Annotated in this window: 57 protein-coding genes and 4 tRNA genes (2 of these 61 running past the window's edge); 34 read left to right on the top strand and 27 right to left on the bottom strand. The window is 75.3% G+C overall.

Going from position 1 to position 54975, the window contains the following annotated elements:
- Nucleotides 1-200: the 5' portion of an ABC transporter substrate-binding protein gene (locus QNH85_RS09840; RefSeq protein WP_282946137.1), read on the bottom strand. Its footprint begins 655 nt before the window's first position; only the first 200 of its 855 coding nucleotides appear in the window; its start codon is at nucleotides 198-200; its stop codon lies off the left edge, out of view.
- 133 nt (nucleotides 201-333) lie between these two features.
- Here QNH85_RS09840 and htpX point away from each other — a divergent pair, with 133 nt between their 5' ends.
- Nucleotides 334-1212 (top strand): zinc metalloprotease HtpX, encoded by an 879-nt coding sequence (gene htpX, locus QNH85_RS09845; RefSeq protein WP_213281289.1) that lies wholly within the window; start codon nucleotides 334-336, stop codon nucleotides 1210-1212.
- A 19-nt stretch (nucleotides 1213-1231) separates the two neighbouring features.
- Here htpX and QNH85_RS09850 read toward each other — a convergent pair whose 3' ends face one another.
- The 5 genes from QNH85_RS09850 to QNH85_RS09870 all read right to left on the bottom strand — a co-directional run bounded on the left by QNH85_RS09850 (nucleotide 1232) and on the right by QNH85_RS09870 (nucleotide 5141).
- Nucleotides 1232-1750, bottom strand: a complete 519-nt coding sequence (locus tag QNH85_RS09850; RefSeq protein WP_282946138.1) for a hypothetical protein — start codon at nucleotides 1748-1750, stop codon at nucleotides 1232-1234.
- Nucleotides 1747-3261 (bottom strand): hypothetical protein, encoded by a 1515-nt coding sequence (locus tag QNH85_RS09855; protein ID WP_282946140.1) that lies wholly within the window; start codon nucleotides 3259-3261, stop codon nucleotides 1747-1749. The genes QNH85_RS09850 and QNH85_RS09855 overlap by 4 nt, the downstream gene beginning before the upstream one ends.
- A complete protein-coding gene (locus QNH85_RS09860; protein ID WP_282946141.1) occupies nucleotides 3258-4064 on the bottom strand; it encodes a hypothetical protein in 807 nt (268 codons plus the stop codon). The genes QNH85_RS09855 and QNH85_RS09860 overlap by 4 nt, the downstream gene beginning before the upstream one ends.
- The gene (locus QNH85_RS09865; protein ID WP_282946143.1) at nucleotides 4061-4531 is read right to left on the bottom strand and encodes a WXG100 family type VII secretion target; all 471 of its coding nucleotides are present in this window, start codon (nucleotides 4529-4531) and stop codon (nucleotides 4061-4063) included. The genes QNH85_RS09860 and QNH85_RS09865 overlap by 4 nt, the downstream gene beginning before the upstream one ends.
- A gap of 109 nt (nucleotides 4532-4640) precedes the next feature.
- Nucleotides 4641-5141 carry a YajQ family cyclic di-GMP-binding protein gene (locus QNH85_RS09870; RefSeq protein WP_282946145.1) on the bottom strand — a complete coding sequence of 167 codons (501 nt, stop codon included), beginning with the start codon at nucleotides 5139-5141 and terminating at the stop codon, nucleotides 4641-4643.
- 112 nt (nucleotides 5142-5253) lie between these two features.
- Between QNH85_RS09870 and QNH85_RS09875 the strand changes: the two genes are divergently transcribed.
- The 7 genes from QNH85_RS09875 to QNH85_RS09905 all read left to right on the top strand — a co-directional run bounded on the left by QNH85_RS09875 (nucleotide 5254) and on the right by QNH85_RS09905 (nucleotide 7539).
- Nucleotides 5254-5335, top strand: a tRNA-Tyr gene (locus QNH85_RS09875).
- Nucleotides 5336-5572: 237 nt separating this feature from the next.
- A tRNA-Thr gene (locus QNH85_RS09880) sits at nucleotides 5573-5645 on the top strand.
- 51 nt (nucleotides 5646-5696) lie between these two features.
- A tRNA-Met gene (locus QNH85_RS09885) sits at nucleotides 5697-5770 on the top strand.
- An 83-nt stretch (nucleotides 5771-5853) separates the two neighbouring features.
- Nucleotides 5854-6024: a 50S ribosomal protein L33 gene (gene rpmG, locus QNH85_RS09890; protein ID WP_066582309.1), complete on the top strand. Its 171-nt coding sequence runs from the start codon at nucleotides 5854-5856 to the stop codon at nucleotides 6022-6024.
- A 17-nt stretch (nucleotides 6025-6041) separates the two neighbouring features.
- Nucleotides 6042-6491, top strand: coding sequence for a MaoC family dehydratase N-terminal domain-containing protein (locus tag QNH85_RS09895; protein WP_213281251.1), 450 nt, complete (start codon nucleotides 6042-6044; stop codon nucleotides 6489-6491).
- Nucleotides 6491-6916 (top strand): MaoC family dehydratase, encoded by a 426-nt coding sequence (locus QNH85_RS09900; protein WP_282946150.1) that lies wholly within the window; start codon nucleotides 6491-6493, stop codon nucleotides 6914-6916. The genes QNH85_RS09895 and QNH85_RS09900 overlap by 1 nt, the downstream gene beginning before the upstream one ends.
- Nucleotides 6917-6933: 17 nt before the next feature.
- A complete protein-coding gene (locus QNH85_RS09905) occupies nucleotides 6934-7539 on the top strand; it encodes a class I SAM-dependent methyltransferase (protein ID WP_282946152.1) in 606 nt (201 codons plus the stop codon).
- A 16-nt stretch (nucleotides 7540-7555) separates the two neighbouring features.
- On the opposite strand, the gene QNH85_RS09910 is transcribed toward QNH85_RS09905, so the two are convergent.
- Nucleotides 7556-8623 carry a LacI family DNA-binding transcriptional regulator gene (locus tag QNH85_RS09910; protein ID WP_282946154.1) on the bottom strand — a complete coding sequence of 356 codons (1068 nt, stop codon included), beginning with the start codon at nucleotides 8621-8623 and terminating at the stop codon, nucleotides 7556-7558.
- Between the two features lie 285 nt (nucleotides 8624-8908).
- On the opposite strand from QNH85_RS09910, the gene QNH85_RS09915 reads away from it, so the two are divergent.
- From QNH85_RS09915 to QNH85_RS09925, 3 genes are all read left to right on the top strand, one after another.
- Nucleotides 8909-10420, top strand: a complete 1512-nt coding sequence (locus QNH85_RS09915) for an MFS transporter (RefSeq protein ID WP_282946156.1) — start codon at nucleotides 8909-8911, stop codon at nucleotides 10418-10420.
- Between the two features lie 75 nt (nucleotides 10421-10495).
- Entirely contained in the window at nucleotides 10496-11725 is a 1230-nt protein-coding gene (locus QNH85_RS09920; protein WP_282946158.1) for an MFS transporter, read from the top strand.
- Nucleotides 11722-12816: a UDP-N-acetylmuramate dehydrogenase gene (locus QNH85_RS09925; protein ID WP_282946160.1), complete on the top strand. Its 1095-nt coding sequence runs from the start codon at nucleotides 11722-11724 to the stop codon at nucleotides 12814-12816. The genes QNH85_RS09920 and QNH85_RS09925 overlap by 4 nt, the downstream gene beginning before the upstream one ends.
- 79 nt (nucleotides 12817-12895) lie before the next feature.
- Here QNH85_RS09925 and QNH85_RS09930 read toward each other — a convergent pair whose 3' ends face one another.
- The 6 genes from QNH85_RS09930 to QNH85_RS09955 all read right to left on the bottom strand — a co-directional run bounded on the left by QNH85_RS09930 (nucleotide 12896) and on the right by QNH85_RS09955 (nucleotide 19162).
- On the bottom strand, nucleotides 12896-13942 hold the full coding sequence (locus tag QNH85_RS09930) for an adenosine deaminase (RefSeq protein WP_282946162.1): 1047 nt from the start codon (nucleotides 13940-13942) through the stop codon (nucleotides 12896-12898).
- Between the two features lie 101 nt (nucleotides 13943-14043).
- Nucleotides 14044-14679: a response regulator transcription factor gene (locus QNH85_RS09935; protein WP_282946163.1), complete on the bottom strand. Its 636-nt coding sequence runs from the start codon at nucleotides 14677-14679 to the stop codon at nucleotides 14044-14046.
- 11 nt (nucleotides 14680-14690) lie between these two features.
- Entirely contained in the window at nucleotides 14691-15728 is a 1038-nt protein-coding gene (locus QNH85_RS09940) for a sensor histidine kinase (RefSeq protein ID WP_282946165.1), read from the bottom strand.
- A gap of 304 nt (nucleotides 15729-16032) precedes the next feature.
- Nucleotides 16033-16890, bottom strand: coding sequence for an ABC transporter permease (locus tag QNH85_RS09945; protein WP_282946167.1), 858 nt, complete (start codon nucleotides 16888-16890; stop codon nucleotides 16033-16035).
- Nucleotides 16887-17834, bottom strand: coding sequence for an ABC transporter ATP-binding protein (locus QNH85_RS09950; protein WP_282946170.1), 948 nt, complete (start codon nucleotides 17832-17834; stop codon nucleotides 16887-16889). Before QNH85_RS09950 ends, QNH85_RS09945 begins: the two co-directional genes overlap by 4 nt.
- Nucleotides 17835-17923: 89 nt before the next feature.
- Nucleotides 17924-19162, bottom strand: a complete 1239-nt coding sequence (locus tag QNH85_RS09955; protein ID WP_282946172.1) for a pyridoxal phosphate-dependent aminotransferase — start codon at nucleotides 19160-19162, stop codon at nucleotides 17924-17926.
- A 140-nt stretch (nucleotides 19163-19302) separates the two neighbouring features.
- Here QNH85_RS09955 and QNH85_RS09960 point away from each other — a divergent pair.
- The 5 genes from QNH85_RS09960 to rplA all read left to right on the top strand — a co-directional run bounded on the left by QNH85_RS09960 (nucleotide 19303) and on the right by rplA (nucleotide 21988).
- A tRNA-Trp gene (locus QNH85_RS09960) sits at nucleotides 19303-19375 on the top strand.
- Between the two features lie 110 nt (nucleotides 19376-19485).
- On the top strand, nucleotides 19486-19770 hold the full coding sequence (gene secE, locus QNH85_RS09965) for a preprotein translocase subunit SecE (RefSeq protein ID WP_282946173.1): 285 nt from the start codon (nucleotides 19486-19488) through the stop codon (nucleotides 19768-19770).
- A gap of 69 nt (nucleotides 19771-19839) precedes the next feature.
- On the top strand, nucleotides 19840-20655 hold the full coding sequence (nusG, locus tag QNH85_RS09970; RefSeq protein WP_282946175.1) for a transcription termination/antitermination protein NusG: 816 nt from the start codon (nucleotides 19840-19842) through the stop codon (nucleotides 20653-20655).
- 84 nt (nucleotides 20656-20739) lie between these two features.
- The gene (gene rplK, locus QNH85_RS09975; RefSeq protein WP_213281262.1) at nucleotides 20740-21171 is read left to right on the top strand and encodes a 50S ribosomal protein L11; all 432 of its coding nucleotides are present in this window, start codon (nucleotides 20740-20742) and stop codon (nucleotides 21169-21171) included.
- A gap of 97 nt (nucleotides 21172-21268) precedes the next feature.
- Nucleotides 21269-21988, top strand: a complete 720-nt coding sequence (gene rplA / locus QNH85_RS09980; protein WP_282946178.1) for a 50S ribosomal protein L1 — start codon at nucleotides 21269-21271, stop codon at nucleotides 21986-21988.
- Between the two features lie 79 nt (nucleotides 21989-22067).
- On the opposite strand, the gene QNH85_RS09985 is transcribed toward rplA, so the two are convergent.
- On the bottom strand, nucleotides 22068-22703 hold the full coding sequence (locus QNH85_RS09985) for a hypothetical protein (RefSeq protein WP_282946179.1): 636 nt from the start codon (nucleotides 22701-22703) through the stop codon (nucleotides 22068-22070).
- Nucleotides 22700-23119 carry a DUF4383 domain-containing protein gene (locus QNH85_RS09990; protein ID WP_213281265.1) on the bottom strand — a complete coding sequence of 140 codons (420 nt, stop codon included), beginning with the start codon at nucleotides 23117-23119 and terminating at the stop codon, nucleotides 22700-22702. The genes QNH85_RS09985 and QNH85_RS09990 overlap by 4 nt, the downstream gene beginning before the upstream one ends.
- 166 nt (nucleotides 23120-23285) lie before the next feature.
- Between QNH85_RS09990 and QNH85_RS09995 the strand changes: the two genes are divergently transcribed.
- Together QNH85_RS09995 and QNH85_RS10000 are read left to right on the top strand one after the other, a co-directional pair.
- Nucleotides 23286-23579, top strand: a complete 294-nt coding sequence (locus QNH85_RS09995; protein WP_282946180.1) for a thiamine-binding protein — start codon at nucleotides 23286-23288, stop codon at nucleotides 23577-23579.
- Between the two features lie 184 nt (nucleotides 23580-23763).
- Nucleotides 23764-24867 (top strand): restriction system modified-DNA reader domain-containing protein, encoded by a 1104-nt coding sequence (locus QNH85_RS10000; RefSeq protein WP_282946181.1) that lies wholly within the window; start codon nucleotides 23764-23766, stop codon nucleotides 24865-24867.
- Between the two features lie 3 nt (nucleotides 24868-24870).
- Here QNH85_RS10000 and QNH85_RS10005 read toward each other — a convergent pair whose 3' ends face one another.
- From QNH85_RS10005 to QNH85_RS10025, 5 genes are all read right to left on the bottom strand, one after another.
- Nucleotides 24871-25839: an alpha/beta hydrolase gene (locus QNH85_RS10005; RefSeq protein ID WP_282946182.1), complete on the bottom strand. Its 969-nt coding sequence runs from the start codon at nucleotides 25837-25839 to the stop codon at nucleotides 24871-24873.
- 42 nt (nucleotides 25840-25881) lie between these two features.
- Entirely contained in the window at nucleotides 25882-26844 is a 963-nt protein-coding gene (locus tag QNH85_RS10010) for a zinc-binding dehydrogenase (RefSeq protein WP_282946183.1), read from the bottom strand.
- Between the two features lie 17 nt (nucleotides 26845-26861).
- Nucleotides 26862-27680 carry a maleylpyruvate isomerase N-terminal domain-containing protein gene (locus tag QNH85_RS10015; protein ID WP_282946184.1) on the bottom strand — a complete coding sequence of 273 codons (819 nt, stop codon included), beginning with the start codon at nucleotides 27678-27680 and terminating at the stop codon, nucleotides 26862-26864.
- 84 nt (nucleotides 27681-27764) lie between these two features.
- Nucleotides 27765-28943, bottom strand: coding sequence for a homoserine O-acetyltransferase MetX (gene metX / locus QNH85_RS10020; protein ID WP_282946185.1), 1179 nt, complete (start codon nucleotides 28941-28943; stop codon nucleotides 27765-27767).
- 83 nt (nucleotides 28944-29026) lie between these two features.
- Nucleotides 29027-30346 (bottom strand): bifunctional o-acetylhomoserine/o-acetylserine sulfhydrylase, encoded by a 1320-nt coding sequence (locus QNH85_RS10025; protein ID WP_282946186.1) that lies wholly within the window; start codon nucleotides 30344-30346, stop codon nucleotides 29027-29029.
- A gap of 525 nt (nucleotides 30347-30871) precedes the next feature.
- Here QNH85_RS10025 and QNH85_RS10030 point away from each other — a divergent pair.
- Complete coding sequence (locus QNH85_RS10030; RefSeq protein WP_282946187.1) at nucleotides 30872-32248, top strand: C40 family peptidase; 1377 nt, start codon at nucleotides 30872-30874, stop codon at nucleotides 32246-32248.
- A 78-nt stretch (nucleotides 32249-32326) separates the two neighbouring features.
- Here the strand turns inward: QNH85_RS10030 and QNH85_RS10035 are convergent, their stop codons facing one another.
- On the bottom strand, nucleotides 32327-32824 hold the full coding sequence (locus QNH85_RS10035) for an inorganic diphosphatase (RefSeq protein ID WP_213281274.1): 498 nt from the start codon (nucleotides 32822-32824) through the stop codon (nucleotides 32327-32329).
- 215 nt (nucleotides 32825-33039) lie between these two features.
- Between QNH85_RS10035 and dacB the strand changes: the two genes are divergently transcribed.
- From dacB to rimI, 3 genes are all read left to right on the top strand, one after another.
- Complete coding sequence (gene dacB, locus QNH85_RS10040; protein ID WP_282946188.1) at nucleotides 33040-34425, top strand: D-alanyl-D-alanine carboxypeptidase/D-alanyl-D-alanine endopeptidase; 1386 nt, start codon at nucleotides 33040-33042, stop codon at nucleotides 34423-34425.
- A gap of 110 nt (nucleotides 34426-34535) precedes the next feature.
- The gene (gene tsaB / locus QNH85_RS10045; RefSeq protein ID WP_282946189.1) at nucleotides 34536-35249 is read left to right on the top strand and encodes a tRNA (adenosine(37)-N6)-threonylcarbamoyltransferase complex dimerization subunit type 1 TsaB; all 714 of its coding nucleotides are present in this window, start codon (nucleotides 34536-34538) and stop codon (nucleotides 35247-35249) included.
- Nucleotides 35246-35722, top strand: a complete 477-nt coding sequence (gene rimI / locus QNH85_RS10050) for a ribosomal protein S18-alanine N-acetyltransferase (protein ID WP_282946190.1) — start codon at nucleotides 35246-35248, stop codon at nucleotides 35720-35722. The genes tsaB and rimI overlap by 4 nt, the downstream gene beginning before the upstream one ends.
- A gap of 92 nt (nucleotides 35723-35814) precedes the next feature.
- On the opposite strand, the gene QNH85_RS10055 is transcribed toward rimI, so the two are convergent.
- Nucleotides 35815-36462 (bottom strand): malonic semialdehyde reductase, encoded by a 648-nt coding sequence (locus QNH85_RS10055; protein ID WP_282946191.1) that lies wholly within the window; start codon nucleotides 36460-36462, stop codon nucleotides 35815-35817.
- A 106-nt stretch (nucleotides 36463-36568) separates the two neighbouring features.
- Here QNH85_RS10055 and tsaD point away from each other — a divergent pair, with 106 nt between their 5' ends.
- Complete coding sequence (gene tsaD, locus QNH85_RS10060) at nucleotides 36569-37627, top strand: tRNA (adenosine(37)-N6)-threonylcarbamoyltransferase complex transferase subunit TsaD (RefSeq protein ID WP_282946192.1); 1059 nt, start codon at nucleotides 36569-36571, stop codon at nucleotides 37625-37627.
- A 38-nt stretch (nucleotides 37628-37665) separates the two neighbouring features.
- Here the strand turns inward: tsaD and QNH85_RS10065 are convergent, their stop codons facing one another.
- Nucleotides 37666-38814: a glutamate--cysteine ligase gene (locus QNH85_RS10065; RefSeq protein ID WP_282946193.1), complete on the bottom strand. Its 1149-nt coding sequence runs from the start codon at nucleotides 38812-38814 to the stop codon at nucleotides 37666-37668.
- The gene (locus QNH85_RS10070) at nucleotides 38811-40010 is read right to left on the bottom strand and encodes a class I SAM-dependent methyltransferase (RefSeq protein WP_282946194.1); all 1200 of its coding nucleotides are present in this window, start codon (nucleotides 40008-40010) and stop codon (nucleotides 38811-38813) included. Before QNH85_RS10070 ends, QNH85_RS10065 begins: the two co-directional genes overlap by 4 nt.
- Before the next feature lie 231 nt (nucleotides 40011-40241).
- Between QNH85_RS10070 and groES the strand changes: the two genes are divergently transcribed.
- The gene (gene groES / locus QNH85_RS10075) at nucleotides 40242-40538 is read left to right on the top strand and encodes a co-chaperone GroES (RefSeq protein ID WP_213282811.1); all 297 of its coding nucleotides are present in this window, start codon (nucleotides 40242-40244) and stop codon (nucleotides 40536-40538) included.
- Nucleotides 40539-40756: 218 nt separating this feature from the next.
- On the opposite strand, the gene QNH85_RS10080 is transcribed toward groES, so the two are convergent.
- Nucleotides 40757-41059: a WhiB family transcriptional regulator gene (locus QNH85_RS10080; RefSeq protein ID WP_213282812.1), complete on the bottom strand. Its 303-nt coding sequence runs from the start codon at nucleotides 41057-41059 to the stop codon at nucleotides 40757-40759.
- Nucleotides 41060-41424: 365 nt separating this feature from the next.
- Here QNH85_RS10080 and QNH85_RS10085 point away from each other — a divergent pair, with 365 nt between their 5' ends.
- From QNH85_RS10085 to guaB, 3 genes are all read left to right on the top strand, one after another.
- Nucleotides 41425-42603, top strand: coding sequence for a MerR family transcriptional regulator (locus QNH85_RS10085; RefSeq protein ID WP_282946195.1), 1179 nt, complete (start codon nucleotides 41425-41427; stop codon nucleotides 42601-42603).
- Nucleotides 42604-42743: 140 nt separating this feature from the next.
- The gene (locus QNH85_RS10090; RefSeq protein WP_249669298.1) at nucleotides 42744-43394 is read left to right on the top strand and encodes a response regulator transcription factor; all 651 of its coding nucleotides are present in this window, start codon (nucleotides 42744-42746) and stop codon (nucleotides 43392-43394) included.
- A 92-nt stretch (nucleotides 43395-43486) separates the two neighbouring features.
- Nucleotides 43487-45016, top strand: a complete 1530-nt coding sequence (guaB, locus tag QNH85_RS10095) for an IMP dehydrogenase (RefSeq protein ID WP_282946198.1) — start codon at nucleotides 43487-43489, stop codon at nucleotides 45014-45016.
- A gap of 200 nt (nucleotides 45017-45216) precedes the next feature.
- Here the strand turns inward: guaB and QNH85_RS10100 are convergent, their stop codons facing one another.
- A complete protein-coding gene (locus QNH85_RS10100) occupies nucleotides 45217-46752 on the bottom strand; it encodes a helix-turn-helix domain-containing protein (RefSeq protein WP_282946253.1) in 1536 nt (511 codons plus the stop codon).
- A 161-nt stretch (nucleotides 46753-46913) separates the two neighbouring features.
- The gene (locus tag QNH85_RS10105; protein ID WP_282946200.1) at nucleotides 46914-47708 is read right to left on the bottom strand and encodes an exonuclease domain-containing protein; all 795 of its coding nucleotides are present in this window, start codon (nucleotides 47706-47708) and stop codon (nucleotides 46914-46916) included.
- Nucleotides 47709-47863: 155 nt separating this feature from the next.
- Here QNH85_RS10105 and QNH85_RS10110 point away from each other — a divergent pair, with 155 nt between their 5' ends.
- From QNH85_RS10110 to ptsP, 7 genes are all read left to right on the top strand, one after another.
- Nucleotides 47864-48418, top strand: coding sequence for a type 1 glutamine amidotransferase domain-containing protein (locus QNH85_RS10110; RefSeq protein WP_282946202.1), 555 nt, complete (start codon nucleotides 47864-47866; stop codon nucleotides 48416-48418).
- A gap of 81 nt (nucleotides 48419-48499) precedes the next feature.
- A complete protein-coding gene (locus QNH85_RS10115; RefSeq protein ID WP_213282818.1) occupies nucleotides 48500-49624 on the top strand; it encodes a GuaB3 family IMP dehydrogenase-related protein in 1125 nt (374 codons plus the stop codon).
- Nucleotides 49625-49871: 247 nt separating this feature from the next.
- The gene (locus QNH85_RS10120) at nucleotides 49872-50633 is read left to right on the top strand and encodes a DeoR/GlpR family DNA-binding transcription regulator (protein ID WP_282946204.1); all 762 of its coding nucleotides are present in this window, start codon (nucleotides 49872-49874) and stop codon (nucleotides 50631-50633) included.
- Nucleotides 50630-51577: a 1-phosphofructokinase gene (pfkB, locus tag QNH85_RS10125; protein ID WP_282946206.1), complete on the top strand. Its 948-nt coding sequence runs from the start codon at nucleotides 50630-50632 to the stop codon at nucleotides 51575-51577. The genes QNH85_RS10120 and pfkB overlap by 4 nt, the downstream gene beginning before the upstream one ends.
- A gap of 1 nt (nucleotide 51578) precedes the next feature.
- Nucleotides 51579-52034 (top strand): PTS sugar transporter subunit IIA, encoded by a 456-nt coding sequence (locus QNH85_RS10130; protein WP_282946208.1) that lies wholly within the window; start codon nucleotides 51579-51581, stop codon nucleotides 52032-52034.
- Nucleotides 52031-53569 (top strand): PTS fructose transporter subunit IIC, encoded by a 1539-nt coding sequence (locus tag QNH85_RS10135; RefSeq protein ID WP_282946210.1) that lies wholly within the window; start codon nucleotides 52031-52033, stop codon nucleotides 53567-53569. Before QNH85_RS10130 ends, QNH85_RS10135 begins: the two co-directional genes overlap by 4 nt.
- A 62-nt stretch (nucleotides 53570-53631) precedes the next feature.
- On the top strand, nucleotides 53632-54975 hold the 5' portion of the coding sequence (gene ptsP / locus QNH85_RS10140) for a phosphoenolpyruvate--protein phosphotransferase (RefSeq protein WP_282946212.1). It continues 390 nt past the right edge of the window; only the first 1344 of its 1734 coding nucleotides appear in the window; its start codon is at nucleotides 53632-53634; the stop codon falls past the right edge of the window.

Genomic DNA, 54975 nt, shown 5'->3' on the forward strand with positions numbered 1-54975 from the left:
TCGTTGTCGACCACCCAGGGCTCGTAGCCGGGGTCGGACGTGCCGATCGTCAGGACGCCGTCGGTCAGGGTGTCGAGGGCGCCGTCGGACGCGGCGGCGGAGTCGGACGACCCGGGGTCGTTCTCCTCGTCGACGGGGGCGCACGCCGCGAGCGCCAGCGCGCTCGCAGCGGCCAGGGCGATGAAGCGGACGGTACGCACGTGGGTCTCCTCGGGTGAAAGGGGCGCAGGAGGGATCTGCGGAGGTCAGCGTAGGGGAACCCCCGAGGCCGTCGCGGCGTTGTCCTGGACGGCGGGACGAGTTGTCGTGACCGCGCTGAGAGGAAGGACGCACATGGGCCACCGGCACTACAACGGCCTCAAGACCGCGCTGCTGTTCGGCGTGCTGTGGGCCGTGCTGCTCGGCATCGGGACGATCATCGGCAACGGGCGCTACATCCTCCTGTTCGCCCTGTTCGGCGTCGTGATGACCGCGTACTCCTACTGGAACTCCGACAAGATCGCGATCCGCGCCATGCGCGCCCGCCCCGTGTCGGAGATCGAGCAGCCGGTGATGTACCGGATCGTCCGTGAGCTCTCCACCGCCGCCCGGCAGCCGATGCCGCGCCTGTACGTGTCGCCGACCGCCGCGCCGAACGCCTTCGCGACCGGCCGCAACCCGCGCAACGCCGCGGTCTGCTGCACCGACGGCATCCTGCAGATACTCGACGAGCGCGAGCTCCGCGGCGTCCTCGGCCACGAGCTGATGCACGTCTACAACCGGGACATCCTCACCTCGTCGATCGCCGCGGCCGTCGCGGGCGTCATCACCTCGGTGGCGCAGTTCGCCCTGTTCTTCGGCGGCGGCAACGACCGCGACCGCGGCGGGAACCCCATCGCCGCCCTGCTCATGGTGTTCCTGGCACCCCTGGCCGCGACGATGATCCAGCTCGCCATCAGCCGCACCCGCGAGTACGACGCCGACGAGGACGGCGCCGCGCTGACCGGCGACCCCCTCGCCCTGGCATCGGCGCTGCGCAAGCTCGAGCGCGGCACGCAGGCGCGGCCCCTCCCGCAGGACCGGCGCCTCGTGGACGTCTCCCACCTCATGATCGCGAACCCGTTCAAGGGCGCGGGCATCGGGAAGGTGTTCGCGACGCACCCGCCGATGGGGGAGCGGATCGCGCGGCTGGAGCGCATGGCCGGCACCGGCGGGCCGATCACCCGGTACTGACAGTCGGTCGCCTGCCGACTCAGCGCCCGGTTCCCGGCGTGCTCGGTGAGGCGTCCGCACGGGGCTCGCCGCTGATCTCCCGACCGAGCGGGCGCGCCCCGGCTCGGTCGAGCGCCTCGGTCGAGGTGCACGCGGGGACGACGGCCCTCTCGCGGGGTGCGGAGGGCCTGGGGCCGAAGCGTTCCTCGCGGCTCTGCCCGTCCAGCACGTCGTCGACGACGTAGAGCACGTCCCCCTGCTCGATCGTGAGGATCGCCGGCACGTCGCGGCCGAACTGCATGATGCCGGTCGCCTGCTCGAGCGCGCACAGCGCGTCGGCGCCCGGGGTGGCCACCAGCCGGCCGCTGTACCGGGTGCCGGTGTCCACCCCCGTCTGCAGTGCGATCTCCGCGCTCGAGATGCCGGGCAGGTCCGCGACCTGAGCGAACAGCACCTCGTCGGGGACCGCGCCCTCGTGAGGCGGTGTCGCACACGCCGTGAGGAGGGCGACGCCCAGCACGGCGCAACGGACCGGCCCGGGCGCGCGTCGCGGTCTCATCGCGTCGTCACATCCCATCGCGTCACCGTGCCGGCTCCCGTCAGGAACGGGTCCTGCTGCGCACGCCACCTCTGCACGGTGGGGTCCTGGGACCGGTCGACCAGCGCTCCCGTCGCAGCGTAGGTGGGAACCGAGTGCGCGCTTCCCGGCCCGGGCGCGGTGGGAACGACCGACGACGGATCGTCCTCGTCCAGAGCGAGCGTCGACCCCTCGCTGAGACGACGCTCGACCGTGACCCAGTTCGCGTGAGGGGGGTTGTCCCGGCCCTCGAGCATCGGCACGGCGTCGTTGTCGTGCTCGAGCGACAGCACCGAGACGTCGCCCGGGATGTCGAACCGGGCGATGGGCGAACCTGCGGTCACGACGCTACGCACGTCGAACCGCTCGCGGAACGCCGGGTCGCTGGCGAGTGCCGCCGCGGTGATCCCGCCCTGGCTGTGGCCCGTGAGCATCACGGGATCGCTGGACTCGATGCCGGCTCGGCGCATGGCCTCGGCGACCTGGGCCTGCATGAACGTGCTCTCGCCCGCCATCAGCCGGAGGTTCGTGGTGAGGTCGACGGGGTTCTCGCCCCGCACGGGAGACCATGGTTGCGTCCCGGGGATCTGGACGACGTACGCGTGGGAGCCATCCGCCTGGGGCACGTCGACGATCTGGATCTGTCCGTGCGTGGCCGGGAGACCGAGGTACGCCTGCTGCATGAGGATGTCCTCGACGCAGCGTGGTGGTTCTGCCCAGCGGAGGTCGTCCGACCGACGCACCCCCACCTCCCCGGTGTCGTCGAACATCCCGAACAGCCCGCCCGCGTTGACCAGCCCGGCGACGGCGTCCTCGTACGACGGGGTCGGCCACTGCCCGCCGGAGAGCACGTACGGCAGCGCGAGGCCCCCGTTCGGCCCGCCGAGCAGCGTCCCGAGGCTCCAGGTCGTGCCCTGGATCAGGGCCGGGGCCATCCGCGTGAGCCCCTCGAGCAGCCACGGGTTGTCGTAGAGCCCCTGCATGAGCTGCCCCTGCAGTGCCGCCGGGTCGAGGTTCCGGGCGGCCAGCAGGACGGCCGGCCATCGCGCGGGGTGCGCCGCGAGGGCCATCCCGCCCCCGAGCAGCGCGACCCCGCTCCCGGCCGCGAGGAACGGCAGCGCCGCCCCGAGCGTGAACCCCGCCGCGTCGTGCAGCCGCTCGAGCACGGCCTGGGCCGTCGCGTCGACGAACGCGTACGTCGTCGCCGACGCCCGCAGCACGACGGCCGTCGCCTCCAGGCCCGTGCTCACCACGAGCAGCCCGTGCCTGCCGACGGTCGCGTCCGTGACGGCCACCGTGACGCCGGCGACCTCGACCGGGCACAGCAGGGCGGCGGCGGTGATGTCGGGGTGGAGGGCGATCCGCGCGACGTCGTCCGTCCAGCCGCGCACCTCGTCGCCGGCGGCGTCGAGCAGCCCCGCCTGGGAGCGCAGGTCCTGCAGCCGCGCGCCGACGCCTCCCGCGCCGCCGCTGATGGTCAGGCCGTCGCTCATGCCGGTGCCTCCGCGTCCGCGGCCGACGGGAAGCGGCCGGCGAGGTCGTGCAGCAGTGCCGTGCGGACGTCCGCACGGGACCGCGGGGTGTGCGCGACGCGTTCGTCGGTGGTGCGGGTGAGCTCGACCCAGCCCGCGTCGCACCGCAGGAGGCTCAGCGCCGACACGTCCGTCCGGCCGACGGAGCGGACCGTGACGACGAGGCTGCCGTCGGCGCTCCGGACCGCGGAGTCGACGACGGCGGGCGGGCCGTCGGTGCCGAGCTCCGCGCACAGGGCGTCGACCGTGGTGCGGTCGCCGGTGCGCAGCGCGCGGGCGAGGGCGACGGTCAGCTCCTCGGGCACGGTCGCGGCAGTCGTCCGGGCGCGGACCGGCGCCGGGGGGACGTGCCGGAGCACCTCGTCGACGAGCCGCCCCACGGGGAACACGCTGACCTCGACCCCGGGGCGCGGGGTCGTGCCCGCGAGCCCCGCCGCGGGGACCACGTCGACGCCGCGTGCCAGCCCGCAGCCTGCCCGGGTGTCCGTCCGGAGGACGGCGAGCACGGCGCGCTCCCGGGCGACGGCGGCGACCTCGACGGCGACCAGAGCCGCGCCGCACGCCTCGACGGCACCGCGGAGCGCGGGATCCACGTGGCCCGCAGCCCCGTCCCCCGGGGGGTCGACCGCCGACCCGTCACGGTCGACCGGGAGCACGTCGGCCCAGCCCGGCAGCCCGTCGACGCCGGCGCTCGCCATCGCCCACTCCCGCTCGTCGAGCCGGGCGCGCAGAGCCCCGTCCACCGGGGCGAGGGCGGCGGTCACCGAAGGCTCCCGACGCGGTCGGCCAGACGGGACCAGTCCGGCGCCCCGGGCGCGGGGAGCACGTCGCCGACGGCCCGCAGCACCGACCGCGCCGCGTCCCGTGCGCCGCGCTCGGCCGCGGTGAGCACGTCGTCCGCGAGATCGCCGAGCCGGCCCACCACGCGCCGCGCGTCGTCCAGGCGGTCCTCGACGAGCTGCATCGCCCGCCGGATGGCCTGCTGCCGGTCCTCGAGCTCCTCGGCGAGCCTGTCGAGCGCGCGGGCCGCCTGGAGCATCTCCTCCTGCGCGGCCGTCACGTCCCGCCCGTGCTCGTGCAGGCGCGCCCGGTACCGCTCGGCGGCCACGCCGGCCCATCGGATGCCGGCGCCCGCGCGGACACGGTCGCCGGTGCGCGCCACGCTCTCCGCCGCCGTCCGCAGTCGACGCGCGTGCGCACGGATCTCCTCGGGATCTCCCCCTGCTGCCATGCCTCGGGACCGTAGGGACGGATCCGCACCACTCAGTGCCCCCGGGAGCACCTACTGGGGACGACGGAGGCCGGGCACCGCGTGTCGGGTGCCCGGCCTCCGTGCGGGGTCAGCGGTAGTTGATGAACTGCAGCGCCGCGTCGATGTCGTCCGCGCCCTTGAGCAGCGCGATGACGGCCTGCAGGTCGTCGCGGGCCTTCGCGGAGACGCGGACCTCGTCGCCCTGGATCTGCGTCTTGACGCCCTTGGGGCCCTCGTCGCGGACGAGCTTGGTGACCTTCTTGGCGATCTCGCTGGACAGGCCCTCCTTGATCGTGGCCTCCAGCCGGTACTCCTTGCCGGACGGCTTCGGGTCGCCGTCGCCGGTGTCCAGGGACTTCAGCGAGATGCCGCGCTTGATGAGCTTGGTCTGGAAGACGTCCAGGACGGCCCGCACGCGCTCCTCGGAGTTGGCGGTCATGAGGATCTTCTCGCCGCTCCAGGCGATCGACGCGCCGACGCCCTTGAAGTCGTAGCGCTGCGCGATCTCCTTGACCGCCTGGTTCAGCGCGTTGTCGACCTCCTGGCGGTCGACCTTGCTGACGACGTCGAACGACGACTCGCTCGCCATGACTCCTCCTCCACGTGGTGCAGGGCGCGGGGGACGCGTTTCGGTCCCGGCCCGATCCCTTGCTATCCTTCCATCCGCACGTCGGCGACGCAGTCACCGCACGCGCATCCCCGGCGGGTTACCCGAGTGGCCAAAGGGGGCTGACTGTAAATCAGCTGGCATCGCCTACGGGGGTTCGAATCCCTCACCCGCCACGCGATGTACGACAGGGCGTCCTCCGCACGGAGGGCGCCCTGTCGCCGTCTGCGGGTGGGGGGCCAGCGCACCTCCGCGCCGACGCGCCCGGGCTGCGCGGGCGGCGGATCCGCTCGGCGGGCGGGGTGGCGTCGCACCGGCACCGCGCTCCGGACCGGGGTCTGACCTGCGCGTTCGAGGCCGGCGGGGGGTCGATTTCGCAGCGGCCGGGGGCACCGTGTAACCTTGCACGCACTGCCCCGATAGCTCAGTCGGCAGAGCGTCTCCATGGTAAGGAGAAGGTCAAGGGTTCGATTCCCTTTCGGGGCTCTGTGGTGTGTCATGGATCAGGACGTCCGTCCTGGTCCGTGGCCCATCCGAGGCGGGGTAGCTCAGTTGGCGAGAGCGCACGACTCATAATCGTGAGGTCGCGGGTTCGAGCCCCGCCCCCGCTACAAGGACTGAACCAGTCGCGCGTCCGCCGGCGCGCGTCGACGAAGATCGCAAGCGCTGTCTCGGCGCGAGAGGTGGCAAGACCATGGCCAGCAAGAGCTCGGACGTCCGTCCGAAGATCACGCTCGCGTGCACGGAGTGCAAGGAGCGGAACTACATCACGAAGAAGAACCGTCGGAACGACCCCGACCGGCTCGAGATGAAGAAGTTCTGCCCCCGCGACGGCCGTCACACGGTGCACCGCGAGACCCGCTGACCTCAGCGCACACCGTCGTGGCCGTCAACCCTGAATACGCGGGACGCGAGTACCCGCCGAACGAGGCGTACGAGGTCGGCCGCGAGAAGCTCCGCGAGTTCGCGGAGGCGGTCGGGGCGACGCACCCGGCCCACACCGACGTCGACGCGGCGCGAGCACTCGGGTACCCCGACGTGATCGCGCCGCCGACGTTCGCCGTCGTCGTGGCGCAGCGCGCCGAGAGCCAGCTGATCGCCGACCCCGGGGCCGGCATCGACTTCAGCCGGGTCGTGCACGCCGACGAGCGGTTCATCCACCACCGCCCGATCCACGCCGGCGACCGCCTGGTCACCGTGCTGCACGTGGACGCGGTGACGGAGCGCGCAGGGCTGTCGATGGTGACGACCCGCGCCGTCATCTCCGCCGAGGGCGGCGGGCCCGTCGCGACGGTGACGTCGACGCTCGCGGTCCGCGGGGAGGACGCCTGATGACCCGGCCCGTGCTCGAGGACCTGGCGGTCGGCCAGGAGGTCGCCCGTCGCGAGATCACGGTGGACCGGGCCCGCCTGGTGCGGTACGCCGGGGCCAGCGGCGACTTCAACCCGATCCACTGGAACGACCGGTTCGCCACCGAGGTCGGCCTGCCCGGCGTGATCGCGCACGGCATGTGGACGATGGGCGCCGCCGTGGGGGTCGTCTCCGACTGGCTCGAGGACCCGGGTGCGGTCGTCGACTACCAGACGCGGTTCAGCCGCCCCGTGCCCGTACCGGACCCCGGCGAGGCGGTCGTCGAGGTCGTCGCGACGGTCGGTGCCGTGGACGCCGAGTCCCGCACCGCCCGCATGGACCTCACCGTCACCGCCGGCGGGTCCCGCGTCCTGGTGAAGTCCCAGGCGCTCGTCCGCCTGGCCTGACCGTCACGGGCCGCGGGATGCTCCGGCGGCGCTCGCGGCACCCGTTCGCCGACCGCTGGAACCACAGCACCCACCTGTACCCCGGGCTGCGCCGCCTCCTGTCCGGGACGCGCGGCGTGGTCCTCGACGTCGGCTGCGGGGACGGCACCCTCGCCCGCTCGCTGGCGCGGCCGGGTGTGCGCGTCGTCGGGGTCGATCCGGACGGTTCCGTGCTGCCGGCCCCTGGTCCCGGCGTCGCCTTCGTGGCGGGCGCCGCGGAGGCGCTCCCGATCGCGGACCGCTCGGTGGACGCGGTGACGATGGTGATGGTGCTGCACCACACCGAGCCCGCCCGAGCCCTCGCGGAGGTGCGGCGGGTCGTCGCGCCCGGCGCGCTCGTGGTCGTGCTGGGGTACGCGCGCAGCAGTGGCCCGGTGGACGTCGTCGCCGAGGCGCTGGACGTGCTGGTGCACCGCTGGTACTCGCGACGGACGACCGCGTGGGAGCCGCCGGTGCGGGTGGCGCCGCCGGCCGAGACCTGGGCGCAGGCGCGACGTCGGCTCCGGCGGGAGCTCCCCGGCGGCCGGTACCGGCGCCTGCGGCTGTGGCGGTACCGGTACGTGTGGCGCGCGCCCGCTGCGTGACGCGCCCCCGGGAGGGTCAGTCCTGCGGCGCCGGGCCGGTCGTGGTGCCGACGCGCAGCTGCACGGGGAGCACGTCGTCCGCCGGCGTCTCACCGGCGAGGAGCCCCTGGATGACGCGGCCGACCGTCGCGCCCTTCTCGGCGATCGGCTGCGTGACCGTGGTCAGCAGGTCGGGCGCGAGCCACGGGAGGTCGAGCCCGTCGAACCCGGCGACCGACACGTCGTCGGGGACCCGCAGGCCCATCTCCCGCGCGCCCAGCACCACACCGGACGCAAGCAGGTCCGACTGGGCGACGACGGCCGTCGGCCGGGTCGCGGGCGGGCCGGAGAGCAGCGCCCGTGCGGCGGCGGCGCCGTGCTCGACGAGGGACGCCGGGGTCTCGTAGACGGCGGTCGGCGTGACGCCCGCGTCGCGCAGGCCGTCGAGCCGCCGGCGCGCGATGGTCCAGGTGATCTCGCGGAGCCGCGCCTCGTCGGCGAGCCCGCTGCGGCGGTCGGGGCCGAACGGCAGCGTCACCGTGGCGATCCGCTCGTGGCCGAGCCCGAGCAGGTGCCGGGCGGCGTCGGCGACGCCCTCGCGGTCGGTGATGCCGATGGTGACGACGCCGGGGAGGTCCTGCCCCTCGACGACGACGGCGGGGATGCCGCGCCGGCCCAGCGCCTGCAGGGTCGGGTCGTCCTCGTTCGCCCCCCAGAGCATCACGGCGACGTCCATGGCCGCGGACTCGACGAGCGGGTCGACCGCGGGCTCGTCGGGCCCGGTGGGGCCGGGGATGAGCAGGACGCCGAGGCCGAGGGGGCCGAGCGTGTCGACGAGCCCGTCGAGCATCTGGATGGACACGGGGTCGCGGAACGAGCGCTTGAGCGCGTCGCCGACGACGACGCCGACGATCCCGGACCGGCCGCTGCGCAGCTGGCGGCCGAGCGGGTTCGGGCCGGAGTACCCGAGGCCGGCGGCGGCGTCGAGCACGCGGCGGCGCGTCGAGTCCGCGATGGGGCCGGCGCCGGAGAACGCGAGGGACGCGGTGGAGACGGACACCCCGGCGGCGGAGGCGACGTCGGCGAGCGTCGGTCGCTGGGACACCGGTCCGCCTCCCGCCTCGCTGGTCTGGGTGAGGGCGCTCACAGGCCGCTCGACCCGGTTGACGCCGCCGCCAGCGTACCCGCAGACTTGCCGCGTCCCTCAAATCGATTCGACCGCCGTCGCCCCGGCACGTCATCGAATCGATTCGAGACGCCGATGACCTGCTCTTCGCCCCCGCTTGACCCGCCCTGCACCCCCTCTGGAGCCTCCGTGAGCCAGCCGCGGGCCCGTACCGGCCGCGCCCCCCTCCGTCCCGCCAACCGCCGGTCCCGGCCTGAAGGTCCCGTGACCGGGCCGCGCCGTCCGTCGGCGCGCACCGGGCGTGGCGCGGCGACCCCGCACCTGCCGGTCGACCCCGCGGTCGCCCGGGCGCGGTGGCTGCTCATGGGGCTGTTCGCGCTGAGCGGGCTCATGCTGTCCGGCTGGCTCGCGCGGCTCCCCGCGGTGCGCGACGCGCTGGATCTCGGCACCGCGGAGCTCGGCGGCCTGCTCATCGCCGGGTCGATCGGGTCCCTCGCGACCGTGTCGATCGCCGGGGCCCTGGTCAACCGGTACGGCGGCCGGTTCGTCCTCTACCTCTCGATGGTCGCGTTCGCCGCCGCGTACGTGCTGATCGGCATCGGCCCGACCATCGGCTCCGTGCCGGTGCTCACCGCGGGCATCTTCCTGTCCGGCGTCGGCTTCGCGATCGGGAACGTGCCGCTGAACGTCGAGACCGCCGCGGTGGAGCGCCGCATGGGCCGCACGGTCCTCCCGCAGTTCCACGCCGCGTTCTCGATCGGCTCGGTGCTCGGGTCCGGCATCGGGGCGCTGTGCGCGGTCGCGGGCGTCCCGCTGCTGGCGCAGTTCGTCGCGACCGCGGTGGTCGGCACCGTGTGGCGGCTGCTGTCCGTGCCGGGGGCCGTCATCGAGTCGCTGCCCCCCGAGCGTGCCGCCGCGCGCGCGACGCAGGAGGCCCGGGCCGAGGGCCGCAGCGCCCGCGAGGCCGGGTTGGCCGGCCGCCTCCGCGCGGCCCGGGTGCGCCGGGTCGCCCGTCCGGGCTCTGCGCTCGGTGCGTGGCGGGAGCCCCGCACCCTGCTGATCGGCGTCGTCATCATGTCCGCCGCGCTGTCCGAGGGCGCCGCGAACGACTGGCTGGCCCTCGCGGTGGTCGACGGGTTCGACGAGGTCGAGGCCGTCGGCGCGGCGATGTTCGGGGTGTTCGTCGGCGCGATGACCGCCGTGCGGCTGCTCGGGACGCGGCTGATCGACCGGTACGGCCGCGTCGCGGTGCTCCGGACGTCGGGTGTCGTGTCGTTCGCCGGCCTCGTGCTGTTCGGGTTCGCCCCGTCGCTGCCGCTCGCCGCCGTCGGCATCGTCGCGTGGGGCTTCGGCGCCGCGCTGACCGTGCCGCTCGGCATCGCCGCCGCCTCGGACGACCCGCTGCGCGCCGCGAGCCGGGTCGCGGTCGTGTCCGCCTTCTCGTCGACCGCGTCGCTGGCCGCCCCGCCGCTGCTCGGCCTGGCAGCCGAGCTGATGGGTACCCGGCACGCGCTGCTGCTCATCACGCTGGCGATGGTCGCGTCGGTGCTGCTGGCGCGCTCCGTGCGCCGCCCGGACGGGGTGACCGTGGCGGCGGGGGCCGGGCACGCGCCCGCCGACGACCCCGGTGCGCCGGTGGTCGCCACCGCCGAGCCGGCCGCCGTCCCGGCGCTCGACGTCCTGGCCACGGAGGAGGGCACCGGCTGCGTGCCGTCCGGTAGCGTCCGTCGGGAGCCTGCCGGCGAGCCCGTGCCGGAACCCGTCCACCCCGCCTGACCCCGGCAGGCGGCCCGGACCGCCCTGCCTCCCCTGATCCGACGAGACCGATCTGACGAGACCGTGGAGCACGCGATGGCGCACCGCACACCGACCGAGCAGCAGGTCCGCACCGCCTCGGTGGCGGTGTTCACCGTGTTCGCGCTGGCCGGGTTCAACTTCTCGACGTGGGCGGCGCGGCTGCCGGCGGTCCGCGACGCCCTCGAGCTGTCCGAGGGCCAGATGGGGCTGCTCCTGCTGGTCGGGTCGTGCGGGTCGCTCGTCGCCCTGCCGCTGTCGGGCCTGGTGGTGACGCGGATCGGGGCGCCGCGCGCGGTGCTCGGGTTCGCGGTGGTGAACGCCTCCGGCCTCGCGATCGCCGCGACGGGGGCCGCCCTCGGCCAGGTCGTCGTCACGGCCGCCGGGCTGGTCGTGTTCGGCGTGGGCACCGGCGTGTGGGACGCCGCGATGAACCTCGAGGGCGCGATCGTCGAGCAGAAGCTCGGCCGCACGGTCATGCCGCGGTACCACGCCGGGTTCTCGCTCGGCACGGTGGTCGCGGCGGGGCTGGCGGCGGTGCTGGCGTTCGCGGACGTGCCGGTGCAGGTGCACATCCCCGTCGCCGTCGGGCTGTCGACGGTCGCGGTCGCGTTCGCCGTCCGCGCCTTCCTGCCGGCCGGGCAGCACGCGGCGCAGGCCGACGGCGGCGCGGCGCACGGGGGTCGCTCGGTCTTCGCCGCCTGGCTGGAGCCCCGCACGCTGCTGATCGGCCTCGTGGTGCTCGCCGCCGCGCTCACCGAGGGCGCGGGGAACGACTGGCTGAGCCTGGCGGTCGTCGACGGGTTCGACCAGCAGGACGCCGTGGGCGCGCTCGCGTTCGGCGTCTTCGTCTCCGCGATGACGCTCATGCGGTTCCTCGGCACCGGGCTGCTGGACCGGTACGGCCGGGTGGCGGTGCTCCGGCTCTGCGCGGGCCTCGCGCTGGTCGGGCTGCTCGTGTTCGGCCTGGTCCCGGGCGACATGCTCTGGCTCGCGCTGGTCGGCGCGGTGCTGTGGGGCATGGGCGCCGCGCTCGGGTTCCCCGTCGGGATGAGCGCCGCCAGCGACGACCCGCTGCGCGCGGCCGCCCGGGTCAGCGTCGTGTCCACCATCGGCTACACGGCGTTCCTGGCCGGCCCTCCGCTGCTCGGCCTGCTCGCCGGGGCGGTCGGCTACCGGCACGCGCTGCTGGCCATCGCGGTGCCGATCGTCGTCGGTCTGCTGGTCGTGAACGCCGCCGCACCGGCGCGGCAGGAGCCCGCGGAGCGGCCTACGCTCGTGCCGTGACCACCGCCGTGCAGCCCGCGACCTTCTCCCAGCTGACCACCCTCGGCGTTGGCGGCCCCGCGGGCCGGCTCGTGGAGACCACCACGGAGGCCGAGCTGATCGACGCCGTCCGCACCGCCGACGCGGAGGGGACGCCGCTGCTGGTGCTCGGCGGCGGGTCGAACCTGCTGGTGTCCGACGCGGGCTTCGACGGCGTGGTCGTGCGCGACGTGCGGCAGGACCTCACCACGCCCGACCACTCCGCCTGCGCCGGCGTGACGGTCACCGCGGTGGCGGGCACCGTCTGGGACGACGTGGTCGCCCACGCCGCGGCGCACCGCCTCAAGGGCATCGAGGCGCTGTCGGGCATCCCCGGGTCGACCGGCGCGACGCCCGTGCAGAACGTCGGGGCCTACGGCCAGGAGGTCGCCCAGACGATCGCGACGGTGCGGGTGTGGGACCGGCAGCGCAACCGGGTGCGGACGCTCCCGCTGTTCGACCTGCAGTTCGGCTACCGGACGTCGCTGCTCAAGCGGTCGATGCGCGCCGTGCCGGACGGCACCGACCCCGGGGCGCCGTGGTACCCGACCCCGCGGTACGTGGTGCTCGACGTGACGTTCCAGCTGCGGGTCGCCCAGCTGTCCGAGCCGATCGCCTACCCGGAGCTCGCCCGCGAGCTGGGCGTCGCCGTGGGGGAGCGGGCGCTGCTGCCCGACGTCCGGGCCGCGGTGCTCGCCCTGCGCGGCCGCAAGGGCATGGTCCTCGACGCGGGCGACCCGGACACCCGGTCCGCCGGGTCGTTCTTCACCAACCCCGTGCTCCCCGCGCAGGACGCCGACGCGCTGCCGGAGGGGGCCCCGCGCTACTCGGCCGGCGACGGGCTGGTGAAGACCAGCGCGGCGTGGCTGATCGAGCAGTCCGGCTTCGGCAAGGGGTTCGGCCTGCCCGGGCCCGCGGCGGTGTCGACGAAGCACAGCCTCGCGCTCACGAACCGCGGCGGGGCGAACGCCGGCGACGTCCTGGCGCTCGCGCGCACGGTGCGCGACGGCGTGGCCCAGCGGTTCGGCATCACCCTCGAGCCGGAGCCCGTCCTGGTCGGCGCCGCGCTCTGAGGGCGCCCCCCGCGGCGCCCTGACCAGCGCACGCAACGGGCGTCTTGCGCAACTCCAGCGTTGCGCAACCGCGTGGCGGTCAGCCCGCGAGCGCGTCCGCCGGGGCCGGGTCGGTCGCGAGCCACGCGTCGACGCCCGCCAGCAGCCGCGCCTTCGTGCCGTCCGACGCGCGGCTCGCGCGGATCGACGACCGGGCGAGGTCCGCGAGCTCGGAGTCCGTGAAGCCGTGCACCTCCCGCGCCGCGGTGTACTGGTCGACCAGCCGCGACCCGAACAGGAGCGGGTCGTCCGCGCCGAGCGCCACGACCGCCCCGGCGTCCACCAACCGGCGCAGGGGGACGTCCTCGGGCTCCCGGTAGACGCCGAGCGACACGTTCGACGCGGGGCAGACCTCCAGGGCGATGCCGCGGTCGACGATCCGGCGCAGGAGCGCGCCGTCCTCGGCGGAGCGCACCCCGTGGCCGAGCCGGTCGGGGGTCAGCGTCTCCATGACCTCCTCGACGTGCGCCGGTCCGAGCAGCTCGCCGCCGTGGGGCACGGACGCCAGCCCGGCCCGGCGGGCGATCGCGAACGCCGGGGCGAACTCGGGGGTCTCGCCGCGCCGCTCGTCGTTGCTGAGGCCGAAGCCGACGACCTCGCCCGACCCGTCGCCCGCGTGCCGGGCCGCCAGGCGCGCGAGGATCCGGGCATCGAGGGGGTGCCGCATCCGGGAGGCCGCGACGATCACGCCGACCTCGATGCCGAGGTCCGCGCCGGCGGCCCGGGCCTCGTCCAGCACGATCTCCAGCGCCGGGGTGATGCCCCCGACCGGCGGGGCGTACGACGTGGGGTCGACCTGGATCTCCAGGCGGCCGGAGCCCTCCGCGGCGTCGTCCGTGGCCGCCTCCCGGACGATCCGTCGCAGGTCGGCCTCCCCGCGGACGCACGCCCGGGCCGCGTCGTAGAGCCGCTGGAACCGGAACCACCCGCGCTCGTCCGCCGGGACGCGCAGGCCCTCGCCGTCCAGCAGGGTGGCGGGCAGCCGCACGCCGCGGTCGGCCGCGAGCTCCGCCAGGGTGGGCACGCGCATCGACCCCGTGAAGTGCAGGTGCAGGTGGGCCTTCGGGAGCAGGGCCAGGTCGCGCACCCGAGTGAGTCTGCCCGACGCCCCCGCCGATCACGACCCGGCGCGCGCGACGCCGGCGCACGGACGCACGCACGCGCCCCGACGCGCACGCACGCACACCGTCACGGTGCCGGCAGGAGCCCACGCTTCATCGCGACGGTCACGGCGCGGGTGCGGTCGTCGACCCCGAGCTTGGCGAACGCCCGCAGCAGGTGCGTCTTCACGGTCGCCTCGGTGATGAACAGCTCCCGGCCGACCGCCGCGTTCGACAGCCCGCGGGCCACGCCGGCCAGCACCTCGAGCTCGCGCGCCGTCAGCCGCTCCGCCTCGCCGCGCACCTGCTGCACGAGCCGCGACGCGACCGACGGCGACAGGGCCGACTCCCCGCGGGCCGCCGCGCGCACGCCGGCGACGAGCTGGTCGCGGGGCGTGTCCTTGAGCAGGTACCCGGTGGCCCCGGCCTCGACGGCACGCAGGATGTCGGTGTCGGTCTCGTAGGTGGTGAGCACCAGCACGCGCACCCCCGGGACCTCCGCGACGATGCGGGCGGTGGCCGCCGCGCCGTCCAGCACCGGCATCCGCAGGTCCATCAGCACCAGGTCGGGGGTGAGCGCGCGCGCCGCCTCGACCGCCGCGGCGCCGTCGGCGACCTCGCCGACCACCTCGATGTCCGGCTCGACGCTGAGCAGCCCCGCGAGGCCGGACCGCACCACCGGGTGGTCGTCGGCCACCAGCACCCGCACGGTCGTCCCCTGCACCCGTTCCGCCGTCACGCCGTCGCCGCCTCGTCCTCGTCCCGCGCGGCGAGCGGCATCGACAGCCGCACCCGCGTCCCTCGTCCCGGTTCGCCGGCCACGTCGAGCGTCCCGCCGCCGGCGGCCACCCGCTCGCGCATGCCCCGCAGCCCGACCCCCTCCGCGGTGCCCGGCGCGAGCCCCTGCCCGTCGTCCAGCACCTCCAGGGCGACCTCGCCCTCGGAGCGCACCAGCCGCAGCAGCACCCGCCGCGCCCCGGCGTGCTTCCGGACGTTCGCGAGCGCCTCCTGCGCGGCGCGCAGGAGGACCACCTCGGTGTCCCGGCCGGCGTCGCCCACGTCGCTCAGGCTGACCTCGACCCGCACGCCGGTCTCGGCGCCGAACCGCTCCGCCAGCCGCTCGAGCGCTTCGGTGAGGGTCGAGTCGGCCAGCGCGGCCGGCCCGAACGCCGCGACGAGCGCCCGCGCCTCGGCCAGGTTGTCCCGCGCCACGCGCTCGATCTGCGCGAGCCGGTCCCGGGCCTGCGCGTCCTGCCCGACGTCGATCTGCGCCTGCGCGGTCTGGGCGAGCATCACCACGCTGGTGAACCCCTGCGCCAGGGTGTCGTGGATCTCCTGCGCCACCCGCTCGCGCTCGGCCAGCACGCCGGCCGCGTGGTTGCTCGCGGCGAGCTGGGCCTGGGCGGTCTCCAGCTCCTCGATCAGCGCCGCGCGCTCCTCCGAGCGCTCGGCGACCCGGGTGATCCAGAACCCCAGGGCCAGGGAGAAGATCAGGCCGATCGCCATCTGCCCGGCCAGCACGACGAGGTCCGCGCCCTCGGCCTGCTCCCCGACCGCCATCGACGTGGTGGTCGCCACGGCCATGACGACCGACGCCACCACGCCCTCGCGCAGGTCGGCCGCGAAGAACCACACCTGGGAGAAGCCGATGAACAGCAGGATCGACCCGAGCGAGTTGATGCCGCCCGCCAGGGCCACCACCACGATGAGGACGGCGACGTACGAGCGGGTCAGCCGCAGGTCCCCGGTCAGCGCGCCGCGGCGCGCGAGCACGAGGTAGGCGACGAGCAGCAGCGCCAGCCCGCCGAGCGCGGCGAGCGCCGGCCCGCCCGGGGAAGGTGCCCTCCACCGCCAGCATCGACACCGCGCAGATGGCGAGCAGGGCGTAGAACACTGCGTCCCACCCGGCCAGCGCCCGGCGCCAGAAGTCCTCGCGCTCGGACGGCGCCGCGGCGTCGGGACGGAGCCGGGGTCCCGTCGGCCGGTGAGCAGCAGCGTCGAGCGGCCGGGGGGCGCGCTGACCGCGTCGTCCCCCCGCCGCTCGACGCTGCTGCTCACCGGCCCAGTGTGGCGCAGGTCAGCCGTCGTCACGCCGACGCCACCGGAAGGTCCGGACCCCGACCACGAGCCCGACGACCAGCCACGCGGCGAGCACCGCCGCGGTCGCCCCGTGCTGCCACGACCCGCCGACCTCGAGCGACGCGGCCTCCTCCGGCAGGAACACCGACCGCATGCCCTGCGCCATCCACTTCAGCGGGAACACGGAGGCGACCTGCTGCATCCAGGACGGCAGCTCGTAGAAGGTGAAGAACACCCCGGAGATGAACTGGAGCACGAGCACCACGGGTGTCACGACGGCGCTCGCCGACCGCCCGGAGCGCGGCAGGGACGAGAACCCGACCCCGCAGACGGCGCCCGCGGCCGTGCCGAGCACGAACACCCACGCGAACGTCCCCCACCGGGCGGCGTCGGACGGCAGCTCGACGTCGAAGAGCAGCGACGCCACGGCCAGCAGCAGCGCCACCTGGAGCACCGAGACGACCAGCACCTGGCCGACCTTGCCGAGGAAGTACGCCGCCGGCGGCAGCGGGGTCCCGCCGAGGCGCTTCAGCCCGCCCTCGTCCCGCTCGACCGGGATGGAGATCGCGAGCGACTGGAACGACGACAGCAGCACGCCGGTGGCGATCATCCCCGGCAGGAAGTACTGGGCGAACGGGATGCCGTCGGCGACGGTGGCGCCGTCCTGCCCGAACACCGTCGCGAAGATCGCCAGCATGATGATGGGGTACGCGAAGATGAAGATCAGCGCGTCGCGCTCCCGGAAGAACCCGCGGATCTCGTAGCGGGCGCGCTCGGCGCCGAGCGCCAGGGTGCTGGGCAGCCGTGGGGGCGCCGAGCGACGGCCGGCCTCCGACGGGGTGAGGGTGGTGCTCATCGCGCGACCTCCGTCGTGACGAGTGCGGGCTCCGCCGCGGCGGGTGCGGCGGAGCGGGTGGCGAGGGCGGCGGGCGCGCCGGCCTCGTCGTCGGCGATCAGCGACAGGTAGACGTCCTCCAGGGTCGGGCGCACCACCTGCAGCCCGGGGACCTCGCCGCCCGCGTCGCCGCCCAGCCGGGCCGCGAGCGCGGACACCAGGGCGGTGGGGGCGTCGGTCTGCTGCTGCCGGTGCGCGCCGCCCTCGGTCCACCGCACGACGGCCTGCCGGGCGGAGCGCCCGCCGAGGTCCGCCGGGGTGTCGACCGCGACGACGTGGCCGGAGCGCACGACGGCGACCCGGTCCGCCAGGTGCTCGGCCTCCTCCAGGTAGTGCGTGGTCAGCACGATCGTCGTGCCGCCGTCGCGCAGCCCGGCGATGAGGTCCCAGAACGCGTGCCGCGCCTCGGGGTCGAACCCGGTGGTCGGCTCGTCCAGGAACAGCAGCTCGGGGCGGCCGACGATGCCGAGCGCGACGTCGAGCCGCCGCCGCTGGCCCCCGGACAGCTGCCGGGTGCGCGTGCGGGCCTTCTCGCGCAGCCCCACGGCGTCGATGACCTCGTCCGGGTCACGGGGCGCGGGGTAGTACCGGGCGAAGTGGTGGACCAGCTCGCTCACGGTGGCCTCGGCCAGGTCGTTGCTGCTCTGCAGCACGATGCCGATCCGGGACCGCCACTCGCGGCCCGCCGTCTGGGGGTCGACGCCGAGCACGCGGACGTCGCCGCCGTCCCGCCGCCGGTAGCCCTCGAGGATCTCGACGGTGGTCGTCTTGCCCGCGCCGTTGGGCCCGAGCACCGCGACGATCTCGCCGCGGGCGACCGTGAGGTCCAGCCCGTCGACGGCGCGCTTCTCGCCGTACCGCTTCTGCAGCCCGGTCACCCGGACCGCGAGGTCGTTGTCGTCCATGCGTCCAGCCTGGCCGGACGCGCCGGGCGGCCGCGACGACCGGGGGACGGGACCGCCCGTCCACCGATCGGTGGACGGGCGGGTCAGCCTCAGCCCTCGGCGAGCAGCGCCTGGATCCGGCCGACGCCCTCGGCCAGGTCGTCGTCGCCGAGCGCGTACGACAGCCGCAGGTACCCGCTCGGCCCGAACGCCTCGCCCGGCACGACCGCGACCTCCGCCTGGTCGAGCAGCAGCGCGGCGAGCTCGGCGGACGTCGTCGGCGTCACGCCGCGGAACGTCCGGCCCAGCAGCCCGTCGACGGCGGGGTAGGCGTAGAACGCGCCCTCCGGGGCGGGGATCACCACCCCGTCGATCTCCGCCAGCATCCGCACCATCGTCCGGCGGCGGCGGTCGAAGGCCTCGCGCATCGCCGCGACGGCGGACAGGTCGCCGGTGAGCGCCGCCACGGCCGCGCGCTGCGACACGTTCGCGACGTTCGAGGTCAGGTGCGACTGCAGGTTCGTCGCGGCCTTCACCACGTCGCTCGGCCCGACGAGCCACCCGACCCGCCAGCCGGTCATCGCGTACGTCTTGGCGACGCCGTTCAGCACGACGGTGGTGTCGGCGAGCTCGGGCACGGCGCGCAGCACCGGCGTCGAGACCACGCCGTCGTAGGTGAGGTGCTCGTAGATCTCGTCGGTGACGACCCAGATCCCGTGCTCGAGCGCCCAGCGGCCGACCTCGGCGGTCTGCTCCGGGGAGTAGACGGCGCCCGTCGGGTTCGACGGCGAGCAGAACAGCAGGACCTTGGTGCGCGGGGTGCGCGCCGCCTCGAGCTGCTCGACGGTGACCTTGTAGCCCTGGTCGACGCCGGCGATCACCTCGACGGGGACGCCGCCCGCGAGCCGGATCGCCTCCGGGTAGGTGGTCCAGTACGGGCCGGGCAGCAGGACCTCGTCGCCCGGGTCGAGCAGCGTCGCGAACGCCTGGTACACCGCCTGCTTGCCGCCGTTGGTGACGAGGACGTCGCCGGGGGAGATCTCGTACCCGGAGTCGCGCAGCGTCTTGGCGGCGATGGCCTCCTTGAGCACCGGCAGGCCGCCGGCGGGGGAGTACCGGTGGTTCGCGGCGTCGCGCGCGGCGGCCACCGCGGCCTCGACGATGTAGTCGGGCGTCGGGAAGTCGGGCTCCCCCGCGCCGAAGCCGATCACGGGGCGGCCCGCGGCCTTGAGGGCCTTCGCCTTCGCGTCCACGGCGAGCGTGGCGGACTCGGCGATGCCGCCCACGCGTGCGGACACGCGGCGGGGGGTCGGGGACGACGCGGGCTGCTGGGGGCTGGACGCGCTCACGGGGTCATCCTGGCAGACCGGCGGCGGTTCGACCCGGGGCCGACCGTCGCGTAGAGTGGGTCCCCGGTGGTTGACGTCCGCCATGATGAGCCGCGCCCGGGTGACCGGACGCGCGCCCCTCAGGAGGACGACGCCGCCGTAGGGTAGTGGCGCAATTGGTAGCGCACCGGTCTCCAAAACCGGCGGTTGCGAGTTCGAGTCTCGCCTGCCCTGCGCGTGTGGTCACGTACCGCTCGTCCCTTTGAGGATCCCCTCGAGCGGGGCGGCGGACGACATGAGGCGCCCGGCGACGGCCGGCGTCGCGAGACGTAGGGGAACATCTGGTGAGCGACTCGGCACCCGTGGCGGCGTCCGACGCGGGCGAGCCCGCAGAGCGGACCGGCAGCGGTCGTCCCGCGAGCCCGGAGAAGCGCCGCGGCCTGTTCGCCCGGATCGCCCTGTTCGTCCGCCAGGTCGTGGCCGAGCTCAAGAAGGTCGTCCGGCCCACCCGGAACGAGCTCGTGACCTACACGGGCGTCGTCCTGGTGTTCGTCGCGGTCGTGATGGCCTTCGTGACGGTCGTCGACCTGGGCGTCGGCAAGGCCACCTTCTGGATCTTCGGGGGCTGAGCCTCCGCGGCGCCCCGCGGGCGCACGACATCTCAGCACCACCTTCCGCAGCAGAAAGCAGGTTCGCCCGTGTCGCAGGAATCGCAGGAGCCCGGTCTGGGTGCCGCCGAGTCCGAGCTCGACGACGCCCTCGCGTCGGTCGAGGCGGTCGAGGCCCCGGCGGCGGGTTCCGACGAGCCCGACGTGACGGACGAGGTCGAGACCGAGGACGTCGCCGAGGTCGAGGGTGACGAGGCCGCCGACGCGCCGGTCGCCGACGACGAGGCCGACGTGGACGTGGACGAGGACCCGGTCGCGGCGTTCAAGGCCCAGCTGCGGACGCAGCCCGGCGACTGGTACGTCATCCACTCCTACGCGGGCTACGAGAACCGCGTGAAGACGAACCTCGAGAACCGCACGCAGAGCCTCAACATGGAGGACTTCATCTACCAGGTGGAGGTCCCCATGGAGGAGGTCGTGGAGATCAAGAACGCGCAGCGCAAGGTCGTGCGCCGCGTCCGGATCCCCGGCTACGTGCTGGTCCGCATGGACCTCACCGACGAGTCGTGGGGCGCCGTCCGGCACACCCCGGGCGTCACCGGCTTCGTGGGCCACACCCACCAGCCCGTCCCGCTGACCCAGGACGAGGTCTTCTCGATGCTGGCGCCGACGATCGAGGCCAAGCCCTCGACGCCCGCGGCCGCCGGCGCCCAGAAGTCCGCCACCCCGATCGAGGTCGACTTCACCGTCGGCGAGTCCGTGACCGTCACCGACGGCCCGTTCGACACACTGCCGGCGACGATCTCCGAGATCACCCCCGAGAACCAGAAGCTCAAGGTCCTCGTCTCCATCTTCGGCCGGGAGACCCCGGTCGAGCTGTCGTTCAGCCAGGTCGCCAAGATCTGACCGAGCTGCCGCCCTCGCGGGCGGCGCCCCTGCAACCGGGTCATCGCCCACGGCGTCGGCCCACGAGACAAGAAAGGGTGGCTCATGCCCCCGAAGAAGAAGGTCACCGGCCTCATCAAGCTCCAGATCAAGGCCGGCGCGGCGACCCCCGCGCCGCCGATCGGCCCCGCGCTCGGTCAGCACGGCGTCAACATCATGGAGTTCTGCAAGGCCTACAACGCGGCCACCGAGGCCCAGCGCGGCAACGTGATCCCGGTGGAGATCACGGTCTACGAGGACCGTTCCTTCACCTTCATCACGAAGACCCCGCCGGCCGCGGAGCTCATCAAGAAGGCCGCCGGTGTCGACAAGGGCTCGCCCACGCCGCACACCACCAAGGTGGCCAGCCTGACCGCCGAGCAGGTCCGCGAGATCGCGCAGACCAAGCTCGAGGACCTGAACGCCAACGACCTCGCCGCCGCCGAGAAGATCATCGCCGGCACCGCGCGCTCGATGGGCATCACCGTCCAGGCCTGACCCTCGTACGACCCCCGCCCGGGGACGTCCCGGGCGGGGCAGTGGCAGGGCCCTGTGCGGCCCGACGACCACGACTGCTGAAGAAGAGAGAGAGCAGATGGCGAAGCACAGCAAGGCGTACCGCGCCGCGGCCGAGAAGATCGAGCCGGGCGAGGTCTACGCCCCCCTCCAGGCGATCCGCCTGGCCCAGGAGACCTCGACCACGAAGTACGACGCGACCGTCGAGGTCGCGATGCGTCTCGGTGTCGACCCCCGCAAGGCCGACCAGATGGTGCGCGGCACCGTCAACCTCCCGCACGGCACCGGCAAGACCGCCCGCGTGATCGTGTTCGCGACGGGTGAGCGTGCCGAGCAGGCCCGCGCCGCCGGTGCGGACGAGGTCGGCGGCGACGAGCTGATCGAGAAGGTCGCGGCCGGCTACACCGACTTCGACTCCGCGGTCGCGACCCCGGACCTCATGGGCAAGGTCGGTCGCCTCGGCAAGGTGCTCGGTCCCCGTGGCCTGATGCCGAACCCGAAGACCGGCACCGTGACGATGGACGTGGCCAAGGCCGTCACCGAGATCAAGGGCGGCAAGATCGAGTTCCGCGTCGACAAGCACGCGAACCTGCACTTCATCATCGGCAAGACGTCGTTCTCGGACACCCAGCTGGTCGAGAACTACGCCGCCGCGCTGGAGGAGATCCTGCGTCTCAAGCCGTCCGCGTCGAAGGGTCGCTACATCAGCAAGGCGACCGTCTCGACCACGAACGGCCCCGGCATCCTGGTCGACCAGAGCAAGACCCGGAACCTCACCTCGGAGGAGGACGCGGCCTGACGCCCCGTCCCACCCGTACCGCAGGCCCGGTCCCCCGTCGTGGGGGACCGGGCCTGCGGTCGTCCGGGTCGCCCCTGGGCTAGTGCCCGGCGTGCCCCTGCTCGGCGGGCAGGCCGTGCGAGCCGTGCGGGACGGCGTGCGCCCCGGCCTCCGTCGCGGCGAGCCCGGGGACGGTGACGAGCGCGACCAGCAGGGCGCCGGCGGCCAGCACCCCGGCCTGACCGCGGGGGCCCAGGGCGCGGCGCGGGCCGGGTGCGGTGGCGGCCCGGCGGCCGAGCGCGAGGGCGATCGCCGTGCCCAGCCCGAGGGCGAGGGCGGCGGCCTCCGCGGCGGTCGGGCGGGTCTGCGTGAGCGGGGCGGCCAGCAGCACGGCGGGCCCGACCAGCAGCAGGGCCCCGACGGCCGCGGCCGGGCCGCGCACCGGGCCGCGGAGCGCCGCGACGGCCCAGCCGAGCACGGCCAGCCCGACCGCCGCCAGCGCGACGCCGGCCCCGGGGTGGCGGGCCAGGTGCCCCGCGGCGACGCCCTCCGTGACGAGGCCGAGCCCGAGGGCCCCGAGCCCGGCCCAGAGCCGCGCGGTCTGCTCGAGGGCCCCCTCGGCGGTCGCGGCGGCGCCCGCCCCGGGCTCGCCCGCCGGCCGGGACCGGCCGGCCGCGCGGCCGGTGCGCGGCGCCCGGCCTGCGAGCGGAACCCGGCCGGCGAGCGTGGCCGTCATGCCCGGCGTGCCGCGACGCGGGAGCCCGCGGCCTGCTTGTCGGCGGCGAGGCCGACGCCGAGCAGCAGCACGGCGCTGCCGAGGTGCAGCACGTTGTCCGCGCCGTTGAGCGCCAGGATGTTCGCGGACGAGCCGACCAGGAACAGCCCGAGCAGGCCGACGAGCAGGTACACCCCGCCGACCGTGGTGTTGGCGGCGCGGGCGGCGGGCACGGACGCGGTCGCCGCGCCGAGCAGGACCGCGCCGATCGCCAGGTGCACGATGTTGTGGAGCGGGTTGACCTCGAACACGATCAGCGTGCCGCCCTCGGTGCCGGCGAACGCGGCGCCGGAGCTCACGAGGAACCCGGCGATGCCGACGAGCAGGTAGACGGCGCCGAAGATGCCCCCGACGAGGCGGTTGGCGGACTGTCCCATGGTGATGTCTCCTCCCGGGGTGCGTCCCCGCAGACGGTGCGCGCGGTGCTGCACGCGTCGGGGGTTCGGAGCGGTGGCGCCCACGGATGGGTGGTGATCCGTCGCGTCGGCGGGCAGTTCGGGCCCGGGCCTGGACGCCGGGCCGGCGCTGCACCAGGGTGGAGGCATGCTCGTGGCTTTCTCCGTGTCCCCGCTCGGTGCGGGCGAGTCCGTGACCGAGGCCGTGGCGGACGCCGTCCGCGTCGTCCGCGAGTCCGGGCTCCCGCACCGCACCGACGCCATGTTCACCACCGTCGAGGGCGAGTGGGACGAGTGCATGGACGTCGTGCGCCGTGCCGCCGAGGCGGTGGGCCGGCACGCCGGGCGGGTGAGCCTGGTGCTGAAGGCCGACATCCGGCCTGGGCACACCGGCGAGCTGACCGGCAAGGTCGAGCGGCTGGAGGCCCGGCTCTCGTCCTGAGCGCGGCCGCACGCGGTGGCGTGGACATCTGGTGCAGATGGGTGGGTCCCGGGCCTGGGCGGCCCGGGCGGGTGACAGACTGCCGTGCGGTGAGTGCGCTCCGGCGCACCGGTGACAGGGCCTGCGCCGCGGCGCGGCAGCCGTCCGGCGGCGCGCGGGACGCAGGAAGGGAAGCAGCGTACTGATGGCGATCTTCGAGCTCGACGGCGGGCGCGGCAGTCTCGTCCAGCCGATGCGGCCCCGGGCCGACTCCTTCGAGGTCGACTCCGCGACGCTGGTCACCGACCACGTGGCCGCGCTGCTCGGCGAGCAGGTGCTCCCCGTCCGGGAGGGCGGCTCCGGCGGCCCGCACCTGCTGGCGCTCGACGCCGCGACCCGGCCCGTCGTGGTCGAGGTCGTGCAGCAGCTGGACGAGGCCGGGCTGGTGCGCGCGCTGCGGCACGCCGGCGGCGCCGCCCGCCTGAGCCGCGCCGACCTGGCCCGCATGTACTCCGGCGGGGCGGACGCGTTCGAGCCCGACCTCGCGGTGTTCCGCGACCGGGCGCCGATCCTGCAGGCGCAGGCGCCCGCCGCGACGGGCGTGCGGCTCGTGATCGTGTGCGCGGACGTCACCGAGGGCGTCCTCGAGGCGGTCGACTTCGTCACCGCCGGCGCGCACGTCGAGGTGCTGCGGCTCGGCGTGACGCAGGGCCCCGGCGGGCGCCGCTACGTCGACGTGTCCCCGCTGCGGTCCAGCACCGCGGGCGAGCGCCGCGCGGTCGAGCCCGGGCCGCGCACCGGGTCGATCCAGGTCGCGCCCCGCGCCTCCGGGGCGGCCGTCACCGACCCGACCCCGGTCGTGCCCCGGCCGGCGTCCGACCCGACCCCCGTCGTGCCCCGGCCGGCGTCCGACGCGGCCGGGCCGCACCGGCACGCCGCGCCCGAGCCCCGCCCGGCCGACCCTGCGCCCACCGCGCGGACCGAGCCCGCACGCGCGGACGAGACCACGCTCCTGCCCGCCGTCGCCCCGGAGGCCGACCGCACCCCGGTGCCGTCGCTCGCCGCCATCGCCGCCGCCGAGGGCCGGCCGACCGAGCTGGTGTGGCTCCGCGTCCGGCGCGGTCAGCGGCTGGTCGCCACGCTGCGCACCGACGGCCTCATCGAGCTGCCGGGCGGCGGCGTGCACGCGGACCCCGGCGCCGCGGCGACCGAGGCGGCCGACCTCGAGCGGCCCACCGACGGCTGGCGGGTGTGGCGGGTCGGCGGCGACGACGGCCCGACGCTCGGCGAGGCGGCGGGCGTCGTCTGACGCTCACGACCAGCCGTAGGCCGCCGTCCACCGGCTGATCTCGGCGTACAGCCGTGCCCGCACCGGGGCCGGCGACAGCGTGAGGTCGTGCACCCCGCCGGCGATCCGCACCACGGACACCAGCGGGCCGAGCTGGACGGACCGCCGCGCCAGCAGCTCCACGTCCAGCACGATGTCCGCGGCGCGCATGTCCTCGCTCCACCGCGGGCTGATGACGGTCCGGGTGGACGCGAGCATGAGGACCGGCGACGTGATGTGCAGGCCTCGGGCGACCTCGGCGTGCCCGGCCATCACCGCGGCCAGCCAGCCGGCGCGCACCGGGAACGACGGGGTGGGCCGCCAGGTCTCGTCGTAGGTCCACTCCCCGCCGTCGGACGCGCGCAGGGTGCGGGCGTAGAAGCCGGGGTCGATGTTGGGCAGCGGCGTCTTCGGCTGGATGCGCGCGAGCCGCGCGATGGCCGGGGCGCTGGCGTGCCGGACCACCGCGGCGCCCTGCAGCTCCAGCCACGGGGAGTTCAGCACCAGCCCGTGCACCCGCCCCGGGTGCCGGTTCGCCCACAGGACCGTCACCAGCCCGCCGGTCGAGTGGCCCATCAGCATGACGCGGGCCCGGCGGCCGAGGTCGCGGTGCACCTGGTCCAGGGCCGCCTCGATCTCCTCGTCGTAGGTGCGCAGGTCGTCGACGTAGCCGGGAGTCTGGTGGGGGCGCAGGCTGCGGCCGTACTTGCGCAGGTCGAGCGCGTAGAACGCGGCACCCTGCGCGTGCCAGAACTCCGCGAGCCCGGTCTGGAAGAAGTAGTCCGACCAGCCGTGCACGTACAGGACCGCCCGCGAGGGCCGGATCGGCTCGGGGGTCGGCGGCGCGTACCGGACCAGGGAGGCGACGACCTCGCCCTCGTCGTCGGGCGCGAGCTCGATCGTCCGGACGCGGTAGTCCTCGCCGAGGACGTCCGTGCGCCAGCGGCCCGCCATGCCCACCCCCTGCGTCGTGCGTCCGCGTCGTCGGCGGCTGCGTCAGACCTCGGCGACGACCTTGCCGAACTGCTCGCCGCGCGCCAAGCGTGCCAGGCCGTCGCCCACCCGGGCCAGCGGGACCGTGGAGTCGACGACCGGCCGCACGCCGGTGCGGGCGAGGAACTCCAGCAGCTGCTCGAGGTCCTGCCGGCTGCCCATGGTGGCGCCGAGCACCGCGATCTCCAGGAAGAACAGCCGCTGGATCTCCATCGCGGCGGGGTCGCCGGTGGTGGCGCCCGCGACGACGATCGTGCCGCCCGGGCGCACCGAGCGCACGGAGTGCGACCAGGTCGCGGCGCCCACCGTCTCGATCACCAGGTCGGCCCGGCCGGGCAGCCGCTCGCCCGGCGCGACCGCTCCGGCGGCGCCCAGGTCCAGCGCCCGCGCCCGCCGGCCCTCGTCGCGGCTCGTGGCCCAGACCTCGAGCCCCGCGGCGGCGGCGAGCCGGATCGCCGCCGTGGCGACGCCGCCGCCCGCGCCCTGCACCAGCACCCGCTGGCCCGGCTGCGCGCGGCCCGTCGTGAACAGCATCCGGTACGCGGTCAGCCAGGCGGTCGGCACGCAGGCGGCCTCGACGAACGACAGCCCGGCGGGCTTGTCCACGAGGTTCCACGTGGGGACGGCCACCCGCTCGGCCAGCGTGCCCGGGTACCGCTCGGACAGCAGCGACCGTGGCTCCGCGGGCCCGACGCCGTGGCCGCTCGCCCCGCCGATCACCGCGTGCAGAACGACCTCGCGGCCGTCCGCGGTGACGCCCGCGGCGTCGGTGCCGAGCACCATCGGCAGCTGCTCCGCCCGCAGGCCGACGCCGCGCAGGGACCACAGGTCGTGCTGGTTGAGCGCGGCCGCCCGGACGTCGACGGTCGTCCAGTGCTCGCGGGCCTCCGGTGCGGGGTGTTCCCCGACGGTCAGCCCGGCCAGCGGGTCGTCGGGCGCGAACCGGGTCACGAGGGCGGCGAGCACGGTCCCGACCCTAGCCCTCAGAGCAGGGGCAGCATGCGACCGAGGTCCGGGACGGCGTCGGACGTGAACCGGGGGGCCAGCGCCGCCGCCAGCACGTCGACGTCGTAGGGCACGCGCCCGGCGGCGAGCCGCACCCAGGTCAGCGGCTGCACGATCTCCAGGTCCCAGCCGCCGCGCGCCTGCACGATCCGCAGCAGCTCGCGGGACACGAGGTCCAGCGCGTCGCCGTCGACGGGACCGCCGCCGGGCTCGTCCACCGCGCCGCCGACACCGACGGCGCCGACCCGGGGCAGCGGGCCGACGCCCGTGCCGAGCTCCGCGCGGGAGCCGGGGGCCGCCCCGCGGGCGCGGGCGAGGGAGCGCTGCAGGTCGTCGGCGTGCACGACCAGCTCGGTCACCCGGGAGGCGACCATCGTGGACAGCAGCACGGGGCCGCGGCGGGCCTGCACCACGCGGTCCTGCGGGCCGAGCTCGTCGAGGCGGGCGAACGCCCGCGCCACCAGGGCGTCGACGTGGCGCAGCGGGTCGTCGGCGATCTCGGCGGCCAGCTCGCGGGTGACCCGGTCGATGTCGTCGGCGCGGCCGGCGTACGTCCCGAGGTACTCCGCGAGGCTGAGCGGGACGGTGCCGTGCGGGACCGGCTCGCAGTCGGCCAGGGCGCTCATCGCCCGGCCCAGGTGGGCGACCACGTCGGCGACGGACCAGCCGTCCAGCACGCTGGGGGTGCCGGCGGTGTCCGCGTCGAGCACGTCACCCACCCACGCGCGCAGCGTGCGCCACTGCCGCCGGAGCACGGCGGTGCGGGCGGCGACGTCCTCGGTCCCGGTGCGAGCCATGGGCTCAGCCTGGCACGCGCGCCGCGCGCCGCACCCGGCCGCGCGCCGTGCCGCCCGCCGACCGGCGCGCCGCGACCGGCCGGCTCACCGCTCCAGGTGCGCGCGGACCAGCGGGCCGAGCTGCTCGTGCTCGATCAGGAACCCGTCGTGGCCGTACGGCGTGCGCAGCGTGCGGACGGGGCCGGCCCCGGGGACGCCGGCGGCGATCCGGGCGGACTGCTCGGGCAGGAACAGCCGGTCGGAGTCGACGGCCACGACCAGGGTGTCCGCGGTGACGCCGGCGAGCGCCGCCTCGACGCCGCCGCGGTCCCGGCCGAGGTCGTGCGTGATCATCGACCGGGTGAGCACCGCGTAGGTGTTGGCGTCGAACCGGCGCGCGAGCTTGTCGCCGTGGTGGTCGAGGTAGGACTGCACCGCGAACCGGCCGCCGTCCAGCGGCTCCTCGCCGCCCTGCGGGATGCGGCCGAACCGCTGGTCGAGCTCGGCGGCGCTGCGGTACGTCTGGTGCGCGATCTGCCGGGCCAGCCCGAGGCCGACGTGCGGCCCCTCGCCGTCCGGCGCGTCGTAGTAGTCGCCGCCGCGGAACCGCGGGTCCGCGGCGAGGGCGGACAGCTGGGTGTGGAACGACGCGATCTGGTCGCCGGACGTCTGCGCGGTGGTCGCGATCGCGGCGAGCCGCCGGACCCGGCCGGGAGCGGTGGCGGCCCACTCGAGCGCGCGCTGCCCGCCCATCGACGCCCCCACGACGAGCGCCCAGGACCCGATGCCGAGCGCGTCGGCGAGCCGGAGCTCCGCGGCGACCTGGTCCCGCACGGTCAGCCAGGGGAACCGGCTGCCCCACGGGCGGCCGTCGGGAGCGGTGCTCGCGGGGCCGGTGGTGCCCTGGCAGCCGCCCAGCACGTTCGGCGCGACGACGAACCAGCGGTCGGTGTCGATCGGCGCCCCCGGCCCGACCAGCGTCGACCACCAGCCCGGCGTCGGGTGCCCCGGGCCCGCGGCGCCGGTGACGTGCGAGTCCCCGGTCAGCGCGTGCAGCACGAGCACGGCGTTCGACCCGTCGGGCGCGAGCGTGCCCCAGGTCTCGTAGGCCATCCGCACCGCGGGCAGGTGCCCGCCGGCCTCCAGGTCGAGCGGGCCGAGGTCCCGGAACTGGCGACGGCCCACGGGGTCGCCGTCGCGCCAGGCGGACGACGCCCGGGGCGGGACGTCGGGCTCCGCGCGGCGACGGGGCTGGTGCGGGGTGGTCGTGCGGGGCTCGGGCACAGGACGTCCTGACGGGGGCGCGCCGACGGGCGCCGCGGTGGTCACGGCGCCCGTCGGGGTGGTGGGGGAGGTCACGGGGGCGCTCAGGCCCCCTTGGCGGCGCGGAAGCCGGCGTCGAGGTCGGCGAGGATGTCCTCGACGCCCTCCAGGCCGACGGACAGCCGGACCAGGCCCGGGGTGACGCCGGACAGCGCCTGCTCCTCGGGCGTGAGCTGGCTGTGCGTCGTCGAGGCGGGGTGGATGACGAGCGAGCGGACGTCGCCGATGTTCGCCACGTTGGAGTGCAGCTCCAGGGCCGACACGAACGCCTGGCCCGCCTCCGCCCCGCCCGCGATCTCGAACGCCAGGACCGCGCCGGTGCCCCGGGGGCCGTACTTGCGGCCGAGCTCGTACTGCGGGTGCGACGGCAGGCCCGCGTAGGTGACGGACAGGACGTCGTCGCGCGCCTCCAGCCACTCGGCGACCGCCTGGGCGTTCGCCACGTGCCGCTCGATGCGCAGCGACAGCGTCTCCAGGCCCTGAGCGATGAGGAACGCGTTGAACGGGCTGATCGCCGCGCCCAGGTCGCGCAGCAGCTGGACCCGCGCGCGCAGGACGTAGGAGAGGTTGACGCCGAACGCGCCGTCCTTGCCGAGGTCCCGGGCGAACACGAGGCCGTCGTAGGACGGGTCGGGCTGGTTGAACGACGGGAACCGCTCGGGGTCCGCGCCGAAGTCGAAGGTGCCGCCGTCGACGATCACGCCGCCGATCGCGGTGCCGTGCCCGCCCAGGTACTTGGTCGCGGAGTGCACCACGACGTCGGCGCCCCACTCGAGCGGGCGGATCAGATACGGGGTCGGGACCGTGTTGTCGACGATGAGCGGGACGCCGGCCTCGTGCGCGACGCCGGCGACCGTCTCGATGTCGAGCACGTCCTGCTTCGGGTTCGGCACCGTCTCGGCGAAGAGCGCCTTGGTGTTCGGGCGCACGGCGTCGCGCCAGGCCTGCGGGTCGTGCGGGTCCGTGACGAACGTGGTCTCGATGCCGTAGCGCGGGAGGGTGTGGTGCAGCAGGTTGTACGTGCCGCCGTAGAGGCTGGGGCTCGCCACCACGTGGCTGCCGGCCTCGGCGACGTTGAGGATCGCGTACGTCTCGGCGGCCTGGCCGGACGCGACGAGCAGCGCGCCCACGCCGCCCTCCAGGGAGGCCAGCCGGTCCTCGACGGCCTGCACGGTCGGGTTGCCGATGCGGGTGTAGATCGGGCCCAGGTCCTTCAGGGCGAACCGGTCGGCGGCGACCCCCGCGTCGGGGAACACGAACGACGTCGACTGGTAGATCGGCAGGGCGCGCGCCCCGGTGGCGGCGTCGGGGGTCTGGCCGGCGTGGATCTGGCGGGTCTCGAACGACCACTGCTGCTGGGTCATGGTGGCTCCTGGGTGAGGGGGTGCGGGCGGCGCGGGAGGGTTTGCTGCGGGGGTTCGCACGCGCGTCGTGCCAGGAGGGGTCCGGGCCGGGGCTGCCGGTGTGCGGCCGCCCCGCGCGACGGACGGTGTCGGTGGCGGGGGAGCCGGGTCCGCGGGGCCGGGGACGGCCTGCGGGCACAGCCGAGCGTGCGCTGGTCAGCGACACATTCGGCGGGACATGCGGCTCACAGTACGGAGCAGCGGGGCGTGGCCGGAACAGGCGTCTTGCCATCTGAGATGCGCCGTCCACTGTGCGGGCGCGATCGCGCTGGTCATCGCGCCGGCATCGCCCAGCCGGGTGATTTGTCGCCGAACCTGTCCAGTTCGTCCCGAACCACGCCGATGTGACTCATGTGAACGGTGTGACTCGTGTTCACTTCTGTGACGTTCGCCGGTAGCGTTCCCGCGGGGCGAGCCGGTGGACCGGCAGCCGCGGCGGGCGCACGACGCGCCGCCACGGAGCACCGACGACGAAGGGTGGACCTGGTGCGGACGACCGGACGAGCGCGCGCGGCGCGCAGCGCTGCCGCGGTGATCACGGCGGCGGTGCTCCTCGTGCCCGCGAGCGGTGCGGCCCTGGCGGACCCCGACGTGACCGACCAGGACGTGCGGGACGCCCAGCGGGCCGTCACCAGCGCGTCCGGGGCGATCGCCGGCATCGAGGTGCGGCTCGCGCAGCTGAGCACCGAGGCCGAGGCGGCGGAGATCCAGGTCGCGCAGGCGGGCGAGACCTACGCCCAGGCGCAGGCCGACCTCGCCGCGGCGCAGCAGGCCTCCGAGGCGGCCGCGCAGCAGTACGACCAGGCGACCGAGCAGTTCGAGGAGGCACGGGCCACGCTCGTCGCCATCGCCCGGCAGGCGGCGCGGTCCGGCGGCTCCATGGACACCGTGCAGGCGCTCCTGTCGTCCGACGGGTTCCAGGACGTCGTCGAGCGCAGCGAGGCGCTGTCGAAGGTCAGCAGCCAGGCCGACGAGGCCGTGCAGTCCTACCTCGCCGCCGAGCAGGTCGCGACCACGCTGAAGAAGCAGGCCGACACCGCCGCGGCCGCGCAGGAGACCGCCGCCGCCGACGCGCAGACCGCGCTCGAGGCTGCGGAGCAGGCGCAGTCCGACGCCGACGCGGCCGTCGCGTCCGCCCAGACCGAGCGGCAGGGCCTCATCGTCCAGCTCGCCGCGGCCCGGAGCACCAGCGCCCCGGCGAGCAGGCCCGCCAGGACCAGATCGACGCCGAGCGCCGCCAGCGCGCCGAGGCCGCCGCCCTCGCCCAGCGCACGCAGGTCGCGACCCCGGCGGCGACCACGCCGGCCCCGTCCACCCCGGCCAGCCCGTCGACGCCCTCGACCCCGAGCACGCCGTCGACGCCCAGCACCCGCCGGTCACGACGCCGCCGCCCGCGACGACGACCCCGCCCGTCACGGCCCCGCCGGTCGACCCGCCCGTCACGAAGCCCCGGTCACGCCGCCGCCCGTCAGCCCCGGCTCGTCCTCGGGCTCCACGTCGAGCGCCGAGGCCGCGATCGCGTGGGCGCGGACCAAGATCGGCCTGCCGTACGTGTGGGGCGGCACCGGCCCGAACGGCTACGACTGCTCCGGCCTGACCCAGGGCGCCTGGCGCTCCGCGGGCGTCAGCCTGAACCGCACGTCGCGGGACCAGTACCGGCAGGTCAAGAAGATCTCGTACAACGAGCTGCGCCCGGGCGACCTCGTGTTCTGGGGGACGAACCCGAACGACGCGAGCTCGGTCTACCACGTGGCCATGTACATCGGCGGCGGGCAGATCATCGAGGCGCCCAAGCCCGGCACGCCCGTCCGGATCGCGTCGATGCGCTACTCCGGCACCATGACGTACGCCGGTCGCCCGTGACCGGCCGCCCCTGACGCCAGGCGCGACGCGAGGAGCCCCGGCACGCCGTGCGCGTGCCGGGGCTCCTGGCGTGCGGGGTCAGTGCTGGTCGTAGCCCGCGTCGATCGCGCGCTGGCGGGAGCGCTCGATCTCCGCCTCGGCCTCGGCGCGGCCGGTCCAGTGCGCGCCCTCGACGGACTTGCCGGGCTCGAGGTCCTTGTAGACCTCGAAGAAGTGCTGGATCTCCAGGCGGTGGAAGTCCGACACGTCGTCGATGTCCTGGCGCCACGCGGCCCGCTGGTCGCCGGTCGGCACGCACAGCACCTTGTCGTCGCCGCCGGCCTCGTCGCGCATGCGGAACATGCCGAGCGCGCGGCACCGGATCAGGCAGCCGGGGAACGTGGGCTCCTCGAGCAGCACCAGCGCGTCCAGCGGGTCGCCGTCCTCGCCGAGGGTGCCGTCGATGAACCCGTAGTCGTCCGGGTACCGGGTGGAGGTGAACAGCATGCGGTCGAGCCGGATCCGGCCGGTCGCATGGTCCACCTCGTACTTGTTCCGCTGGCCCTTCGGGATCTCGATCGTGACGTCGAACTCCACACCCGCTCCTTCGTCGCCGCGGTCCGACGCGCGTCGGACCCGCGGGCAGCTGATCACGGCGGCGTGCCAGGTGGCGGCACGCCGCGCCTCAGCACCTAGTGTGACGCACGGACGGCGACGGCAGGGCCCGGAGCGGTCGACAGGCACGGACCGGCAGGGACCGGCAGGCACGGGAAGCAGGTGGGCGGGTGGCACGGGCGGCCAGGACGGTGGGCGTGACCGCGCTCGTGGCGGTGCTCGCGGCCGGCGGGTACGCCACCGCGGACGCGTACGACGTGGTGCCCGGCGTGGTGACGCTCGCGCCGGTGCCGGCCCCCGCGGCGCCGTTCCCCGAGGTGCCCGGAGCAGCCGCCGACCCCGCCGGGGCGCAGGTGCTCGCGGACCTCGACGCCGCGGTCCCGGCGCCCGGCGGGGCGCAGGTGCAGGCGCTCGTGCAGGCGCTGGTCACCGACCCGCGGGTCGGCCCGTCGGCCGGCGTGGTGGTCGCGGACGGGCTGACGGGCGAGGTGCTCGCGCAGCACGCCGCGGACGCCCCGCGCACGCCCGCGTCGACCGCGAAGCTCGTCACGGGCGTCGCCGCGCTCACCCAGCTCGGGGCGGACCGCACGTTCGACACCACCGTGCGGCAGGGTCCGGGCGACCAGATCGTCCTGGTCGGCGGCGGCGACATGATGCTGGCCCCCGGCGCGGGCGACGAGGACGCGGTGAACGGGCGGGCCGGGCTCGCGGACCTCGCGGCGCAGGTGGCGCTCCAGCTGCGGCTCGTCGGCCGGGACACGGTCTCCCTGGCCGTCGACGACACGCTGTTCAGCGGTCCGGCGCTCGCGCCCGGCTGGGACCCGGCCGACATCGCGATGGGCTACGTGGCGCCCGTGTCGTCGGTGGCGGTCGACATCGCGAAGATCACCGCGGGGGAGTACCCGCCGCGGCACGCCGACCCCGCGATGAACGCCGCCACCGTGCTCGCGGCCCGGCTGGCCGAGGTCGGCATCACCGTCACCGGGACGCCCGCCCGGGTGCGGGAGCCCGCGACGGGCGACGTGCTCGGCGTCGTGTCGTCCGCCCCGGTCGCCGAGGTCGCGCACTACTTCCTCGACACCTCCGACAACACCATCACCGAGGTCGTGGCGCGCATGGTCGCCCTCGACCTGGGGCTGCCCGGGAGCTTCGAGGGCGCGACGCAGGCCGTGCTGCGCACCGTGCAGACGCGCGGGGTCGACACCGCGGGCGCCGTGCTGGCCGACGCCTCCGGCCTCGCCGACGGCTCCGCGCTGCCGCCCGACCTGCTGCTGGGGCTGCTGCGGCTCGTGGTCGACCCCGCGCACCCCGAGCTGCGCGAGGTCGGCACCGGCATGCCGATCGGCGGGCTCACGGGCACGCTCGCGGACCGGTTCACGTCCGGCCCCGCCACGGGCCTCGTCCGCGCGAAGACGGGCAGCCTCGCCGGCGTGACGTCCCTGGCCGGGCAGGTGCTCGACGCGGACGGCCGGATGCTGCTGTTCGTGCTGATGGCCGACCAGACCGGCGCGGTGGGCCAGTACCAGCCGCGCCAGGCGCTCGACGGCTTCGTCACCCAGCTCGCGGCCTGCGGCTGCCGCTGAGGTCCGGGGACGCTCGCCGGGTGGACGGTTCCGACCGGCACGCCGTGGGCGTGTCCGTCCGAACCATCCACCCTCGGCCGGGGCCGGGGCCGTGCGCGTGCCGTCCTCGGGTGTGCCCCCCCCCCTCGCCCCCCGCCGCCGCCTCCGCCGCCGTCGTCGACGACCGGGGGCGCACGCTCGCGACCCGGTCCTCGGGCGAGACGCGCCGGCACGCCGAGGCGCTCACTCCCCTGGTGGACGCGGTGCTCGCCGAGGCGGGTGTCGCGCGCGGCGACCTCACCGCGGTCGTCGCGGGCACGGGCCCGGCACCGTTCACCGGGCTGCGCGTCGGCCTCGTCACGGCCCGGACGCTCGGCCTCGCGCTCGGCATCCCCGTGCACGGCGTCTCGTCGCTCGACGCGGTGGCGCTCGCGACGGTGCGCGCCGCCGCCGACGGCGCGGTGGACCTGGGCGACCGGGAGCTCCTGGTGGTCACCGACGCCCGCCGCCGCGAGGTGTACTGGGCGCGCTACCGGGCCGTCGTCGGCGCGGGGACCGAGCCGGGCGTCGAGCTGGTGGCCGGCCCCGCGGTCGAGGCCCCGGCGGCGCTCGCGGAGCGCGGGCTGGACGGCGCCGCGCTGGTCGGCCAGGGCACCGGGCTGTACCCGGACCTGCTGCCGGCCCTCGACGGCGCGCCCGCGGACGTGGACCCCGCGGACCTGGCGCGGGTCGCGCTGACCCGGCTGGCCGCCGGTGGCGACGGCGTGACGCTCCCGACGGAGCCGCTGTACCTGCGCCGCCCCGACGCGGTGCCGCCGGCCGCGGCGAAGCGGGCGCGCGCGTGACGGGTGCCCCCGCGGACGTCGTCCTGCGCCCGCTCACCGACGCGGACCTGGACACCCTCGAGGACCTGGAGCGCGTGCTGTTCGGGGCCGGCGCGTGGTCGCGGGCGTCGCTCGCCGAGGAGCTCACCGGCCCGGGACGCTGGTACGTCGGCGCGCAGGACCGGGCGTCGGGCGAGCTGCTCGGGTACGCGGGGCTGTGGTTCGACGGGTACGACGGGCAGGTGATGACCGTCGGCACCCGGCCGGACGCGCAGGGGCGCGGCGTCGGCCGGCAGCTGCTCGACGCGCTGCTGGACCACGCCCGCGAGCTCGGCGCCGGGGACGTGCTGCTCGAGGTGCGGGTCGACAACGAGCCGGCGCTGCGGCTGTACGAGCGCGCGGGGTTCGAGCGGTTCGGCCGCCGGAAGGGCTACTACCAGCCCGAGAACGTCGACGCGTGGACGATGCGCCGCCGGGTCGCCCCGCCGGCCTGACGCCGGCCCCCGGGACGACACAGGGACGACGCCGGCCCCCGGGACGACACAGGGCCCCCGCCGCGTGGCGAGGGCCCTGTCGTGCCGGAGGGTCAGATCGTGCGGGCGACGTCCTCGAAGTCGAGGCGGCCCTGGCGCGGGTGCGAGGCCGGCATGCCGAGGCCCTCGTGCTCCGCGGGGGCGGTGCCCACGTTCGCGACCATGATCGAGCGCCACGGCGTCCCGGCGAAGAGGTCGGCGTCCAGGCCGGGGGCGTCGAACCCGGTCATGGGGCCGACGTGCAGCCCGGCGGCGCGCAGCCCGACGATGAGGTAGCCGGCCTGCAGGAAGGCGTTGTCGCGCGACATCCGCTCCCGCACCGGCTCGGCGGCGGCGAAGTTCTCGCGCGCGCCGGCCATGTGCGGGGCGAGGCGCGGGAGCTGCTCGTGGAAGTCGAGGTCGGCGGCGACGACGATGCTGAGCGGCGCGCGCAGCGTCTTGGCCTTGTTGCCGTCGGCCATGTGGGCGACCAGGCGCTCGCGGGCCCCGGGGGAGCGGACCAGCAGCAGGCGCAGCGGCAGGGAGTTCATCGCGGTCGGGCCCCAGCGGACGACGTCCCAGACGGCGCGGATCTGCTCGTCCGTGACCTCCCCGTCGGTGAACGTGTTCACGGTCCGGGCGGCACGGAAGACGAGATCGGCGACCTCCTTCGGGACGCGGAGCTCCGTCGGGTCGGTCGGCGTGGGCGTGTCGATGCTCATGGTCGGTTGAATCCACAACCAACCCGGGACATTCCAGTTGCCTGGGTGAACTGGGTCACACCGGGCCGCATCAGGCCACTGCGCGCGCGAACCTAAGATGGGCACCATGCCCGAAGCACCGCTCGTCCTGGGGATCGAGACGTCCTGCGACGAGACCGGGGTCGCCCTGGTCCGCGCCCACCCCGACCGCAGCGAGCTCCTCGTCGACGCGGTCGCCTCGTCGATGGACGAGCACGCCCGGTTCGGCGGGATCATCCCGGAGATCGCGTCCCGCGCGCACCTGGAGCAGATGATCCCGACCGTCGAGCGCGCGCTCGGCACCGCGGGCGTGACGCTCGCCGACGTCGACGCGGTCGCGGTCACCGCGGGCCCGGGCCTGGTGGGCTCGCTCACGGTCGGCACCGCCGCGGCGAAGGCCCTCGCGTACGGCCTCGGGGTCCCGCTCTACGGCGTCAACCACGTCATCGGGCACGCCGCGGTCGACGAGCTGGTGCACGGGCTGTTCCCGGACCGCGTCATGGCCCTGGTCGTGTCCGGCGGCCACTCCAGCCTGCTGCTGGTGGACGACATCGTCACCGGCGTCCACGAGCTCGGGTCGACGCTCGACGACGCGGCGGGGGAGGCGTTCGACAAGGTGGGCCGCCTGCTCGGGCTGCCGTACCCGGGCGGCCCGCACATCGACCGGCTGGCGCGCGAGGGCAACCCCGAGGCCATCCGGTTCCCGCGCGGCCTCACCGCCGCGAAGGACCAGGAGAAGCACGCGTACGACTTCTCGTTCTCGGGCCTGAAGACGGCCGTCGCCCGGTGGGTCGAGGCCCGCGAGGACGCCGGCGAGGAGATCCCGCTCGAGGACGTCTCGGCGTCCTTCGCCGCGAGCGTCGCCGACGTGCTCACCGCGAAGACCATCGCCGCGTGCCGCCGGCACGGGGTCGACACGCTCGTGATCGGCGGCGGCTTCTCCGCCAACTCCCAGCTGCGGGACCTCGCCGCGCAGCGGTGCGCGGAGGCCGGGATCGACCTGCGGATCCCGCCGATCAAGTACTGCACCGACAACGGCGCGATGATCGCCGCGCTCGGGGCCGCCGTGGTGCGGCGGGGGCTGCCGGCCTCGGGCCTCGGGATCGGCGTCGACTCGACGATGCCGCTGGAGACCGTGACCGTCTGACACCCGGCGTGCGACACCCGGCGCCCTGACGCCCCGCGTCAGAGCGGCCGGCCCGCCCGCATCTCCGCGACGAGCGACGCCACCACCGCGTCGAGCTCGCCGGCGTTGCGCCGGGCCACCGCCCTCTGCCGCTGGTACGACGCGCCCTTGCGGAGGATGACCCGCACGGCGTCCAGCTCCGCGGAGCAGCCCAGCCGCTCGGCGACCGGCTCCAGCTCGACGAGCAGGCGGCCCACCGCGTCGGTGACGAGCTCCTCGTCCCCGGCGGCGTTCGTGATGATGATCGCGTCCATGCCGTACCGGGCGGAGCGCCACTTGTTCTCCTGCGCGAACCACGGGGGCACCGTCGGCAGCGCCTCGCCGCGGTCCAGCATCGTCGAGAAGTGCTCGACCAGGCAGTGGGTGAGCGCGGCGAGCGCGGTGACCTCCAGCAGGCTGGGGGAACCGTCGCAGATCCGGGTCTCGATGGTCCCGAACCGCGGGGACGGCCGCACGTCCCACCGGATCTCGTCGAACGCGTCGATGACCCCGGTGTGCAGCATGTCCCCGACGTAGGACTCCAGCTGCTCCCACCGCTCGAACTGGAACGGCAGCCCGGCGGTCGGCAGCTGCTGGAACATCAGGGCGCGGTTCGAGGCGTAGCCGGTGTCCTTGCCGCCCCAGAACGGGCTCGACGCCGACAGCGACTGCAGGTGCGCGAAGCAGGTGAGCAGCGCGCGGGAGATCGGCAGGACCTTGTCGCGGTCCTCGATGCCGACGTGCACGTGGACGCCGTAGATGAGCATCTGGCGGCCCCACCACTGCGTCCGGTCGATCAGCGTCGCGTACCGCTGCTTGTCGGTGACCTTCTGCTGCGCCCACCGCGCGAACGGGTGCGTGCCGGCGCACATCAGCTCGACGCGCAGCGGGTCGGTGACCGCCCGCACCTCGTCGACGGCGCGCTGCAGGTCCGCGCCGGCCTCGCCGACCGTGCGGCACACCCCGGAGACGACCTCGACCGTGTTGAGCAGGAGCTCCTGGCGGATCGCGGGGTGCTCGCCGCCGTCGGCGGGGCGCACGGCGTCGAGCACGGTGCTGGCGACCTGGCGGAGGTCGCCCGAGTCGGCGTCGACCAGCGCGAGCTCCCACTCGATGCCGACGCTGGACCGCGCCGACGTCGCGAACGGGAGGCGGGCGGGCGTGGTCATGCGGCGACCGGCTCGACGAGGAGGACCTGCTGCTGGCCCCCGACCCGGGTGAGGACGACGGTGGCGCTGGTCGACCCGCGCAGGTCGAGCTGGCGGCGCAGCTGCTCCGGGACGACGGCCGTCCCGCGCTTCTTGATCGTGAGGCTGCCCACGTCGCGCTCGCGGAGGTACGCCCGCAGGCGCTTCAGGCCGAACGGCAGCTGGTCCAGCACCCGGTAGGCCGTGGCGTACGGCGTCGCGTGCAGCGCGTCGGAGGTCACGTAGGCGATGGTGCGGTCCACGAGCCGTCCCTGCACCTCGGCGGCGGCCTCGGCGACGAGCCCGGCGCGGATCACCGCGCCGTCCGGCTCGTAGAGGTACGCGCCGACGTCGCCGACGGGCGGGTGCGCGTGGGCCTCCGCGTCGCCCGCGCGCAGCACCGCGGACCCGCCGCCCGCGCCGAGCAGCAGCGCCGAGCGGCCGGGGCCGTCGGGGGCCAGCGGGCCGAACCACAGCCCGAGCTCCACGACGTCGCCGTCGACGGACACCCACTGCGCCTCGGCGTCGTGCGGCAGGGCGCTGTGCGGGACGCCGGGCCCGAGCTTGAGCCCGAGGGCCGGCACGCGCTCGCGCAGCGCGAGGACCGCGTCCAGCGGCGGGGAGTACGCCGCCGGGTCGTGCACCCGGCTGCCGCCCGCGGTGCGGCGGGCGGGGTCGGCGTAGACCCCGTCGACCCCCTCGGCCGCCAGGTCGAGCGCGAGCCCGTCGCCGTGCCGGACCTCGGCCTCCGGGAAGTGCCGCAGGTTCACGGTGGCGAGCGCGGCGGTCGTCTCGTCCGCGTCGACCGCGAGCACCCGCAGCCCCACGCCCGCGAACGCCATCGCGTCGGCGCCGATCCCGGAGGTCACGTCGGCGACGCGCTGCACCCCGGCGGCGACGTACCGGCGGGCGTGCCGCGCGGCGACCACGAGCCGGGTCGCCTGCTCGAGGCCGGCGGGCGTGAACAGCATGCCGTCGGCGAACTCGCCCAGCTTGTCGTGCGCGCGGGCCCGCAGGCGCGACTGCGTGAGGGCGGCGGCCACCAGGTCGGCGTCGAGGCCGTCCTTGCGCAGCCGCTCCGACAGCGCCATCGCCCGCGCGTCGTCGTACGGCGGCAGGGCCGAGAGCAGGGCCCAGCCCTCGGGGCTGAGGAGCTTCGCGAGGCCGGACTGGTCCATCCGGCGATCCTCGCACGGGCGGCCCCTGCAGCGCCGACGCGCCGGCCGGACGTCCCCCGCGATGCTGGCACTCGCCTTGACCGAGTGCTAACCGCTTCCTAGAGTGCGTGTTGGCACTCTCCCAGCGAGTGTGCCAGCGCACCGCACGGCTGCCGGCACCCGCGACGACGGCCGGCCGGACGGGGCGACAAGGACATCAGGCAGCACTCACACGCGAAGGGGAGGTCCGCTGTGTCGGTCTCCATCAAGCCGCTCGAGGACCGCATCGTCGTCAAGACGCTCGAGGCGGAGCAGACGACCGCCTCCGGTCTGGTCATCCCGGACTCCGCGAAGGAGAAGCCCCAGGAGGGCGAGGTCCTCGCCGTGGGCCCGGGCCGCATCGACGACAACGGCAACCGCGTCCCGCTGGACGTGGCGGTCGGTGACAAGGTCATCTACAGCAAGTACGGCGGCACCGAGGTCAAGTACGACGGCGAGGAGTACCTCATCCTCTCCGCGCGCGACGTCCTGGCGATCGTCAGCAAGTGACACCGCCCGGGCCGTCCACGACGTGACGGCCCGGTGACGCACGACGAGGCCCCCTCCGCACGCGGAGGGGGCCTCGTCGTCGTGTCAGGCGGCCGGAGCGGTATCGCACCGCTGTGCAGTCGCCACGGTGGGCGGCCCGTGCCTCGGGCCCGGGCTCAGGAGGACGCGACGGCCACCGCGGTATCCCACCGCTGCGTGGCCGTCGCGAGGTAAGTGGGTCAGACGACCTCGGCCCGGGTGCGGCCGGCCCGGCTCGCGAGCAGGGCGGAGCGCTCGTCCTCGGACAGGCCGCCCCAGACGCCGTACGGCTCGCGCACGGCGAGCGACTGCTCGCGGCACTCGTTGATCACGGGGCAGGTGGCGCAGATGGCCTTGGCCGCCTCGGCGCGGCGACGGCGGGCGGCGCCGCGCTCGCCCTCCGGGTGGAAGAACAGGTCCTGGTCGGCGTCCCGGCAGGCGCCCTGGTACTGCCACTCCCAGAGCTCCATCACGGGTCCCGGAAGGCGGGAGATCTCGGCCATGTGGTCCTCCGTCCCTGCGACGGCGTGTGCCGTCGGGTGAATCGTGCTGTCCGACAGTCCGGCCGCTTCCCTTGGGACCGAGGTCCCTGGCGCGGCGCTGAACTGCACTGATGAGGACAGTACAACCGAGTCAGCAGTTGTTCAAGACCGTGTCGCCATCCGATCTGACGCGGTTGGGTGGCGAATCGCTTCAGGGCGCGACGGCGGTGGTCCGCAGGTGACGCGCTTGGTCCCGTCGCGCTGACCGGATCGGCCGGCACGATGACGCGGTTGGCCCCGGCGGGCCGCGCTGGAAACCGCGCCAGATCCCCGGCACAATCGACGGCAGAGCGCGCGGGGCACACCGCGCGGACGAGACGGGCGAGATGCACAAGACCGAGGACGGCGACGTGACCGGCGGCCAGGACGGCCGGCCGGAGGGCACCGCCCGCCCGGACGACGACGCCCACCCGGACGCTGTCGCCCGCCCGGACGCGGTCGCCCACTCCGACGACGCCCGTCCTGGTGGACCGGCCGGCCCGGGGAGCCCGAACGACCCGGCGGACGCCGCCGCCGACCCCGCGAGCGGCCCGACGCTGACCGTCGCCGCCGTGGCCGGGCGGCTCGGCGTCGCCCCCGCGACCCTGCGGACCTGGGACCGTCGCTACGGCCTGGGGCCGTCCGAGCACACCGCGGGCGCGCACCGCCGGTACAGCGCGGCCGACCTGGCCCGCCTCATGACGATGCGGTCGCTGACCCTCGACGGGGTGCCGCCGTCGGACGCCGCGCGCGTCGCGCGGGAGAGCGCCCCCGTGCAGCCGGCCCCGGTGTCGGACGTCGCGGCGGTGCGGCACCTCACCGCCGTCCCGGACATGGTCGACGGCTCCGGCGGCTCCGGCGGTGATGCGCGGCCGGCCGACGCCGCTGGTCAGGGACCCGCAGCCCGGCCCCAGCACCCCGCCACCCCGACCGCCGTCATCGACGCCGCTCTGCGGGCCGACGCCGCCGAGGTCACGCGCCTGCTCGCGCTGCCCCCGGACGGCGACCTCGCGCGCTGGTGGTCCGACCTGGTCGGTCCGGCGCGGGCGGGGATCGCGGCCCGGACGGTGCTGGCCCGGCCCGGCGACGAGCCCGACGCCCTCGTGGTGGCGGCCGCGCTCGCGGTGCTGCGCGCCCGCAACGGGCACGTGCCGACGCACCCGTCGCGGCGGCGCATCGTCCTCATGCTCGCGGCACCGGGTGAACCTCGGCCGCTGTCCCTGCACGTCCTCGCCGGTGCGCTGGCGGACTCGGGAGTCGACGCCCGCGTGGTCGCGGGGCCCACCGGCCGGCACCGGCTGCTGGAGATCGCGACGATGACGACGCCGTCCGCGGTCGTGATGTCGAGCGAGCTCACCGCCCCCGACCTGGGGCTCGTCGCCGCCCTCGCGGAGCAGCACCCCGAGCTGCCGGTGTTCGTCATGGTGCCCGACGAGGCCGCCGCGACGGTGCCGCTCGGGACGCAGGTGCACCGGGTCAGGACCGTGCCGGGGCTGGTGCACGAGGTGCTCGCCGTCTGCGGCTAGACCGATCCGTGACCGCTTCACGCTAACGTCGGCGCCGATCCGGCCGATACACCGAGGGTAGCCGGATCCGCCAGGGTCCCGGCACTGGCGAGAGGCGGAGGTCGATGGCGGGCGTCGTGGTGTGCCACGGATCGACGGCGGTGCGAGAGCGCATCGTCCTGACGGCACTCGGCGTGCCCGCACTGGCACCGGTCCGCGCGGCGGCCTCGGTCGACGAGCTGATCACGCTGGCCCGGCGCGTGCCGCCGACCATCGTGCTGCTGGACGCGCACCTGCCGTCCCCGGGCCCCGTCGAGGCGATCCGCCGGCTCCGCGCCGTGCCGTCGCAGTCGACGGTCGTCATGCTCGCGGTGCCGGGCGACGAGATCGCGCTGGACCGCGCCATCTCCCTCGGGGCGCGCGGCTACCTCGCCCCCGACGTCGGCCGGGCGGAGCTCGCCGCCGTCGCCGCGCACATCCTCGCCAGCCCGTCCGTGCCCGGCTCCGGCGGCGGTGCCGCGCACGAGCAGCTCGCGGCGCACGGCGCCGTCGGGAGCGCGCCCACGCCGGTCGTCACCCGCACGGAGCTCCCGGCCCAGAGCACCGGCCGCGACGAGGTCTCGCTGACCAAGCGCGAGGTCGAGGTGCTGGTCGGCATGAGCAACGGCCGCTCGAACGCGCAGATCGGCCAGGAGCTGTTCCTGTCCGAGGACACGATCAAGACCCACGCCCGCCGGCTGTTCCGCAAGCTCGGTGCCGCCGACCGCGCGCAGGCGGTCGCCATCGGGCTGCGCCGGGGCCTCATCCGCTGACGCGGGCGGGCTCCGCCGGTGCCCGGCGCGTCTTCACCGGGCCCTCACGAGGCGCGTCCGGGAGGCACGATCAACCGCCGTATCATCGGGGGATGACCGACCTGGGTACCCCTGGATCCGCCGCGCCTGCCGACCCGTTCGGCTTCATCGGTCTCACCTACGACGACGTCCTGCTCCTCCCGGGCGAGACGGACGTCATCCCGAGCGAGGTCGACACCACGACCCGGCTCACGCGTGAGATCTCCCTGTCGATCCCGCTCGTGTCCGCCGCCATGGACACCGTCACCGAGTCCCGCATGGCCATCGCGCTCGCCCGGCAGGGCGGCCTCGGCGTGCTGCACCGCAACCTGTCCATCGAGGCGCAGGCCCACCAGGTGGACCTGGTGAAGCGCTCCGAGTCCGGCATGGTGTCCGACCCCGTGACCGTGGGCCCCGACGCCACCCTCGCCGAGCTCGACGCCCTCTGCGCGAAGTACCGCGTGTCCGGCCTGCCCGTCGTGGACGCCGACCGCCGCCTGCTCGGCATCATCACGAACCGCGACCTGCGGTTCGTGCCGCCGGCCGAGTTCACCACCCGCCGCGTGCTCGACACGATGACGTCGATGCCGCTGATCACCGGGCCGGTGGGCATCTCGAACGACGACGCCGCCGCGCTGCTCGGCAAGCACAAGGTCGAGAAGCTGCCGCTGGTGGACGACGCCGGCCGCCTGCAGGGCCTCATCACCGTCAAGGACTTCGTGAAGTCCGAGCAGTACCCGCTGGCGACGAAGGACCCGAGCGGCCGCCTGGTCGTCGGCGCCGCCGTGGGCTTCTTCGGCGACGCGTGGGACCGCGTGTCCGCGCTCGTCGAGGCCGGTGTCGACGTGCTCGTCGTCGACACCGCGAACGGCCACGCCCGCCTCATGCTCGACATGGTGCGGCGCATCAAGTCGGACCCGGCGACCAAGCACGTCCAGGTCATCGGCGGCAACATCGCGACCCGTGCCGGCGCGCAGGCGCTGGTCGACGCGGGCGTCGACGCCGTGAAGGTCGGCGTCGGCCCGGGCTCCATCTGCACCACCCGCGTCGTCGCCGGCGTCGGCGTCCCGCAGGTCACCGCGGTGTACGAGGCCTCGCTCGCGGCGAAGCCCGCCGGCGTCCCCGTGATCGCCGACGGCGGCCTGCAGTACTCCGGCGACATCGCCAAGGCCCTCGTCGCGGGCGCCGACACCGTCATGGTCGGCGGGCTCATCGCCGGCTGCGACGAGTCGCCGGGCGACCTGGTGTTCGTCAACGGCAAGCAGTTCAAGCGCTACCGGGGCATGGCCTCGCTGGGCGCGATGCAGAGCCGCGGCGACCGCCGGTCCTACTCCAAGGACCGGTACTTCCAGGGCGACCTCAGCGACGACGAGATCATCACCGAGGGCATCGAGGGCCAGGTGCCCTACCGCGGGCCCCTCGCCGCCGTCGCGCACCAGCTGGTCGGCGGCCTGCACCAGTCGATGTTCTACGTCGGCGCGCGGACCATCCCCGAGCTGCAGGCCCGCGGGAAGTTCGTCCGGATCACGCCGGCGGGGCTCAAGGAGAGCCACCCGCACGACGTGCAGATGATCTCGGAGTCCCCGAACTACACGGTCCGCTGACGGCACCGTCCGCTGACGGCACCGTCCGCTGACGACACGGTCCGCTGACCGCACGACGAAGGGGCCCGGTGCTGCTGCACCGGGCCCCTTCGCGCGTCCTCGGCCGGTCGACCCGCCGCCGAGGTCGTCACTCCTGCACGAGGTCGTCAGTCCTGCGGGACGACCTCGTGCCGTTGTGACGACCTCGACCGCCGCGCGGGTCAGTCGCGGAAGGTCTCGATCCGCGCGCCCAGCTCGACCAGGCGCTCCTGCAGGCCCTCGTAGCCGCGGGCGATGATGTCGACGTTGCGCAGCACGCTCTCGCCCTTCGCCGCGAGCATCGCCAGCAGGATCACCACGGCGGGCCGCAGCGCCGGCGGGCAGGACACCTCGGCGCCCGACCAGCGCGTCGGGCCGGAGACCTGCAGGCGGTGCGCGTCGAGCAGCCGCACGTCGGCGCCCAGCCGGGTGAGGTCGGTGAGGTGGATCGCGCGGCCCTCGTAGACCCAGTCGTGCACGAGCGTGCTGCCGGTCGCGCACGCGGCGATCACCGCGAAGAACGGCAGGTTGTCGATGTTCAGCCCCGGGAACGGCATCGGGTGGATCTTGTCGAGCGGCGCCCGCAGGTCGCTCGGGTGCACCGTGATGTCGACGAGCCGGGTCCGGCCGTTGTGCGCGGTGTACTCCTCGGAGAGCGTGTAGCGCAGCCCCATCTCGGAGAGCGTCGCGAGCTCGATCTCCATGAACTCGATCGGCACCCGCCCGACCGTGATCTCGGAGCCGGTGACGATGCCGGCCGTCAGCAGGCTCATCGCCTCGACCGGGTCCTCCGACACCGCGTACTCCACGTCGGCGTCGATCTGGGCCTTGCCGTGCACGCGCAGCGTGGTGGTGCCGATGCCCTCGATCCGGACGCCGAGCAGCTCCAGGTAGAAGCACAGGTCCTGGACCATGTAGTTGGGGCTGGCGTTGCGGATGGTGGTGACGCCCTCGCGGCGCGCGGCGGCCATCAGCGCGTTCTCGGTGACGGTGTCGCCGCGCTCCGTGAGCACGATCGACAGGTTCTCGGTGCCGGGGTCGGTGACGCGCGCGAGGTACCGGCCGCCGCTCGCGGTCACGGACAGGCCGAACGGGCGCAGCGCGATCATGTGGGGCTCGACGGTGCGGCTGCCGAGGTCGCACCCGCCGGCGTACGGCAGCCGGAACTCGGACTGCTGCCCGAGCAGGGGCCCGAAGAACATGATGATCGACCGGGTGCGGCGCGCGGCGTCGACGTCGATGGCCTCGAGGTCGAGGTCCTTCGGCACGACGATCTCGAGGTCGCGGCCGTCCGCCGACCAGGTGGCGCGCACGCCGACGGAGCGCAGCACGTCGACGATGCGGTCGACCTCGACGATCCGCGCGACGTTCTTCAGCCGGGTGGTCCCGCGGTTGAGCAGCGACGCGCACAGCAGCGCGACGGCGCCGTTCTTCGAGGTGTTGACGTCGAGCCGGCCGGAGAGCTGCACGCCGCCCTGCACGCGCAGGTGCGTGTGCTGCGGGCCGCCGAGGGTGACGATCGGGGAGTCCAGCGCGGCGCCGATCCGGGTCAGCATGTCGAGGCTGAGGTTCTGCGCGCCCTGCTCGATGCGGTGCACGGCGGACTGGCTGGTGCCGAGGAGCTCGGCGAGCTGGGTCTGCGTGAGGCCGCGGTGGCGGCGGGCGGACCGGACGAGCGAGCCCACGTGGGCGAGCTGCTCGGGGAGGGTGGGAGTCACGGTCGGGAGGGACGAGGTCACCGTGGGGACGGTTCCGGTCGTCGGGGTCGTCGTGGTCACGAGGACGACGCTAACTCATGGATGAGATATTCGCGCCACGATGGATGAGAAGATCGTGTGTCGAGCCCGCTGACGTGCGTGAACGCATCTCACGCACGGCGTCACGCGATGAGCGTGTCCTGGATCGGGCGCCCGGCGAACCGCAGGTCCCGCGCGGGGTTGTGCGCGGGCGCGACGGGCTCCGGGGCGCGCACGCGGCCGCGGCTCGGCCACACGGACTCCGCCCCCGGCCCGGTGTGCCCGCGCTCGGCCCGCCACGCGTTGAACGCCTCCGCCCACGCCTGGTGCGCGGTGATCTGGTAGTCGTGCAGCGACACGAGGTCGAGGTCGCCGAGGTGCGGGAACCGGCCGACGATGCGGTCCAGCACGTCGAGCGTCGCGACCACGTCGACGTCCGCGGTGTGCAGGCTGCCGGTGTCGACCACCTGGTACACCCCGCAGAGGTCCACGAGCTTGCGCTTGCCCGACCGGTACCGGTCCTCCGCGCGGTCGAGCACCAGGGGGTCGATGACCGGGCGCAGCGCGCCGCCGAGGCGGTCCTCGACGGTCGGCAGCCCGTGCCGGTGCAGCTCGGCCTCCAGCAGGCACAGGTCGTAGGAGGCGTTGTAGGCGACCACCGGCGTGCCCTCACGGACGGCGTCGGCGATCTGCGCCGCGATCTCCTCCAGCGCCGCCCGCGGCGCCACGCCGTGCGTCCGCGCGTGCTCGGTGCTGATCCCGTGGATCGCGCTCGCGGCCTCCGGGATGGGGACGCCGGGGTCGATCAGCCACGTCCGGACGTGGGTGCCGGCGCGGTCCCGGCGGACGAGCGCCGCCGTGACGATCCGGTCGTGGTCCACGTCGACACCCGTCGTCTCGGTGTCGAACCCCAGCAGCGGTCCGTCGGTCCAGGTCATCCGTCCGAGCTCCTTCCCAGCGCCGCCAGCATCGCACCGGGCGCCCACACGCCCGGGGACCCGCGCCCGGCCTGTCGCGGATGCGGGGTCGCGGCGACGGGGTGAGGCTGGGCGGAGCCCGCGGACGGCGGGACCCCCGAGACGAAGGAGACGTCATGGCACGCCTGACCGGCCGCACCGTCGCGTTCCTCACCAGCGAGCACGGCGTGGAGGAGCCCGAGCTGACCGCCCCCTGGCAGGCGGTGCAGGACGAGGGCGGCACCCCGGTGCTGGTCTCCGCGAAGCCCGGCACCGTCAGCGCGGTGAACAACGACCTGGACCCGGGCGGCGACCACCCCGTCGACCGGACGCTGGACCAGGTGTCGGCGGACGACTTCGACGCCCTGGTCATCCCGGGCGGCACCGTCAACGCGGACACGCTCCGGATGCAGGAGGCCGCCCAGGGCCTGGTGAAGGCGTTCGTCGGCGCCGGCAAGCCCGTCGCCGCCATCTGCCACGGCCCGTGGACGCTCATCGAGGCGGGCGTCGTGGACGGCGTCCGCCTGACCTCCTACCCGAGCCTGGCCACGGACCTGCGCAACGCGGGGGCCGACTGGGTCGACCAGGAGGTCGTCGTGTCGCAGACCGGCGGCAGCACGCTGATCACCTCGCGCAACCCGGACGACCTGCCCGCGTTCTGCGGCGCGGTCGTGGACGCCGTCGCGGGCTGACCGCGCCGCGGCACCCGCCGGGGGGAGACCGGCGCGGGCGCCCGCCCCGGGGTGGGCCGCCCGCGCCGGTACCCTGGGCCGGTGAGCAACGAGATCGAGATCGGCCGCGGCAAGCGGGGACGGCGCGCATTCTCCTTCGACGACGTCGCGGTCGTCCCGTCCCGGCGCACCCGGGACCCCGAGGAGGTGTCCGTCGGCTGGCAGATCGACGCGTACCACTTCGAGCTGCCGGTGCTGGCCGCGCCCATGGACTCCGTGATGAGCCCCGCGACGGCCGTGGCGCTCGGCCGCGCGGGCGGGCTCGGCGTGCTGGACCTCGAGGGCCTGTGGACGCGGTACGAGGACCCGGAGCCGCTGCTCGCCCAGATCGCCGAGCTGCCGGCGTCCGAGGCGACCGCCCGGATGCAGGAGCTGTACTCCGCGCCGATCGACCCGGAGCTGATCCGCCGCCGCATCGGGGAGATCCGCGAGGCGGGCGTCACGGCCGCCGGCGCCCTGTCGCCGCAGCGCACCCAGGAGTTCTGGAAGGACGTCGTCGACGCCGGCGTGGACCTCTTCGTCATCCGCGGCACCACGGTGTCCGCCGAGCACGTGTCGGGCCGCGCGGAGCCGCTCAACCTCAAGCGGTTCATCTACGAGCTCGACGTCCCGGTGATCGTCGGCGGCGCCTCCACCTACACCGCGGCCCTGCACCTCATGCGCACCGGTGCGGCCGGCGTGCTCGTCGGCTTCGGCGGCGGCGCGGCGCACACCACCCGGGTGTCGCTGGGCATCCACGCCCCGATGGCCACCGCGGTGGCGGACGTCGCCGCGGCGCGCCGGGACTACCTCGACGAGTCCGGCGGCCGGTACGTGCACGTCATCGCCGACGGCGGCGTCGGGCGGTCCGGCGACCTGGTCAAGGCGATCGCCTGCGGCGCGGACGCGGTCATGCTCGGGGCGGCGCTCGCCCGCGCGACCGACGCCCCCGGCCAGGGCTGGCACTGGGGCCCCGAGGCGCACCACCCGCACCTCCCGCGCGGCGAGCGGGTGCAGGTCGGCCAGGCCGGGACGCTGCAGCAGGTGCTGTTCGGCCCGGGCCACACCGCCGACGGCACGCTCAACCTCATCGGCGCGCTGCGCCGGGCGATGGCCACCACCGGCTACTCGGACCTCAAGGAGTTCCAGCGCGTGGAGATCGTCGTCTCCCCGTACCAGCCGCGCTGACGCCGCGGTCCGACACCGGCGCCCCGGCCCCGGCACCCGTCGCACGAGGGCCGCTCTCCCGCCAGGAGGGCGGCCCTCGTCGCGTTCGCGCCCGCCGCCCGTGATGCCCGTTCGGGTGTGTGTTTGAGTCCGAATCGGTCTGGCTGGTTGCGATTTCCGGACCGGATCGGGCATGCTGGTCGCGCAGCACCCGCCGCCGGGGACGTCCCGGTGCACACTGGGACCACACGACCACGACGGAGTCGACGTGTACGCAACGGAGCGCCAGCAGCAGATCCTCGCCGCCGCGCGGCGGGACGGCCGCGTGGACGTCGCCTCCCTCGCGACCGCCCTGGACGTCACCCCGGAGACCGTGCGCCGCGACCTCACGGTGCTCGAGCGGCACGGCCTGGTGCGCCGGGTGCACGGCGGCGCGATCCCCGTCGAGCAGCTCGGGTTCGAGCCGGGCCTCGCCCAGCGGGAGGGCCTGCTCGCGGGGGAGAAGGACCGCATCGCCAAGGCGGCGCTCGACGAGCTGCCCGACGGCGGTGCGATCGTCCTGGACGCCGGCACGACCACGGTCCGGCTCGCCGAGCTGCTGCCCACCGACCGGGAGATCACCGTCGTCACGCACGCGCTGCCCGTCGCCACCGTGCTCGCCACCCGCTCGGGCATCACGCTGCACCTGGTCGGCGGCACCGTGCGGGGGCGGACGCTGGCCGCCGTCGGGACGTGGGCGCTGCGGGAGCTCGGCGACATCCGGGTGGACGTGACGTTCCTCGGCACCAACGGGCTCAGCGCCGAGCACGGGCTCACCACGCCCGACCTCGCGGAGGCGGCGGTCAAACGGGCGCTGGTCCGGGCGGCCCGGCGCACCGTGGTGCTCGCCGACCACACCAAGCTGGGCCGCGAGGACTTCGCGCACGTCGCGGACCTCGCCGAGGTCGACACCCTCATCACCGACTCGGGCGTCGCGCCGGAGCTCGCGGACGAGATCGAGGCCGCCGGCCCCCGGGTGGTGCGGGCATGATCGTCACGCTGACCCCCAACCCGAGCCTGGACCGGGCGCTGCACCTGGAGCGGCTGGAGCCGGGCGAGGTGAACCGCGCCGTCGCGACCCACCAGCACCCGGGCGGCAAGGGCATCAACGTGTCCCGGGCGCTCGCGGCGCACGGCGTCGCGTCCCGGGCGGTGCTGCCCTCCGGCGGCCCGGACGGCGCCGAGCTGGTGGCGCTGCTCGCCGCGCAGGGCGTCGACGCGCGGCCGGTGCCCGTGGCCGGGGACACCCGGTCCAACATCACGCTCACCGAGTCGAGCGGCGCGACCACCAAGATCAACGCGCCCGGCGCCGCGCTCGCGCCCGCCGAGGTCGACGCGCTGCTGGCCGCCGTCGAGGCCGAGGTGGCCGCCGGCGCCGACGCGGTGGTCGCGGCCGGCAGCCTGCCCGCGGGGCTCGACGACGCGTTCTTCACCCGGGTCGCCGACCTGGGCGCCCGCCACGGCGTCCCGGTCGTCCTCGACACCTCGGGCGCCCCGTTCGCGGCCGCGGTCCGGCACGGGGGGCTCGCGCTCGTGAAGCCCAACGACGAGGAGCTCGCCGACCTGGTGGGGCAGGACCTCACCACCGTCGGCGACGTGCTCGACGCCGCACGGTCCGTGCGGGCGCTGGGCACCGACGCGGTCCTCGTCAGCCTCGGCGCGCACGGCGCCCTGCTGGTCGCCGACGGCGGGTCCTGGTGGGCCGGCGGGCCGGCCCTGGTCCCCGTGTCCACGGTCGGCGCCGGGGACTCCACGCTCGCCGGCTACCTCGCCGCCGCGGGCCCCCCCGCCGACCGCCTGCGCCGCGCCGTCGCCTGGGGGCGCGCCGCCGTCCTCCTGCCGGGCAGCGCGGTCCCGCGCCCGTCCGACATCCGCACCACCGAGGTCACCGTCGTGGTCGACCCCGATCCCGCACTCGCCCTCAAGGAGCTCTGACATGAGCCAGCCGCTCACCTCCGCCGACCTCGTCGGCGTCGACCTGGTCGCCCGCGACCGCGACGACGCGACGCGTCAGCTCATCGCCCTGCTCGCCGCCGCCGGTCGCGTGACCGACGCCGACGGGTTCCACGCCGACGTGCGCGCCCGCGAGGCCCAGATGGCCACCGGCATGCCCGGCGGCGTCGGGCTGCCGCACGCCCGCTCCGAGCACGTCACCGCGCCGAGCCTGGCCGTCGGCAAGCTGCACGACCCGGTCGACTGGGGCGCCCCGGACGGCCCCGCCACGCTGGTGTTCCTCATCGCGGCCCCCGCGGGCGGCGATGCCGACCACCTGCAGATCCTGGCCGCGCTGGCCCGCCGCCTCGTGCACGAGTCGTTCCGGCAGTCGCTGCTCGACGCCCCCGACGCCGCGACGGTCGCGGAGATCGTCACGCGAGAGGTGGTCCCGTCATGAAGTTCGTCGCCGTCTCCTCGTGCCCCACGGGGATCGCCCACACGTACATGGCCGCGGAGGCCCTCGAGCAGGCGGGCAAGGCCGCCGGGCACGAGGTGCACGTCGAGACGCAGGGCGCCGCCGGGTCGACCCCGCTGGACCCGGCGATCATCGCCGCGGCCGACGGCGTCATCTACGCCGCGGACCTCGAGGTGCAGCACCGCGAGCGGTTCGCCGGCAAGCCCTTCGTCGACGTCGGCGTCAAGAAGGCGGTGCACGACCCGACGGGCGTGCTCGCGCAGGCCGTCGCCGCCGTCGAGCAGGGCCCGGCCGAGCCCACCGCGGCGTCGGCCGCGCCCGCGGCGGCCGCGGGCGGTCCCGCGACGCGGGCGGACGCGGGCGCCGGGGTCGGCACCCGCGTGCGCCAGTGGCTGATGACGGGCGTGTCCTACATGATCCCGTTCGTCGCCGCGGGCGGGATCCTCATCGCGCTCGGCTTCATGATCGCGCAGGCGGCGTGGGGCGAGACGGGCGCGGTCGAGGTCACGCAGGTCCCCGTCGCGGACCTCATCTCCAGCTTCAGCATCACCTCGGGCCAGGACTGGGCGGTGCTGCTGTTCCAGACGGGCGGGGCCGCGTTCGCGTTCCTGGTGCCGGTGCTGTCCGGGTTCATCGCCTACGGCATCGCCGACCGGCCGGGCCTGGTGCCCGGGTTCGTCGGCGGCTCGATCTCCGTGCTCGTCGGCGCGGGGTTCCTCGGCGGGCTGGTCACCGGCTTCGTCGCCGGGTTCCTGGCCCTGTGGATCAGCCGGTGGCGGGTCCCGAAGGGCGTGCGCGGCGTGATGCCGGTCGTGGTCACCCCGCTGCTGTCGTCCCTGGTCACCGGCTTCCTCATGTTCGTCGTGATCGGGCGGCCGATCGCGAACCTGATGGACGGGCTGACGAGCTGGCTGAACGGCCTGTCCGGCTCGAACCTCATCCTCATGGGCGCGCTGCTCGGCGCGATGATGGGCTTCGACCTCGGCGGCCCGATCAACAAGGTCGCCTACACGTTCGCCGTCACGGGCCTGGCGACCGAGGGGCTGGCCACCGACGCGGTGCAGTACCGGATCATGGCGGCCGTGATGGCCGCGGGCATGGTCGCGCCCCTGGCGATGGCGCTGGCGACCTTCGTCCGCAAGCAGCTGTTCACCCACGCCGAGCAGGAGAACGGCAAGGCGGCGGTGCTCCTGGGGCTGTCGTTCATCTCCGAGGGGGCGATTCCGTTCGGGGCGGCCGACCCGTGGCGCGTCATCGTGTCCTCCCTCGTGGGCTCCAGCGTGACCGGGGCGCTCACCATGGCCGTCGGCTCCGGCCTGCGCGCGCCGCACGGCGGCGTCTGGGTGCTGCCGCTGATCTCGAACCCGCTGGGCTTCCTGCTGGCGGTGGCCGTGGGCACGGTGATCACGGCCGGGATCGTCGTCGTGCTCAAGGGCCTCAAGCCGAACCCGCTCGTGCAGGCCGAGCGCGCCGCCGACGCCGCGGCCACCCCGGCCGCCCAGCCCGCCGTCGCCTGAGCCGCGCGACGCCGGGACCTCCGACCCATCCGCGCCCCACTTCGCAGAGGAACGCTCTTCCGATGACGACACGAGCCGAGACCACCCGACAGGCCGCAGCCGGCACGGTGCTGCACGGAGCGGGGGTCGGCCGGCGCGCCGCCGTGGGGCCGGTGGTGCGGGTGCAGCCCGCGCCCGCCGTCCCCGGGGACGCCCCGGTCGTGCGGGACGGCCTGCCCGTCCCGGCCGACGACGTGCCGGACGCGGTGACGGCCGCGTTCGCCGCGGTCGCCGCCGGGCTGCGCGACCAGGCCGACCGGTCCACCGGGACGGTCGCCGAGGTGCTCGGCGCGACCGCGATGATGGCGGACGACCCGGCGCTGCAGGACCAGGTGCTGGCCCGCGTGCGCGGCGGGGAGCCGGCCGTCGCGGCGATCGACGCCGTGGTCGGGACGTTCGCGTCGATGTTCGAGCAGGCGGGCGGGTACCTGGCCGAGCGGGTCACCGACCTGCGCAGCGTGCGGGACCGGGTCGTCGCGCGGCTCGCGGGGCTGCCGGACCCGGGCGTCCCGGAGCTGCGGGAGCCGTCCGTCGTCGTCGCGCAGGACCTCGCGCCCGCCGACACCGCGGCCCTCGACCTGGCCCGGGTGCTGGCCCTGGTCACCGAGGAGGGCGGCCCCACCGGGCACACCGCGATCATCGCGGGCCAGAACGGCATCCCGTGCGTCGTGCGGGTGACCGGCGCGGGGGAGCTCGAGGACGGCGTGCAGGTCGCGGTCGACGCCGCGGCCGGCACCGTCACGGTCGAGCCCGACCAGGCGCTGCGGTCCGCGCTGGAGACCCGCGCCGCCGCCGAGCTGGCGCTGGAGTCCGACACCGCGCCCGGGGCCACCGCCGACGGGCACCGCGTGGCCCTGCTGGCGAACATCGGCACCGCGGAGGACGCCGAGCGGCTGGCCGACGCGGCGGTCGAGGGCGTGGGGCTGTTCCGCACCGAGGTGCTGTTCCTCGGCCGGCAGCAGGCGCCGACCGTCGACGAGCAGGCGACGGCGTACGCCCGGGTGCTGCGGGCGCTCGGCCCGGACCGCAAGGTCGTGGTCCGGACGCTCGACGCGGGCGCCGACAAGCCGCTGGCCTTCGCCAACCTCACGGCGGAGGAGAACCCCGCACTCGGCGTGCGCGGCTACCGCCTCGTCCGGTCGGCGCCCGCCCTGCTGGCCGACCAGCTCACCGCTCTGGCCCGCGCGGGCCAGGAGACCGGCACCGAGCCGTGGGTGATGGCCCCGATGATCGCCACGCCCGCGGAGGGCCGGGCGTTCGCGGAGGCGGCCCGGGCCGCGGGGATCCGCACCGCCGGCGTGATGGTCGAGGTCCCCGCCGCCGCGCTGCGGGCGGGCGCCGTGCTCGACGAGGTGGACTTCGTCTCG

The sequence above is a fragment of the Cellulomonas endometrii genome (assembly GCF_949769265.1).
Taxonomy (GTDB): domain Bacteria; phylum Actinomycetota; class Actinomycetes; order Actinomycetales; family Cellulomonadaceae; genus Cellulomonas; species Cellulomonas endometrii.

Bases quoted from the DNA above. Each gene is read 5' to 3' on its own strand.
- QNH85_RS10080 (WP_213282812.1), bottom strand. From the start codon at position 41,059: ATGGCCGAGATCTCCCGCCTTCCGGGACCCGTGATGGAGCTCTGGGAG.
- QNH85_RS10085 (WP_282946195.1), top strand. From the start codon at position 41,425: ATGCACAAGACCGAGGACGGCGACGTGACCGGCGGCCAGGACGGCCGG.
- QNH85_RS10015 (WP_282946184.1), bottom strand. From the start codon at position 27,680: ATGGCTCGCACCGGGACCGAGGACGTCGCCGCCCGCACCGCCGTGCTC.
- QNH85_RS09985 (WP_282946179.1), bottom strand. From the start codon at position 22,703: ATGACGGCCACGCTCGCCGGCCGGGTTCCGCTCGCAGGCCGGGCGCCG.
- pfkB (WP_282946206.1), top strand. From the start codon at position 50,630: ATGATCGTCACGCTGACCCCCAACCCGAGCCTGGACCGGGCGCTGCAC.
- QNH85_RS09945 (WP_282946167.1), bottom strand. From the start codon at position 16,890: ATGAGCACCACCCTCACCCCGTCGGAGGCCGGCCGTCGCTCGGCGCCC.
- QNH85_RS10025 (WP_282946186.1), bottom strand. From the start codon at position 30,346: ATGACCCAGCAGCAGTGGTCGTTCGAGACCCGCCAGATCCACGCCGGC.
- rplK (WP_213281262.1), top strand. From the start codon at position 20,740: ATGCCCCCGAAGAAGAAGGTCACCGGCCTCATCAAGCTCCAGATCAAG.
- QNH85_RS10005 (WP_282946182.1), bottom strand. From the start codon at position 25,839: ATGGCGGGCCGCTGGCGCACGGACGTCCTCGGCGAGGACTACCGCGTC.
- QNH85_RS10000 (WP_282946181.1), top strand. From the start codon at position 23,764: ATGGCGATCTTCGAGCTCGACGGCGGGCGCGGCAGTCTCGTCCAGCCG.
- guaB (WP_282946198.1), top strand. From the start codon at position 43,487: ATGACCGACCTGGGTACCCCTGGATCCGCCGCGCCTGCCGACCCGTTC.
- QNH85_RS10110 (WP_282946202.1), top strand. From the start codon at position 47,864: ATGGCACGCCTGACCGGCCGCACCGTCGCGTTCCTCACCAGCGAGCAC.
- QNH85_RS09920 (WP_282946158.1), top strand. From the start codon at position 10,496: ATGGCGCACCGCACACCGACCGAGCAGCAGGTCCGCACCGCCTCGGTG.
- QNH85_RS10055 (WP_282946191.1), bottom strand. From the start codon at position 36,462: ATGAGCATCGACACGCCCACGCCGACCGACCCGACGGAGCTCCGCGTC.
- QNH85_RS09850 (WP_282946138.1), bottom strand. From the start codon at position 1,750: ATGAGACCGCGACGCGCGCCCGGGCCGGTCCGTTGCGCCGTGCTGGGC.
- QNH85_RS09865 (WP_282946143.1), bottom strand. From the start codon at position 4,531: ATGGCAGCAGGGGGAGATCCCGAGGAGATCCGTGCGCACGCGCGTCGA.
- tsaD (WP_282946192.1), top strand. From the start codon at position 36,569: ATGCCCGAAGCACCGCTCGTCCTGGGGATCGAGACGTCCTGCGACGAG.
- QNH85_RS10105 (WP_282946200.1), bottom strand. From the start codon at position 47,708: ATGACCTGGACCGACGGACCGCTGCTGGGGTTCGACACCGAGACGACG.
- QNH85_RS09950 (WP_282946170.1), bottom strand. From the start codon at position 17,834: ATGGACGACAACGACCTCGCGGTCCGGGTGACCGGGCTGCAGAAGCGG.
- QNH85_RS09855 (WP_282946140.1), bottom strand. From the start codon at position 3,261: ATGAGCGACGGCCTGACCATCAGCGGCGGCGCGGGAGGCGTCGGCGCG.
- rpmG (WP_066582309.1), top strand. From the start codon at position 5,854: ATGGCCAGCAAGAGCTCGGACGTCCGTCCGAAGATCACGCTCGCGTGC.
- QNH85_RS10130 (WP_282946208.1), top strand. From the start codon at position 51,579: ATGAGCCAGCCGCTCACCTCCGCCGACCTCGTCGGCGTCGACCTGGTC.
- QNH85_RS09870 (WP_282946145.1), bottom strand. From the start codon at position 5,141: ATGGCGAGCGAGTCGTCGTTCGACGTCGTCAGCAAGGTCGACCGCCAG.
- QNH85_RS09900 (WP_282946150.1), top strand. From the start codon at position 6,491: ATGACCCGGCCCGTGCTCGAGGACCTGGCGGTCGGCCAGGAGGTCGCC.
- htpX (WP_213281289.1), top strand. From the start codon at position 334: ATGGGCCACCGGCACTACAACGGCCTCAAGACCGCGCTGCTGTTCGGC.
- QNH85_RS09995 (WP_282946180.1), top strand. From the start codon at position 23,286: ATGCTCGTGGCTTTCTCCGTGTCCCCGCTCGGTGCGGGCGAGTCCGTG.
- QNH85_RS10065 (WP_282946193.1), bottom strand. From the start codon at position 38,814: ATGACCACGCCCGCCCGCCTCCCGTTCGCGACGTCGGCGCGGTCCAGC.
- QNH85_RS09990 (WP_213281265.1), bottom strand. From the start codon at position 23,119: ATGGGACAGTCCGCCAACCGCCTCGTCGGGGGCATCTTCGGCGCCGTC.
- QNH85_RS10070 (WP_282946194.1), bottom strand. From the start codon at position 40,010: ATGGACCAGTCCGGCCTCGCGAAGCTCCTCAGCCCCGAGGGCTGGGCC.
- QNH85_RS09905 (WP_282946152.1), top strand. From the start codon at position 6,934: ATGCTCCGGCGGCGCTCGCGGCACCCGTTCGCCGACCGCTGGAACCAC.
- QNH85_RS10135 (WP_282946210.1), top strand. From the start codon at position 52,031: ATGAAGTTCGTCGCCGTCTCCTCGTGCCCCACGGGGATCGCCCACACG.
- rplA (WP_282946178.1), top strand. From the start codon at position 21,269: ATGGCGAAGCACAGCAAGGCGTACCGCGCCGCGGCCGAGAAGATCGAG.